Origin of the sequence: Pseudomonas entomophila (assembly GCF_029193575.1) — a bacterium.
Taxonomy (GTDB): domain Bacteria; phylum Pseudomonadota; class Gammaproteobacteria; order Pseudomonadales; family Pseudomonadaceae; genus Aquipseudomonas; species Aquipseudomonas entomophila_G.
The window spans coordinates 1-53,817 of sequence record NZ_JARGCS010000035.1 but is presented as its reverse complement, the minus strand read 5'-3'; the positions used below and the strand labels follow the sequence as shown (position 1 = coordinate 53,817).

Here is a 53,817-nt window from a genome sequence, read left to right as displayed (position 1 = left end):
CCTGCTCAAGCAGCAGAGCGTGGCCCGCATCGACGTGGTCAACTACATCGCCCACGGGATCTCCAAGGTGCCGGGCCATGGCCCGCACACCGAAAACGACCAGGACATGCAGGACGAGGAGGGCGGTGAGTCGTCTTCGTCGAGCAACCCGCTGGACGCCTATGCCAGCAACCTCAACGAACTGGCGCGGGCCGGGCGCATCGACCCGCTGGTGGGGCGTGAGCAAGAGGTCGAGCGCGTTGCGCAGATCCTCGCGCGCCGGCGCAAGAACAACCCGCTGCTGGTCGGCGAGGCCGGTGTCGGCAAGACCGCCATCGCCGAGGGCCTTGCCAAGCGCATCGTCGACGGCCAGGTCCCGGACCTGCTGGCGCAAAGCGTCGTCTACTCGCTCGACCTTGGTGCGCTGCTGGCTGGTACCAAGTACCGCGGCGATTTCGAGAAGCGTTTCAAGGCGTTGCTCGGCGAGCTGAAAAAACGCCCGCAGGCGATCCTGTTCATCGATGAGATCCACACCATCATTGGTGCCGGCGCGGCGTCCGGGGGGGTGATGGACGCCTCCAACCTGCTCAAGCCGCTGCTGTCGTCCGGGGACATCCGTTGCATCGGCTCGACCACCTTCCAGGAATTTCGCGGCATCTTCGAGAAGGATCGCGCCTTGGCGCGGCGCTTCCAGAAGGTCGACGTCACCGAGCCGTCGGTCGAGGACACCGTGGGCATCCTGCGTGGCCTGAAGGGGCGCTTCGAATCGCACCACAACATCGAGTACAGCGATGAGGCGCTGCGTGCCGCTGCCGAGCTGGCCGCCCGCTACATCAACGATCGGCACATGCCCGACAAGGCCATCGACGTGATCGATGAAGCCGGCGCCTACCAGCGCCTGCAGCCCGAAAGCAGTCGGGTCAAGCGCATCGACGTGCCGCAGGTCGAGGATATCGTCGCCAAGATCGCGCGGATCCCGCCAAAACACGTCACCAGTTCCGATAAGGAGCTGCTGCGCAACTTGGAGCGTGACCTGAAGCTGACCGTGTTCGGTCAGGATGCGGCGATCGACTCGTTGGCCACCGCGATCAAGCTGTCGCGCGCCGGGCTGAAGTCGCCGGACAAGCCGGTCGGCTCGTTCCTCTTCGCCGGCCCTACCGGCGTGGGCAAGACCGAGGCGGCACGGCAACTGGCCAAGGCGCTGGGTGTCGAGCTGGTGCGCTTCGACATGTCCGAGTACATGGAGCGGCACACCGTCTCGCGTTTGATCGGTGCGCCACCCGGCTATGTCGGTTTCGACCAGGGCGGCCTGTTGACCGAGGCGATCACCAAGCAACCTCACTGCGTGCTGCTGCTCGATGAAATCGAGAAGGCCCACCCGGAAGTCTTCAACCTGCTGCTGCAGGTGATGGACCACGGCACCCTGACCGACAATAACGGGCGCAAGGCGGACTTCCGCAACGTGATCCTGATCATGACCACCAACGCCGGTGCCGAGACCGCCGCGCGGGCCTCGATCGGTTTCACCCAGCAGGACCACACTTCCGACGCCATGGAGGTTATTCGCAAGAGCTTCACGCCGGAGTTCCGCAACCGTCTGGACACCATCATCCAGTTCGGCCGCCTGAGCCACGAGACGATCAAGAGCATCGTCGACAAGTTCCTCATCGAACTGCAGGCGCAACTGGAAGACAAGCGCGTGTTGCTGGAAGTCAGCGATGCCGCGCGCGGTTGGCTGGCGGCCTCGGGCTACGATGTGCAGATGGGCGCGCGGCCGATGGCGCGGCTGATCCAGGACAAGATCAAGCGGCCGTTGGCCGAGGAGATCCTGTTCGGCGAGCTGTCCGAGCATGGCGGCGTGGTGCATATCGACCTGCGCGATGGCGAGCTGGTGTTCGATTTCGAGACCACGGCCGAAGTGGCGTAAGAGAATGGGGTCGCGTTGCGGCCCTGTCGCGGGGCAAGCCGGTGCGGCGATCCGGCTTGCCCCGCGATGCTTTCAAAAACCCACAAAAAAGCCCGGCGCATTGGCCGGGCTTTTTCATGGCTGGAGCTTAGCGCGCACGGTAGGTGATGCGGCCCTTGCTCAGGTCGTATGGCGTCAGTTCAACGCGGACCTTGTCGCCAGTGAGAATACGGATGTAGTTCTTGCGCATCTTGCCGGAGATGTGCGCGGTAACGACGTGCCCGTTTTCCAACTCCACGCGGAACATGGTGTTGGGCAGGGTGTCGACGACAGTGCCTTCCATTTCGAAGCTGTCTTCTTTCGACATGCAGTAAAGCCCTCGGTATCCAGTGATGGCCCGACGCACGACTGCACCGGGCAAAAAAAGTGGCGTGGATTATGCCCGAAAACTGTGTTTCAAGCCAATGCTTTCAATTGAGGGTGACCCAGCGCTGGTTGATCAGCAATTCGATGGGGCGGTACTGGGTCTTGTAGTTCATCTTCTTGCAGTTCTTGATCCAGTAACCGAGGTAGACCGCGTCAAGGTTCTGCCGCAGGGCTTCGGTGATCTGCCAGAGGATGGCGTAGCGGCCCAGGCTGCGGCGCTCTTCATCGGGCTCGTAGAAGGTGTAGACCGCTGACAGGCCATTGGGCAGCAGGTCGCACACTGCCACCGCCAGCAGGCGGCCTTCCTGGCGGAACTCGTAGAACCAGCAGAACGGCAGGTCGCGCACCAGGAAGGTGGAAAACTGGTCGCGGCTTGGCGGGTACATGTCGCCATCGGCATGGCGCTGTTCGATGTAGCGCCGGTACAGGTCGAAGTACTCTTCCGTGAATGCCGGGCGCGCGGCGGTCACGGTCAGGTCGGCGTTGCGCTTGAGGATGCGCCGCTGCTGGCGGTTGGGAAGAAAGCGTGCGGCAGGGATGCGCGCCGGCACGCAGGCATTGCAGTTCTGGCAGTGTGGGCGGTACAGGTGGTCTCCGCTGCGGCGAAAGCCCATTTCCGAAAGGTCGGCATAAACGTGCACGTCCATCGGCTGGCTGGGGTCGAGAAACAGCGTGGTGGCCTGCTCCTGCGGCAGGTAGCTGCAGGAGTGGGGTTGAGTGGCATAGAACTTCAAGCGCGCCAGCTCTGTCATGATCAACCCCTTCGGTGAGACTTTGCCTTAAGTGTAAGCCAGCTCAGGGAACTCGCCTAGCGAACCCAGGCCACGTCGCAGGGTTGGTCCAGGTAGCGTGCCAGGTAGTCGGCGAACTGCCGGCGACCGATGGCGCGGGCGCCGAAACTGTGCAGGTGCTGTGTCGGCATCTGGCAGTCGATCAGCACGAAACCGGCTTGCTTCAGGTGCTCGACCAGGGTGGCGAAACCGACCTTGGAGGCGTTGTCGGCGCGGCTGAACATGGATTCGCCAAAGAACAACCGGCCCATGGCCAGGCCGTAGAGTCCGCCGACCAGTTCGCCGCTCTCGCGCACTTCCACCGAATGGGCGATGCCGAGCTGGTGCAGTTGGCAGTAGGCGGCGCGCAGGGTATCGGTGATCCAGGTGCCGTCGGCGTAGTCGCGGGGCGCGGCGCAGGCGGCGATCACCGCGGGGAAGTCGGTGTCGAAGCTCACCTGGAAGCGCCCCTGGCGGATCACCTTGGCCAGCGAGCGCGAAACGTGCAGTTCGTCGGGGAACAGCACGGTGCGTGGGTCGGGCGACCACCAGAGAATCGGTTGGCCATCCTGGTACCAAGGGAAGCAGCCATGGCGGTACGCCCTGACCAGGCGTTCGGGGCTCAGGTCGCCGCCGGCGGCGAGCAGGCCGTTGGGCTCGTGCAGGGCTTTTTCCAGGGGTGGGAAGGTCAGGGAGTCGCGGGTCAGCCAGGTGAGCATGATCGTTCGGTGGTGGGGGAGGGGAGTGGGGGCAGCATGGCGCGATGGGGGTGGCAGGTCAATGTTCGGCGGTATTGGCGTGTCGGGCGTGCCTCATCGCGGAGTTGGCTCGCTCCCACAGGCATGGTGTCGCCCTTCGTTATTCGCGGTGTTCATGAAACCTTCGGCACCAACCGGCGTCGTTGCTGTCATACCTGTGCAAAAATACAGCATAAGCCTTTGTCACAGAACAAAATGCATGCTCAAATTGCACCCATGGAAATCGGCCCTCCGTTCACGCCCCATGCGGCGTGCCGCCATGGCGGCTGGCGGGCAGTAATGTTAAAAGTAGTGGCTTGTCGGCCATCGAGTGCCCGAACACTATTTAACGCGCAGCGAGCGCAGGAATAGACGCGTTTTGAAGAAATCCACCGCAACCCCGAGCCCCTTGCCGGTGCCATTGTGGCGCCAGCAACTGCATTACCGCCTCAAGGAAGGCGCGCTGATCGCCGTCGGTGCGCTGTGCCTGTACCTGTGGATGGCGCTGCTGACCTACGACAAGGAAGACCCCAGCTTCAGCCACACCAGCAATATCGACCAGGTGCAGAACGCCGCCGGTCGCGCCGGCGCCTATTTCGCCGACATCCTGTTCATGGTGCTTGGCTATTTCGCCTACATCTTCCCTCTGCTGCTGGCGATCAAGACCTGGCAGATCTTCCGCGAACGCCACCAGCCCTGGCAGTGGAGCGGTTGGCTGTTTTCCTGGCGGCTGATCGGCCTGGTGTTCCTGGTGCTTTCCGGCGCGGCCCTGGCGCACATTCATTTCCATCCGCCAGCGACCCTGCCGTTCTCCGCTGGCGGCGCCTTGGGCGAGAGCCTTGGCGACTTGGCGCGCAACCTGCTCAACGTGCAGGGCAGCACGCTGATGTTCATCGCATTGTTCCTGTTCGGCCTGACCGTGTTCACCGACCTGTCGTGGTTCAAGGTGATGGACCTTACCGGCAAGATCACCCTAGACCTGTTCGAACTGGTGCAGGGCGCGGCCAACCGCTGGTGGGAGGCGCGCAACGAACGCAAGCGCCTGGTGGCGCAGTTGCGTGAGGTGGACGACCAGATCGACGAAGTGGTGGCGCCGGTAGTGGTCGACAAGCGCGAGCAGGTCAAGGCCCGCGAGCGGATCATCGAGCGCGACGAGGCCCTGACCAAGCATGTCGTGCAGCGCGAGGCGCAGCCGGCCCCGGTGATCATGCCGGCGCCGGTCAAGGCGCCGGAACCGAGCAAGCGGGTCATGAAGGAGAAACAGGCGCCGTTGTTCGTCGACAGCGCCGTGGAAGGCACCTTGCCGTCCATTTCCATCCTCGACCCGGCCGAGCAGAAGAAGATCGAGTACTCGCCCGAGTCCCTGGCCGGTGTCGGCCACCTGCTGGAAATCAAGCTCAAGGAATTCGGCGTCGAAGTGGCGGTGGACTCGATCCACCCGGGCCCGGTGATCACCCGCTACGAAATCCAGCCCGCCGCAGGCGTGAAGGTCAGCCGCATCGCCAACCTGGCCAAGGACCTGGCGCGCTCCCTGGCGGTAACCAGCGTGCGCGTGGTCGAAGTGATCCCCGGCAAGACCACCGTGGGCATCGAGATCCCCAACGAGAACCGCCAGATGGTGCGTTTCTCCGAGGTGCTGTCGTCGGCGCAGTACGACGATGCCAAGTCGCCGGTCGCGCTGGCTCTGGGCCACGACATCGGCGGCAAGCCGGTGATCACCGACCTGGCCAAGATGCCCCACTTGCTGGTGGCCGGTACCACCGGCTCCGGTAAGTCGGTAGGCGTCAACGCGATGATCCTGTCGATCCTGTTCAAGTCCGGCCCGGAAGACGCACGGCTGATCATGATCGACCCGAAGATGCTCGAACTGTCGATCTACGAAGGCATCCCGCACCTGCTCTGCCCGGTGGTCACCGACATGAAGGACGCCGCCAACGCCTTGCGCTGGAGCGTGGCCGAGATGGAGCGGCGCTACAAGCTGATGGCGGCCATGGGTGTGCGCAACCTGGCCGGCTTCAACCGCAAGATCAAGGACGCCCAGGAAGCCGGCGAGATCATCCATGACCCGTTGTATCGCCGCGAGAGCATGGACGACGAGCCGCCAGCGCTGAAGACCCTGCCGACCATCGTGGTGATCGTCGACGAATTCGCCGACATGATGATGATCGTCGGCAAGAAGGTCGAAGAGCTGATCGCCCGTATCGCCCAGAAGGCGCGGGCTGCGGGCATCCACCTGATCCTCGCCACCCAGCGCCCGTCGGTGGACGTGATCACCGGCCTGATCAAGGCCAACATCCCGACCCGCATGGCGTTCCAGGTGTCCAGCAAGATCGACTCGCGGACCATCATCGACCAGGGTGGCGCCGAGCAGTTGCTCGGCCACGGCGACATGCTCTACATGCCGCCCGGCACCAGCCTGCCGATCCGCGTGCATGGCGCGTTCGTTTCCGACGACGAGGTGCACCGTGTGGTGGAAGCTTGGAAATTGCGCGGTGCGCCGGACTACAACGACGATATCCTCAACGGTGTCGAGGAAGCCGGTAGCGGCTTCGACGGTGGCAGCGGCGGTGGCGGCGATGGCGACGACCCGGAAGCCGACGCCCTGTACGATGAAGCCGTGCAGTTCGTGCTGGAAAGCCGCCGGGCATCGATTTCCGCAGTGCAGCGCAAACTGAAGATCGGCTACAACCGCGCCGCGCGCATGATCGAGGCGATGGAGATGGCCGGTGTGGTCACCCCGATGAACAGCAACGGCTCGCGCGAAGTGATCGCCCCCGGCGGCCCGCGCGACTGATACATTCCTGCCGGGCGCCAACGGCGGCGCCCGGCTTTTTTACGCTCAATGAGGATTCCCATGCGCGCGATTCGCATGCTGTTGGTTTCTGCCCTGGCACTGGGCAGCCTGTCGGCCCAGGCTGGCGAGCAAGATGTGCAGCGCCTGACCCAGTTGCTGGAAAAGTCCCAGACCATCACCGCCCGTTTCTCCCAGCTGACCCTGGACGCTGGCGGCACCAGCCTGCAGGAAACCAACGGCGAGATGGCGGTCAAGCGCCCGGGCCTGTTCTACTGGCACACCGACGCGCCGCAGGAGCAGGTGGTGGTGTCGGATGGGCAGAAGGTCACGCTGTGGGACCCGGACCTGGAACAGGCCACCGTCAAGAAGCTCGACGTGCGCCTGAGCCAGACCCCGGCGCTGCTGCTGTCCGGTGACGTATCGAAGATCAGCCAGAGCTTCGACATCGTCTCCAAGGAACAGGGCGAGGTGATGGACTTCACCTTGAAACCGAAAACCAAGGACACCCTGTTCGACTCGCTGCGCGTGTCGTTCCGCCGCGGTTTGATCAACGACATGCAGTTGATCGACAGCGTCGGCCAACGCACCAATATCCTGTTCAACGGGGTCAAGGCCAACGAGCCGATCCCGGCGAGCAAGTTCCAGTTCAAGATCCCGGAAGGCGCCGACGTCATCCAGGAGTAACGAGAGAGCGTGATGGACCTGTTTCGTAGCGAACCCGTCGCCCAGCCCCTGGCCGCGCGCCTGCGCCCGTCCAACCTGGACGAGTACGTTGGCCAGGAGCACCTGCTGGCGCGCGGCAAGCCGCTGCGCGAGGCGCTGGAGCAGGGCGCGCTGCACTCGATGATCTTCTGGGGCCCGCCCGGGGTGGGCAAAACCACCCTGGCGCGGTTGTTGGCGCAGTTCTGCGACGCGCACTTCGAAACCGTCTCGGCGGTGCTGGCCGGGGTCAAGGAGATCCGTCAGGCGGTCGAGGTGGCCAAGCAGCAGGCGGCCCAGTATGGCCGGCGCACCATCCTCTTCGTCGACGAAGTGCACCGCTTCAACAAGTCCCAGCAGGACGCTTTCCTGCCCTACGTTGAAGACGGCACGCTGATCTTCATCGGCGCGACCACCGAGAACCCTTCCTTCGAACTGAACAACGCGCTGTTGTCGCGGGCGCGGGTCTACGTGCTCAAGAGCCTGGACGAGGCGGCGCTGCGCAAGCTGGTCGACCGTGCCCTGCGCGAGGAGCGCGGGCTGGGCAAGCACCAGTTGCGGGTGGGTGACGAGGCCTTCCAGATGCTCATGGCTGCTGCGGATGGCGATGGCCGACGCATGCTCAACTTCCTCGAGAACGCCTCGGACCTGGCCGACGACGGCGGCGAGATCGACGTGGAGTTGCTACAGAGCCTGCTCGGCGACAGCCGTCGGCGCTTCGACAAGGGCGGGGAGGCGTTCTACGACCAGATTTCCGCGCTGCACAAATCCGTGCGCGGCTCCAACCCCGATGCCGCGCTGTATTGGTACGCGCGCATGCTCGACGGCGGCTGCGACCCGCTGTACATCGCCCGCCGGGTGGTGCGCATGGCCAGCGAAGACATCGGCAACGCCGACCCCCGCGCCCTGAGCCTGTGCCTGTCGGCCTGGGACGTGCAGGAGCGCCTGGGCAGCCCGGAGGGCGAGCTGGCGGTGGCGCAGGCCATCACCTACATCGCTTGCGCGCCGAAGAGCAACGCCGTGTACATGGGCTTCAAGGCCGCTATGCGCGAAGCTGCCGAGCACGGCTCGCTGGAGGTGCCGCTGCACTTGCGTAATGCCCCGACCAAACTGATGAAGCAGCTCGGCTACGGCGAGGAATACCGCTATGCCCACGACGAGCCGGACGCCTACGCCGCAGGCGAGGACTATTTCCCCGAACAGCTCGAACCGCGCCAGTACTACCAACCGGTGCCGCGCGGCCTGGAACTGAAGATCGGTGAGAAGCTGCGCCACCTGGCCGACCTGGACCGCAACAGCCCCCGGCAACGGAGAAAACCGTGATCGCACTTATCGCTGCCGTCAGTGCGGGCGGAATCGTCGGCACTTTGCTGCGCTTCGCTACCGCCAATTGGGTAACGGCCCACTGGCCACGCCACTTCTATCTCGGTACGCTGGCGGTCAATCTGGTCGGCTGCCTGTTGATCGGCCTGCTCTATGGTCTGTTCCTGCACAAGCCGCTGGCGCCAATCGAATTGCGCGCCGGGCTGATCGTCGGTTTCCTGGGAGGGCTGACGACTTTCTCGTCCTTCTCGCTGGACACCGTGCGCCTGCTCGAAAGCGGGCAACTGCCGCTGGCCCTGGGTTACACCGGCATCAGCGTGATGGGTGGGCTGCTGGCGACCTGGGCGGGGCTGGCCCTGACAAGATTCTGAACCAACACATACACACAACGAGAGAACGATATGCTCGATTCCAAACTGTTACGCGGCCAACTCCAGGAAGTGGCGGACCGCCTGGCCTCACGTGGCTTCAGCCTGGATGTCGCGCGCATCGAATCCCTGGAAGAGCGCCGCAAGTCGGTGCAGACCCGCACCGAGCAGCTGCAGGCCGAGCGTAACGCCCGTTCCAAATCGATCGGCCAGGCCAAGGCCAAGGGCGAGGACATCGCCCCGCTGATGGCTGACGTCGAGCGCATGGCCAATGAGCTGGCCGCCGGCAAGGTCGAGCTGGACGCCATCCAGGCCGAGCTCGACGGCATCGTGCTGACCATTCCCAACCTGCCGGACGCCAGCGTGCCGGTCGGCCCGGACGAAGAGGCCAACGTCGAGGTGCGCCGCTGGGGCACCCCGCGTGACTTCGATTTCGAGATCAAGGACCACGTGGCCCTGGGTGAGATCAGCGGCGGCCTGGACTTCGAGACCGCCGCCAAGCTCTCTGGCGCCCGCTTTGCCCTGCTGCGTGGCCCGATCGCCCGCCTGCACCGCGCCCTGGCGCAGTTCATGATCAACCTGCACACCAGCGAGCACGGTTACGAGGAAGCCTACACCCCGTACCTGGTGCAAGCCCCGGCCCTGCAGGGCACCGGCCAGTTGCCGAAGTTCGAGGAAGACCTGTTCAAGATCAGCCGCGAAGGCGAGGCCGACTTCTACCTGATCCCGACCGCCGAAGTGTCGCTGACCAACATCGTTGCCGGCGAGATCGTCGACGCCAAGCAACTGCCGATCAAGTTCGTGGCCCACACCCCGTGCTTCCGCAGCGAGGCCGGTGCGTCGGGCCGCGACACCCGTGGCATGATCCGCCAGCACCAGTTCGACAAGGTCGAGATGGTGCAGATCGTCGAGCCGTCGAAGTCCATGGAGGCCCTCGAAGGCCTGACCGCCAACGCCGAGCGCGTGCTGCAAGCACTGGAGCTGCCGTACCGCGTGCTGGCGCTGTGCACGGGTGACATGGGCTTCAGCGCCGTGAAGACCTACGACCTGGAAGTGTGGGTGCCGAGCCAGGGCAAGTTCCGCGAAATCAGCTCGTGCTCCAACTGCGGCGACTTCCAGGCCCGCCGCATGCAGGCGCGCTGGCGCAACCCGGAAACCGGCAAGCCGGAACTGGTGCACACCCTCAATGGCTCGGGCCTGGCGGTAGGCCGTACCCTGGTGGCGGTACTGGAGAACTACCAGCAAGCCGACGGTTCGATTCGCGTGCCGGACGTGCTCAAGCCCTACATGGGCGGTGTCGAGGTCATCCGCTAAATGAACTACCTGCCGCTGTTCCACAAGCTGCGGGGTGGCCGGGTGCTGGTCGTCGGCGGTGGCGAGATCGCGTTGCGCAAGGCGCGTTTGCTGGCGGATGCCGGCAGCGTGCTGCGCGTGGTCGCGCCGGAAGTTGACGGCCAGCTGGCCGCGCTGGCCAGGGAAGGCGGCGGAGAAGTCTTGGTGCGCGGTTACCAGGTCGATGACCTGGACGGCTGCCGCCTAGTGATCGCGGCCACCGACGACCCGGCGCTCAACGCCCAGGTCTCGACGGACGCCCAGGCGCGTAGCCTGCCGGTCAACGTGGTGGATGCCCCGGCCCTGTGCACGGTGATCTTCCCGGCCATCGTCGACCGCTCGCCTCTGGTGGTGGCAGTGTCCAGCGGTGGTGACGCGCCGGTGCTGGCACGCCTGATCCGCGCCAAGCTGGAGGCGTGGATTCCCTCTGCTTATGGCGAGCTGGCCGGGCTGGCTGCGCGCTTTCGCGACAAGGTCAAGGCCTTGTACCCGGACGTCAACCAGCGCCGTGGGTTCTGGGAGACCGTGTTCCAAGGGCCGGTCGCCGAGCGCCAACTGGCCGGGCAGGGCGCCGAGGCCGAGCGGCTGTTGCAGGCGTTGGTCGACGGCGCGCCCGTGCAGCAGGGCGGTGAGGTGTACCTGGTCGGCGCAGGCCCGGGTGACCCGGACCTGTTGACCTTCCGCGCCTTGCGTCTGATGCAGCAGGCCGATGTGGTGCTTTACGATCGCTTGGTGGCCCCGGCCATCATCGAGATGTGCCGGCGCGATGCCGAGCGCATCTACGTCGGCAAGCGCCGCGCCGATCACGCCGTGCCGCAGGAGCAGATCAACCGCCTGCTGGTTGATTTGGCCCGTCAAGGCAAGCGCGTATTGCGCCTGAAGGGCGGCGACCCGTTCATCTTCGGCCGGGGCGGCGAGGAAATCGAGGAACTGGCCGAGGAGGGCATCCCCTTCCAGGTTGTGCCGGGTATTACCGCGGCCAGCGGCTGTTCCGCCTACGGCGGCATTCCGCTGACCCACCGCGACTATGCCCAGTCGGTGCGCTTCGTCACCGGCCACCTCAAGGACGGCACCAGCAACCTGCCTTGGAATGACCTGGTGGCACCGGCACAGACCCTGGTGTTCTACATGGGGCTGGTGGGCTTGCCGACCATTTGTGCCGAACTGATCCGCCATGGCCGCGCGGCCAGCACCCCGGCGGCGCTCGTGCAGCAAGGCACCACGCGCAACCAGCGGGTGTTCACTGGCACGCTGGCCGACCTGCCGGCGCTCGTGGCGCAACACGAGGTGCATGCACCGACCTTGGTGATCGTCGGCGAGGTGGTGCAGTTGCGCGACAAGCTGGCGTGGTTCGAAGGTTCGCAAGACACCTGAGCAATACGTTATCCCTTGCAGGCGCGGGCTTGCCTCGCGATTGCGTTCGTTCCCTCACCGCTGGGGTGCTTGGGGGGACGCAATCGCGGGGCAAGCCCGCTCTCTACAGGTACCGTGCTGACTCCTGTCAATCCCGCTCCCAGATCCCCCGCCCAGGCAACCGCGCCCGATCATGGCTTTGCCCGAGATCCTGCAACGGCCCCTTAGGCACGATGCCGTTGGGGTTGATGGTCTTATGGCTCAGATAATAGTGCTTCTGGATATGCTCCATGTTCACTGTCCCTGCCACTCCCGGCCATTGGTAGAGCTCACGCAGCCAGTTGGACAGGTTCGGGTAGTCAGCCAGGCGCCGCAGGTTGCACTTGAAGTGGCCGTGATACACCGCATCGAAGCGCACCAGCGTGGTGAACAGCCGCACATCGGCCTCGGTCAGGTATTCGCCGGCCAGGTAGCGTTGCTGGTCGAGCAGCTGTTCCAGCCGGTCCAACTCAGTGAACACCTCATCGAACGCCGTCTCGTAAGCCGCTTGGGTAGTGGCGAAGCCCGCCCGGTACACGCCATTGTTGATCGCCGGGTAGATCCGCTCGTTGAGCGCGTCGATGGTCGCGCGCAGCGGTGTGGGGTAGAGGTCCAGGCGGTTGCCGGTCAGTTCGTCGAAGGCGCTGTTGAACAGGCGGATGATCTCTGACGATTCGTTGTTGACGATGCGCTTTTCCTGCGTGTCCCACAGTACGGGCACGGTGACCCGGCCGGTGTAGCGTGGATCGTCCTCGGTGTAGCGCTGGTGTAGGTACTGCAGGCCATCGAGCGCGTCGCCCGTGGAGCCGGTTTCGCTGTCGAAGGTCCAGCCGTGCTCGCCCATCAACCAACTGACCACCGAAACGTCGATCAACGGCTCCAGGCCCTTGAGCGCGCGCACGATCAGGGTGCGGTGGGCCCAGGGGCAGGCCAGCGACACGTAGAGGTGGTAGCGGCCCGCCTCGGGGGTGGGCAGCGGGTTGCGGCGCTGGGCGTTTTCTCGGCGAAAGGCGCCGTCCTTGCTGTTCTGGTACCACTGGTCGTGCCAGCGGCCTTCGATCAAAAGGCCCATGAAACGCTCCTCGAAACTCAATCGTTTGTCATTGGAGCCCAGTCTAGGGAAAACCGTTCGAATGAATAGCGCAAAGACTGCGAGGTTCTGATCGGTTTACTCGATGGTTTTACGTTGTGCCCAGTAGCGCTGCGCGGTTTCGAACGCCTGCTCGCGGTCCTGGCCAAGTCCGCGCAGGGCCAGGGCCATGGTCGCCACCACCGCCAGCTCGCCGTAACTGTCCTCGGCCTCGCCGCGCCAGACCGCCAGCAGGTGCGTGGGCTCCAGGCTGGCCGGCTTGACGTGGCGCTGGGCGCTCAGGGCCGGCCATTCCTCGTCCCAGGCTTCGCCGTTGGCCGTGCCGTAAAGGTGGCTGACCACATCCGGGTTGACCTCGATCTCGCCACCGTCCCCCTTGATGACCAATGCCGGGTCGCCGAGCAGGCGGCTGGCCTCGCGGTGCACGGCCTGGTAGCCGGGGTGGAAGATGCTTTGCAGGCCGCAGCGGGCCGATAACGGGTTGAGCACGCGGGCCAGGGAGTGGATCGGCGAGCGCAGCCCGAGGGTGTTGCGCAGGTCGATCATCCGTTGCAGCTGCGGCGCCCAGTCCTGCAAGGGGAAGAAGGCCAGTCGGCGCTCTTCCAGGGCGTCGGCCACGGTTTGCCAGTCACGGCACAAGGGAATGCCCAGCAGGGCCAGCAGTTGCTCGGTATACAGCCGCCCGGCGGTGTGGGCGCCGCCGCCGTGCATCAGGATGCGCACGCCGTTCCCGGCCAGGCAGCGCGCTGCCAGCAGGTACCAGGGCAGGTGGCGCTTCTTGCCGGCGTAGCTCGGCCAGTCGAGGTCCACGGCGATTGGCGGCGCCTGCAAGTGGGCGCGCAGGGCTTCGGTGAAGCCGGCGAGTTCCTCGGCGCTTTCTTCCTTGTGCCGCAGCAGCATGAGGAACGCACCGAGTTGGGTGTCCTCGACCTTGCCTTCGAGCAGCAGGGTCATGGCGGCGCGGGCCTCCTCGCGGGTCAGGCCGCGCGCGCCGCGCTTGCCTTTGCCGAGGATGCGCACGAATTCGGCGAAGGGGTGTTCGGCCGGGGTTTGCAGGAGCAGCGGGCGAGGTTCGGTCATATGCAATTGGTCGGCTTGGGCAGGCCCGCCAGCTTGGCAGCCAGTTTGGCGGGGGTGCCGTTGAACAGGCGGTTCAGGTGCGGGCTGTTGCCCTTGTCCGTGCCCAGCTTGAGGGCGGTGTACTTGATCAATGGACGGGTGGCCGGCGACAGCTGGTACTCGGCATAGAACTGGCGCAGCAGTTCGAGGATTTCCCAGTGGTCGGCGGTCAGGGTAATGGCCTCGCGGCTGGCCAGGGCCTCGGCGACGGCGTGGGACCAGTCTTGCAGGTCGACCAGGAAGCCGTCCTTGTCCAGGTCGATCAGGCGATCATCGACGGTCAGGGTGTTCATAGCCAGCTGTTCACCTTGTCGAAGTGCAATGACAGCGCAACGAAGGCGGGGTAGTCCACGGCCTTGGCCAGGTCGCCAGTGAGGGCGCGGGCTTGCAGGTCTTCATCGAGGGCGTACAGGCGCTCGCCCAGGGCGGCGGCCTGCAACTGTCGGTGAGGTTCGCTGCCGGCGCGCAGGGCGTAGACCGCGTCGCCGCACAGCAGCAGGCCATCGTCGGCGCCGAGCAGGCGCAGGCAACTGGCCAGGCGATCGTCACCGAACGGCGAATGGCTGATTACATGCAGGGTCGTCATCAGAGCGTCACCACCTGGTCGAAACGGGCGATCAAGGCCGCCAGGGCCGTGTCATCGAGCACTTGCACCGGCAGCGCCAGTGCATCGCCGTCCAGACCGCGCACGGCGAGGCTGTGGCCACAGGCGAACAGTTCCTCAACGCCGAACATCGGCAGCGCCTGGAGGTTGGCGGCGAGGTTCTTCTGTTGCACGGCGGTGGGTTGTTGGCCGCCGGCGAGCTGGAACACACCGTCATCGAGGAACAGCATGCCCAGGGGCAGGTCGAAGGCGCCGCCGGCCAGGGCGATGTCCAGCGCTTCACGGGCCGAGGGACCATTCCACGGGGCCTGGCGGCTGATGATCAACAGTGACTTGGCCATCTCAATCGCCTCCGAAGCAGACCAGGCGATCGGCAACCTGCGCCGCCTCGTGCAGTTGGCCCAAGCCGGACAGCTCCCACGGCGCTGGCAGGTTCACTGCCGGGCGTTGGTAGCGGTTGGCCTCGCTGTCGTCCAGCACGCCCCGGCGCAGGGCCGCGGCGATGCACACCACAGCGTCCAGGCGATGGTCGTTGACGAAGGCGCGCCACTGCGCCGCCACGTCCACTTCGTCCTGAGGCGCGACGATGTTGACCGAGGCACTGTGCACCCCGTCTTGATAGAAGAACAGGCGGGCAATCTCATGCCCACCGGCCAGCACCGCCTCGGCGAAGCGCAAGGCACGCCGCGAGGAGGGCGCATGGGCCGGGGAAAAGACCGCAATGGCGAATTTCATGGAAAGCTCGTGCAAGGGAATGCGCGCATGATAAAGCAAAAAGCCCGCGGCTTGTGGGCGCGGGCTCTTTGGGCGGGCAGGTGGCGGTCAGGCTTTTTCCTGGCTCTCCGGCAGGAACCAGTTGAGCACCAGTGCGCAGATGCCGCCAGTGGCCACGCCCGACTCCAGCACGTTGCGCAGCGCCGCTGGCATGTGCGCGAGGAACTCCGGCACCTGCGCCACACCCAGGCCCAGGGCCAGGGACACGGCGATGATCAGCAGCGCGCGGCGGTCAAGGCGGGTGCTGGCGAGGATATTGATGCCCGAGGCGGCCACCGCGCCGAACATCACCATGGCTGCGCCGCCGAGCACTGGCTCCGGCACTGCCTGGATTACCCCGGCGACGCTGGGGAACAGCCCCAGCAGGACCAGCATCACGGCGATCCAGAGGCCGATATGCCGACTGGCGATGCCGGTCAGCTGGATGACCCCATTGTTCTGCGCGAAGATCGAGCTGGGGAAAGTGTTGAACAGCCCGGCCAGCAGCGAGTTGGCGCCATTGACCAGCACCCCGCCCTTGATCCGTTGCATCCACACCGGGCCTTCGACCGGCTGGCGCGACACCTTGCTGGTGGCGGTGACGTCACCGATCGCTTCCAGCGAGGTCACCAGGTAGATCACCAGCATCGGGATGAACAGCGCCCAGGAGAAGCCCAGGCCGAAGTGCAGCGGCACCGGCACCTGGAACAACGCCGCCTCGTGCATGCCCGTGAAGTCCAGGCGGCCCAGGTAGCCGGCCAGTGCGTAACCCACTGCCAGCGCGATGACGATGGCGCAGCTGCGCATCCACACCAGTGGAATACGGTTGAGCACCACGATGATCGCCAGCACCACGCCCGACAGCAGCAGGTTCTCGCCATTGGCGAAAGTGCCGTTGCCCATCGCGGCGAAGCCACCGCCCATGCTGATCAAACCGACCTTGATCAGGGTCAGGCCGATCATCAGCACGACGATGCCGGTCACCAGCGGGGTGATCAGGCGCTTGATGAACGGCAGGATGCGCGACACGCCCATCTCCACGAACGAACCGGCGATCACCACGCCGAAGATCGCCGCCATCACGCCTTCGACCGGCGTGCCTTGCTTGACCATCAGCGCGCCGCCGGCGATCAGCGGCCCGACGAAGTTGAAGCTGGTACCCTGGACGATCAGCAGCCCCGCGCCAAACGGCCCGAAGCGCTTGCACTGGACGAAGGTGGCGATGCCGGAGATCACCAGCGACATGGACACGATCAGGTTGGTGTCGCGTGCCGACACGCCCAGGGCTTGGCAGATGAGCAGGCCCGGGGTGACGATCGGCACGATGATCGCCAGCAGGTGCTGCAACGCCGCCAGCAGGCCGATCAAAAGCCGTGGCCGGTCTTCGAGGCCCAGAACCAGTTCGTTGGCAGGCGCCTGCGCGCCTGGGCCTTGTTCGAGTGAACTCATGGGAAGCTGCCCCGGAAGAAAAAAGGAGCGCATTCTACGGGGCGCGGGGGCATAGGGGTAGTGCTTCGCCGCGCAGGTACCGACGCCGCGGCACTTGTAGGAGCGGGCTCGCCCCGCGATAGGGCCCACACAAACACCCACGAAAAAGCCCGCCGAAGCGGGCTTTCCGTTACCACCAACTCATCGATCAGTCATCACGACCCATGATGCCAAACAGCTGCAGCAGGCTGACGAACAGGTTGTAGATCGATACATACAGGCTGATGGTCGCCATGATGTAGTTACGCTCGCCGCCGTGGATGATGGCGCTGGTCTGGAACAGGATGCAGACCGACGAGAACAGCACGAAGCCCGCGCTGATCGCCAGTTGCAGGCCGCTGATCTGGAAGAAGAAGCTGGCCACCACGGCACCCAGCAGGACGAAGAAGCCGGCGGTGATGAAGCCGCTGAGGAAGCTCATGTCCTTGCGGGTGATCAGCACATAGGCCGACAGACCGCCGAATACCAGCGCGGTCATGGCGAAGGCCGAGCTGACCACTTCGGCGCCGCCGCTCATGCCCAGGTAGCGGTTGAGGATAGGGCCGAGGATGAAGCCCATGAAGCCGGTGAGGGCGAAGGTGGACACCAGGCCCCAGACCGAGTCACGCAGCTTGGCGGTGAGGAAGAACAGCCCGTAGAAGCCGATCAGCACGACGAAGATGTTCGGGTAGCCGACGCGCATCTGCTGGGCCACGAAGGCCATGATGCCGCTGAAGGCGAGGGTGAGCGCCAGCAGGCTGTACGTGTTGCGCAGGACCTTGCTGACCTCCTGCTGCTCGACCTGCTGGCCGTGTTGTACGGCGTAATCCTGTTCGCGCATGGCGACACTCCTGTGGATCCTGTGGGTTTGAAACGTATGGTTGCAAAGAGCATAACAGAGCTGCCGCAGCCCGCGACACAGAGAGTTTGACAGCTTGTTTCATTACGGTATGATTGCCGCCGCAAAACAGCTGGAAGCGTGGCCGAGTGGTTTAAGGCAACGGTCTTGAAAACCGTCGATGGGCAACTATCCTAGAGTTCGAATCTCTACGCTTCCGCCATATAAGTGCCTGATTTCATTGATGTTCACGATCGCCAACCCCTCTAATGGGAGCGTTTTGGGACCACTTTGGGACCGACAGGCAAGAGAAAGGGGCCTTCTGTGGCCCCTTTGTCGTTTCTTCAGCTCAGCCTGAGCGCTCGGTTTAACAACCCCACCACGTCTGGCCCGTCCTCGCTGATCCACTTCGCGTAGTGCTTGAAGATCATCGCCGTCGACGTATGCCCCATCTGATCTGCAATCCATTCCGGTGTGGCAATGCCACTGCTCAGCATCTGGCTGGCGAACGTGTGTCTGCAGGTGTTCGGCCCCCGCTGGCGAACGCCGGCCTTTTCCAGGTGTGTGATCCACCACCCATGCCGCAGTACGTCCGAGGATCGGTACGGCTCCCCCGTGGCGGTGTTGTGGAAGACGAACCGCACGCGCTGCTCGCGCAGTGTCCGGTTGTCCCGATCGACAACTTGGACCAACTCCGCAGGCAGATCTCCGCTGAACCGTGCCTGATCCTGTAACGCGCGCAGGGCAGGGGCGAGAAGTTTGACCTTGCGCGTCGAGCGCCGGGTTTTGGTCACCTTGTATTGCCCAGCCACCCGCGCGCGGCGGATCTCCACGGTGCCTGCGACCAGGTCGACATCCTCCCAGGCCAGGGCAATCGCTTCGCTGACCCGTGGGCCGGACCAGATCATGTACTGCGAGAGGTTGATCTCCTGCTGCCGGTCGGTTGGATGCCCGAGGATCGCTTCGATCTCTTCCCGGGTGAACGGGTCGGGATCGTCGGCGTCCGGCAACGAGATGGTGATCCCATCGGTGGGGTCGAACGCGAAGCGGTTCCGGGTGCGGTACAGCCGGAAAATCTGCCGCAGGTGGCTGACGATTTCGCGTACGGTCTTGTTGTGCAGCTCGGGCATCAGCACGGTCTGCACCCAGTGCTGGATATCCAGGTGATCGATGCGGTCCGCCTGCAGGGCGCCCCAGCGCGGCCGGATGTGTTTTTCGGTGCGGCTGAGGTACATGGCGAAGCCGCTAGCCGCCATCTGGTTGCGTTTGATCTCAAGCCACAGATCGATGTAGTGGCCCAAGGTGTTGGTCTTCACGCGCGGCGAGTCGGGGAAGTGCCGTGCGTAGTTGAACGTGCCGGCTTCGATTTCGTAGTTGATGATCCCGACCAGGCGCTCCGCGTTGGCCAGGTTTGCAGGCGAGGCGTCACCTGGAATGGGCTCCCGGCACTTCTCGCCCTGGTAACGGAAATACACGCGGACATGGTTGCCGCGTACTTCGACTCCAGCTGCCATTTTTTGTACTCGAAACGAAAAGACGGCCCAGTGTATGGGTCGTCTATAAAGATGGCCTGTCGCCAGGCCGAGAAGATGGTGACGTCAGTTCTTGGTGTCTGCCCTTGCCAGCATCGAGACAGCGTTGTGCACTGCACGCCAGTCGCTGGGTGTCCTGCTGGTATGAATCACTGGCTTACCTGGTTTGGTAAGGCGCAAGTGGCCACCTCGCGTGAGAGTGATGGACCACCCGTGATCCTGGGCATATCCGACCAGTAGAGAGAGACGCTTGCCGAGCTGTCGGGGTTTTGTCGATAGAACCATGCCCATCACACCATCTCCATTGCATGACGACGAACCTTCTTGGCGCGCTTGGCCTCGACGTTGGCCATGTAGGATTCCCAGTACACGGACTGGCGCTGCTGACGAAGTTGGCTGCAGCGCTGATGATTTCCGTGGGAGCGGGCCTTGTTGCAGATATCGCAGTGATTCGGCAGGTCCAGCGCATGGCTGGCCAACCTTGGGCGCCTCCCTGTGGTAGCCTTCTCGCCGCTGACTTCTTGGGTTTGTACTTGCATGGTGCTTCTCCTTGGGGTTGGTCAGGCCTTGGTGAGTTGCCGCTCGCCGGGGCCTTCTTGTTTGTGGCAGATGGTGATCAGCTAAGGCCGTATTCCTTCCCCTCCACGATCACGAACAGGTCAACGTCGCGCAGGCGATAAACCCCACCAGGCCCTCCATAAACGCCGTACTCGCCGTGGGTTGGATGCCCCACCCGCACGGTGAAACTGTATGCAGCTTGATGGGCGTACTCGCTGCTCCTCTTGATCCGGGCGTAGAGCTGCTGGCCATACGGCCGGCAGCCGGCATCGCCATGGGCGGCCTCGAAGCCAAGCCATGCGGCCTGTGTCTCCACGTTCTTGAAAGCGGGACCGTCCACGCCGTCGGCGCTGGTGACATCGAAACCACGCGGGACGGCCCATTCGTCGAAGGCCAGCAGCATTTCCAGGTTGAGCTGCGTCGGGCTCATACGGGCTCACCCGCGTCGACAGAGTGAGGTGCGTGAACAAACGCCATCTCACGGACCAGAACCTGCGCCTTCGTCAGGGGGCAATCGGGAATGCAGAACAGGTCGCCCAGCAGGTTCAGCAAGGCCCGCAGCTGTGCATGGTTGCGGGCGGCTGCCCTTTTCATGCCGCTCTCGGCTTGCAGGTCGTCGGTGTATGCTTCCACGTGGCCGAGCCGATAAATCACCTGCTCCCGGTTGTCCCGGACCGTGTTCAGGAACTGAGCGAGGTCCTTGAGCTGCAGCTCATACAGCGCCTGCACCGCCTCCCGAGCGCCTTCGCCAGTAGGCTGACGCTCGAGGTGGATGTTCACCACGCGCGGGTTCAGGACCTCGAATTCGCCGCCGACGTAGGCCAGTGCCCCCTGGAACACCATACGGCCGAGCGGCTGCCCCATGCCGCGGTAGGCGATTGGCTTCCCGTCGTAGCAGTGCTTGAGCAGGTTCCAGTCGAACTGATCGGCACGGTCGCACTCTTCCAGGACTACCGGCCGGTTCACCGCCCGCGCCATGAAGGCCAACAGAGCGCCCATGCCGCAGGTGCTGGCGCTGCGAATCTCGCTTTCACTCGAACCGGCGAGCTTCCAGAGGTTGGCCACCAACGTCGACTTGCCCACGCCGGCACCGCCGGTGATCTGCAGGATCGGATACGTCTCCTGCAACTCGCGGATGCGCTGCGCGTGGAAGGCGCCGGCCCACCATGCCAGGGCCACCAGGCCCGGGGCGCCGAAGGCGGTGATGTACAGGTCGAGCCATTTAGGGGTGTTGTTTTGCATGGTGCTTCTCCTTGGGAAATGGCCCAGGCGTTGCCGCGCCTGGGCACTGAGGGTCAGTGCAGCGCTACAGCGAGCAGGGTGGGGGCGTAGTAGCTGGCCAGGCCCAGCACCGCGAGGGTGAGGCCGGTGACCGCCAGGGTGGCGAGCGTCTCGCCGGGGCTGGCCTGGTAGAACTCGGTCTTGCTGTCTTTACGCATGGTGCTTCTCCTTGGGGTTGCAGGTCGGCGTTGCCGCGCCGGCCGGTGGCGTCAGGCCTGGAACATCCAGCACTTGACGATGGGTTGCTTGGTGAGCGTGAAATGGCTGTTCTTCGCCTGGTGAGCCCGGACCGCGCTGTCCACGGCCTTGTTGACCTCGACCAGCTTCCGCGACCGCGAGTCCTTCAAGCGGTCGCGCAGCTCGTTGATGTCGGCCAGCTTCTGCCGGTGCTCGGCGGCGTTCTTGACGAAGTCGTTGAGGTTGATGGCGATGACGTGGTCTTTCTTGCTGTGGTTCACCACAGGGCCGTCGGCGTCCAGGCCTTCCAGGTATTCGTAGACTTCCCAGAATTCGGCCACCACGGGATGGTCGGAGCTGATTGAGGTCTGCCGCTCGATCGCCATGCGGACCAGTTGGGCGCGGGTGTGCTCGACCTGTTGCTCGCTGAGGGTTACGACCAGGCGCAGGCAGTCCAGCAGGGCCAGCATCTGGGCGTGGTTGTAGATGATCCGCTCGACGCGGATGTACCCGCTGAGCTGGCTGCCGCAGTGGTGGCATTGGCTCTGGTCATCCTGGAACTGGTTCCCGCAGGCGAAGCAATGCGAGTGCAGGGCGCGGAGCTTCGCCTCGTACACAGGCAGGCGCACGGAGAACAGCTCAAGGATCTCGGCCTCTTTGCGGACGGCGCGCAGCAGGAAGTTGCTCAGCAACGTACCGTCCAGGCCGTTCAGGCGGTCGGCTGCTGCGCGGCTCTCAACCGTGACCTGGGGGCGCACGAAGTGCAGCTTCACAATCCGCGTCATGATCGCTTCGGACGCTACCACTGGGGCGTTCTGGCTGATCGCGATGGTCCCGCGGAACGGCGGTTCGTAGGTTTCGTTGCCGGCGGTCTTCACGCCCTTGGTGGCCAGCGTGCCGCCGCCGAAGTAGTCCTTGAGTTCGTCCCACTCGAAGGTCTTGGCGTGGCTCTTGTCGTCGCCGCTGCGGTCGGATTCGAGCAGCACCACCGGCATGCTGGATACCTGGCCCATCAAGCGGCTGCGGCCGGCCTTAGTGGACTTGGCCGGGTCGAAGCCCTCATAGCCCTCGCGTCCGAACAGCTTCCACAACAGTGTGAGCAGGGTGGTCTTGCCGGCACCGGCCTCGCCCGTGGCTTCCAGGAAGGGGAACGACTGATAGCGGAAGCGGATCTGCTCGGCGAACAGCGAGCCGAACCAGAAGGTGGTGGCGACGATGCCCTGGGCGCCGAAGCACGTCCACAGCAGCGCTACCCATTCCTCGTTGTAGCGTTTGTCGTCCTTCTGCAGAGCCATCTTTACGCCCTTCTGCAAGCTCTTGAGCTTGAGCTTGCCCATCTCGAAGAACTCTTCCTCATTGACGCTGACTACCTGGCCGTCGCGCACGGCGACTTCGTTGAAGACGTAGCAGCCGTATTCGCGGCTGTAGCCGAGGTAGTCGATGGTTTGCACAGTTTTGATGCCGAAGAGCTGGTCTTTCATGATCTTGTCCAGTTGTTGTCCACTTCCGGTGAACACGGCCCCGGCACCCATGCCGAGAAGGCGTTTCTTGAACTCGCTGGCGGCGGCCACCTGGCTACCGGTGAATGTGTTCTTCACCGCGGCCCCGTCGTGGGGGAAGTCGACACGGAAGAAGTACCAGGACTCGTCGGTGATCTCGTTGCGCTGGTAGTACAGGGCCTTGGGGTAGCAGTTCGCGATCTCGACCACGCAGCCGGACATGCGCAGCGCTTTGGCGCGGCGGGCTTTGTCATTGAGCTGCTGGTCTTCCTGGCTCTCACTGGAGTCCAGGGCTTGCATGGCGCTGTTGAACTTCGAAATGTCCAGCCGCCACCAGTAGAGGCGCGAGTCAAAGCCGAAGTGGAACTCTTCCCGCTCCCGCCACTGGTATATCAGCAGCGCCTTTTCCACCGCGCTCTCGGCGATGAGCAGGGCGCCGTGGTGCTTGGCCTCATCCAGTTCGTCCTTGATGCGTGCCGCGCGGGCTTCCTCGTCATCCATGAATGCCCAGCGCTGATGCAGGTCGTTCCAGTCGACTTTGCGGGCATCGGGTTGCGGGATCTGTGCGGCTTCGCAGGTGAAGCCGAGGGCACGGGCGCGCTCGGCCCACATCTTGGTATACCGGTGTGCGCCAGGTTCGTTGTCGAGCGCCCAGATCAGCTTCGGCGTTTTGCCTTCGCAGGTGGCGATCAGGGCCTTAAGGGATTCCTCGGGGTAGGCGTTCGACGACAGGGCCGCCACGGCGGCAATGCCGTTATGCAGGAGGGCGATGGCGTCGAAGATGCCTTCCACGATCCACAGCTCTTTGACCTCCTGCAGGTCGAGGCATGGCGGGCACCACCAATAGCCCTTGTAGCTCTTGCCTGGCTGGAAGCGCGCCTTCTTCTTGCCGAACCGGTGCGGCTGATCGATGAGGCGCTCCCAGTAGCCGCCATGCTCCAACGCGAACCGCACGGTGGCCGAGCCGATACCCAGCTCGCTGTCGTGGTAGCTCTCCTGGGTGTACCAGCCCTTGATGAGTTCCAGGCGGAAGCCGCGGGCAAAGGTCAGGTAGGCAATGGCACTCGCCGCCGGTTCATCCTTGGTTGCGGGTGCGCGCTTGCTCCAGTCGTCGAACAGGTCCGGGTACAGCTCCTTGACCGGGGCCATGTAGCGGCACTTCTGTTCCCGGCCGCAGCGGATGAACCAGGGGTTGTCGTATCGCGAGAACAGGCGCTTTTGATTGCACTGAGGGCAGGTGCCCTTGCGCATGTAGTCGGTGCCCGTCATGTGCTGCAGGCCGTACTCCCGCTCCAGGCGGTACAGCACGTCGCTGCGCAGCTTGTCTTCCATATCGTCGCTGCGCTGCTTGTTGGTCGTGGGCTTGCTCACTGCGGGCGCTCCATCGAAGTCGGGGCCAGCTTGCTCTGCAGCGCCTTGTGTGTACGGCATACGCCGCGCAGATGGGGCAGGTCCGCCAGTACCTGGCGACCACGCTCGCCATCGGGAACGTGCCGGTAGCGGTCGGAGAACCAGACCTCGGACATGGCCAGGGTGTACTGGCAATGGAGCCACTGCAGGTACATGCGTGCCTGCTGTTCGCTCAGGGTGATTTCGATGGTGATGTCGGTCATTTCGGCCACCAGTTGGGTGCAGTTTCCCCTTACCCACGAAGCGGGCAGGGGAAGGGACTATTCGGATTGCTTAAAAGGGAGGGCGGCTCGCCGCTGGGGGCGAGCCCAGTTCGCTCATCGCGAGTTCGGCCAGGCGCCCGGCCATGAACTGAGGCACTTCCCAGGTCTCCACCAGGTGCAGGGCGGTGCGTTGGCGAAGCGCTTCGTCGTCCAAGTGTTCCTGGTGGTGGTGGGCGATGAACTCGGCGGCGTTACGCTGCATGCCGGTGCGGTAGTCGTTGATCTGGCTGGCGGTGAGCAGGACGGCTTCCATGTCAGGACTCCAGTGCGTTCAACAGGTCGAGCTGGTTGGTTTTCCGGGCGCTGTCGCGGATAGCTTGCATGCGCTTCACCGACGGCGCGACGGGAAGGCGCACGCGTGGCCGATCTACTCCGGAGGTGTTCAATTCATACTCCCAGGCCAGCGAGCCGCTGTAGGTCGCGCCACAGCCCAGGTTGGTGCATTCGCCGTACATGGTCTTGAAGATCGGTGTTTGCTCTTCCGAGTTGCGGATACGCATCCGGCTGCCGCAGGCGGGGCACAGCGCCTTGTAACCGCCTCCATGGTTGGTGCTCATCGTCTCTCCCCAGCCGCCAGACGCGGCCATGGCTTTCGCCAGTTATGGTGCGGCGCGCCTGCGCCTACTGCTGTTCCTGCCTGCCCGGGATTTTCCGGTGCAGGGTGATGACGGCGCCCACTTCGGCGTGTCGTGCTGCAATGTGTTCGCGGTGAGCGGCGACGATCTCGGCGAGTTCGGCCTCGTCGAGGCGTCCGTCTTCCAGGGCCTTGGCGATGATCTGGTCGACCTTGCCCTCGGCCACGTCAGCGGCCAGCGAACGGGCATAGAGGTCGAGGTTGTCGAGCGTCGCGGCCTCTGGCATGGCAACGAATACGCCGCCATAGAGGCCGGACAGGAAGTCGGGCAGAAAGCAGGTGCCGGCGACCAGCTCCAGCTGGCGAACCTGGTCGTCGCTCAGCGGGCGGTGGCCGGCGTTCTCGTAGAGCTTGTTGTCGAACTGCTTGAGGTCCAGCCCCAGGTGGGTGGCGGCGCACTCACGGCCACCGGGGAAGGCTGAAACGACAGCCATCACGGCTTTGCGGCGGCTATCAAGAACCGGGCGATTCATCTTCTCGTTTTCTCCCTGAGCTGGCGGCACTACCGTGCGACCGTGCCTTCCTTGATGCCGAGTAGAACAGCCGCTCGATGAGCCTCGCCGCGAAGGCACTTCTTCTGCCCGCTGAGCACGGCATACACGGTGGACTCATTGAGGTTGTTCTGCTCAGCCCATTTCCGTACGGAAATGCCAACGGCGGCGAGCCGGCGACGGGCTGCTTGGCGTGCTTGCTCTGGTGGGTAGGCGTTCGGCATAGTGCAAATTCGTGTGATTTCGTGTGATAGCAGGCGAAGTATTTCCCCTGAATGTGGGAATTTCAATGCCTTATGGAGACATTTGTGGGAATTGGAGAGCGCCTGAAGGAAGAGCGGGAGCGGCTGTGCCTCAACCAAACTGAATTTGCGGCGCGCGCGGGTGCTTCAAAAAACACCCAGTACAACTATGAAAAAGGCGAGCGTAGTCCTGACGCGAATTATCTGATCGCCGCTGCTGGCCACGGTGTGGATGTGCTGTATGTGCTTACTGGCGAGCGCAAGCGGGAGGTCTCTGGCAGCCTCACCGCCAGCGAAGCAAATGTATTGGCGTGTTACCGGAAGCTATCGCCTGCTGATCAGAGCGTGCTTGAACGTACCGCCGTGGCCTTGGCTGATATGACGGATCGCCAAGGGTACTAGGTCTGCTGGCTCGCATAGATCAAGGCATCGACCGGCCATGAAGGCCGCTTTTTACAGGAGTAACTCAGTAATGGATGGCGTTGTTGGAGTGGTGTCTCTGGCGGTATTTATTGGGGTCTGGCTGTGGCTGGCTCGTCGGCAGAAAGCCAAAGGGAGGGGGTGGATCGCCCGGCAGCTCATCGGGAGTTCTGCTGCTTGTATTGCAGGCCTCTTGGTCATTGCCCTGGCCATAGAGATTGGACTCATCCATCCAACTGAAAAGACAGCGAGTAAACCGGCGGTAACCTACACCATCAACAAAGACGACTACAGCCCAGGGCGCCCGCGGAAGGTGGAGGTGACCATTCCTCATCGCCTCGGCGATGTCGAGCTTGCTGAGGTCGCAAAGAAAATTCGCGACGACTCAAACGTCGATGCTGACCGGACCTTCATCGGGCTTCGGGTCCTTGGCCAATCGGATCGTGCCTACTGGGCGAACGTCAGTTTTGATCCTGACTACAAGGCAACGCTTATCGGTCTGAGCGCCACCGACTACGCCAAACTTATGGCGCTGGACCTGAACGCCTATCCCGACCAGAAAGGCAGCTGGCTGCGCGACGGGGCGCTTGGCCATGTCATGGTGCTCTACACGAAAGGCGACAAGTACTTCATCGACTCCTTGTTTGCCACCGGCGGTAAAAACACCGACGAGTATGTAGGGAAGCGTATGCAGAACGGAGCGTTGCGACTGGAGCAGCCCGACAACGGTTTCGGCGAGTACTACATCGTCGAGCCGGGGGGAAATTTGCAGGGCTGGGGGGAGAATGGTGTCTACATGACACTGCCGGCCAGGCCTGCGATTGCCGGTACAGGTGCCACGCCTGTCAAGGGGTAAAGAAAATCCCTGGTAGTGGGTTAAGTATTTCGGCTGGTGGCACGCGAAACTATGCAGAGAATGCGGAACTCCCGGTCGTCTTTTTCGGTGCCGTCGGCGCCAGGCGACCGCCTCAAGGAAATGGAGTACGCAAGATGGAAGACCTTACCCAGCTGGAGCGCGAGTTCATCAGCCTGTTACGCCAGTTGTCCCCTCAGCAGCGTCAGGACGTGATGCGGATCTTGAAAGCGTTCAAGCAGTTGTCAGAGTAAGGGCGAGAGGAGGGGGCCCCGATCCTGTGTCGGGGCCTGATGTAAAAAAGGCCCCACCGTTTGGTGGGGCCTCCTCGGTTAGACGCTAGGGTCATCCCAGTGATCAAACATCCAGGTAAATGCCCTGAATACACCGATCACTCTCGTACAAGCACATACGCATCGCCAGAGCTGGCGTGCGAATGAATTCCAACCCATAGGAATGTACCCTTTAGGAGGAGCCCCGGCACCGCTCGCCCTACCGGCCTAGCGAGTGGCCAACTGAAAAGTATCGACTACTTCAGTACGCCAGGGAGTCAATCGGCCCTCCGATGCCGGCACGTTTCTCACGCGTGGAGGAGGGGCCAGGGCCGCTATTCGGCTCTTGGGTGTATTAGATACCACTGATCGAATGATCGAAAAAAGCCTTTTCAGTGTCAGGTGAAGATTATTTTGCGGTTTAACTAACAAGCCTTGACAAGAGCTATAAGTAGTGCTTGTAAAAAATGCAAAAATTTACAGTTTCACTGTAAATGCCGATTACTTCGGCGTTTTTTCGACGATTTTGCGTGTTTTACTTCGGCGCTAATCGGATTGAAGGCGAAGCTTGGTTACGTTGCAAAATTCGATGATTTACGCGTTACGCCATTCGGCCGACTTCGAGCGTTTGTATTGCACAATACAAATGCCATCGTTAGTATCGGTTCGTCGACTGCTTCAGTACGCCGCCGATGAGCTCTCAACTCATCAGCCAGAAAAACCGCCTTCTCACGGCGGTTTTTTTGTGTCCGCAATTTGGCCCGAGCTCGTGCTTCGTCGCTCTCCTACCTAAGCCCAAACATCTTATCACGGTGTCGATCAGCAGCCGGCGCAAGCAACGTACAAGCGTTTTGGCATTTTGGTTATGGGGACTTCTGCTTTTCCTGCATCCGTTTCCACTCACGTTGTAGTGCCCGCTTCGCGCTGTTTTTGCTCTGATAGAGATGAGTGAGGCGCCGCGACTTGGTCTGGTCGCCTTCGGTCAGCTTGTGCTGCTTCCCAGTTTTCGGGTCGCGGTACCAAGCCACCAGTCCGGTATAGCCTTCGTTGACCTGATCGATTGTGTCGGCCAGTTCCGACACATCGCCGTCGGGCAGCTGCGACTCAAGTTCGAGCGACGTGGTGTAGCTGTCCGGGGTGAAGCTGTGGCGGATGTTGCCGCCGAGCCAGATGATCTCTGCGATTTCGGCCTTTACCCCGGTAAGGGTGTAAGTCATGTCCGGTATCAGGTCTGGCCTTCCTTTTGCCAGCGTGTAGCTGAGCGTGGCGGTGCCGCGCTGCAAACGGTTCAGCTCAGCCCGGGCAGCCTTGAGCGCGCTGGCCTGGTCGGTGTAGCTGTGGCGCAGTTCCTTGATGTTCTCGCCATCGCCGGCAATGGCCTCCTTCTTCTCCGCGCTGTTGACTTCGTAGTAGTAGGCCTTGACGCCTGTGTATGCGTCGCGATTCGCCTGTAGGAAGCGATGCTGGTCACCGTCCTCGCGGGTGAGGGTGATGTGGGGTAGCTCCAGGCCGCTGGCGGTCAAGGCCTTGCCGGTGGGCATGAACAGTAGCCGGCCGGCCTTGATCGCCGCGATGGCGTCATGGTCGCGGCCGAGGCGGGTGAGCAAGTTAGCGTCCGACTCGTTGGCCTGGTCCAGGTGCTGGATGTTGAGTGTAGCCAGGGCAGCGCCGATCAGCGGGTTGAGCCCGTAGGCCGCTGCGATGGTGTTGAGGATGGTCGCCAGCGGGGTCGCGTCCCAGGACCGTTCGCGCTTGACCTTGAGGCCGCCGCTAAGGTCTGCGCTGCGTGCTCGTATGTTCAGGGTGTCCGGCGCGCCGCTGTGCTCCGTCTCGTCGACGTTGTATCGGCCCTTGTAGATCAGCCCGATATCGTCCCAGCCAAGCCAGAGGTCGACGGCCGCGTCCCTGGGCGGGATGGCCAGTAGGCCGTCGTGGTCGCTGAGTGTGATATCCAGCTGGTCAGCCTCCATGCCGCGATTGTCGGTCAGCTCGATGCTGATCAGCCGCTTTTCCAGCATCGCCGTGATGTCGTTGCCGGCGACGACGACCTTGCAGATCGGTCGCGGGTAGGCCGTGGCATCGCGATAGCGCTGCGCCGCTTTGTCGAGCAGGCCATTGGCCTGGCCCAGCACGCTCACAGCAGACGCCCCAGCACACCGCGCAGCGCACCCCCACCGATGCCGACCAGGCTGCCGAGCATGTCGACAAGGCCATCGTCGATCCGCTTGAGATTGATCGTGAACTCGTAGCGCCGCGGCGTGCCGTCCTCGAAGAAGATCTGTTGCGTCTCGCTGATCGAGGTGATGACCCACACGCCGTAGATACGCCCGGTACCGCCGATCAGTGGCCAGGCCTTGCCGGTGTCAGCCATGCGGCGCAGCAGGTCGAGGCTTAAAGGTGACCCGACCAGGCCGGGGAGCAGCGTACCCGGCAGGGTGATCGTATCGTCGCCGCGGCCCAGGAACTGACTGGCAGGGTTGGTGCCGATGCGGCTGGTGGAGCTGTGGCGCCAGTCTGTGGAACGCTGCAGCTCCTGGTACACGAGTGTGGGCAGGCCGAAGATGAACGATCCGAGGGCCATCATCATGAGGGGTTACTCCTGGTCGCTTAGCGCGCTGCGTCCGCGAACCCGTGATGCGCGCTGTGCCTTGGCGACCTCGGCCGCGACCAGGCGCGCGAGTTGTTGTTCGTCCATGCCAGGCGCGGCTTGGATGTTGAAGATCAGAGGCGCGGCCCCTTGTGCAGTTGCAGCGCCTGCAGAGGGTGAGGCGGACAGCGGCGGACGGTTGTCCATGGCGATGCTGCTGCCGGCCGCGCCGAAGCCGATGTTGCCTGCGGCCACGAGCTGCTTGCCCATGCCGTTGATTGCGTCCAGCGGCCCCTGCTGGCCCTGCAACAGGCCCTGCTCAAGGCCCGCCATGGTGAACCCCCCCAGTGTCGCGAACACGCGCGACGGCGAGTGGATACCCAGCTTCTCCTTGAACCAGCTGATCGTGCTGTCGCCCGCGCCAGTGATTGCGCTCTTCACCGCAGTGAGCCCGTTTGTGATGCCCTGGACCATGCCCTGCATGAGCATGTTGCCGAACTCGCTGAACTTGCCAGGCAGCTCAACGCCGAAGTAGCCCATCACGGCGGCGAAGGCGCGGTAGAAAAGGCCAATGGGGCTGAAATTGAGGATCAGTGCGGTGATCCCGGCCAGCCCCCCGTTGAAGCCGGCCTTGATTTCGTTCCACAGGCCGAGGAAGTAGGCCTTGATCGGGTCCCAATATTGGTAGATGAGGTAGACCGCTACCGCGATAGCCGTTATCGCGAGGCCGATGGGGTTCATCAGCAGCGCTCGGCCGAGCCACAGTACGGCTTTGCCGGCCCACATGAACGCACCGCCCAACCCTTTCAGGGCCGTCACGGCGCCCAGGCTCTTGATACCGACCAGGCTTAGGGCATAGCGCACCATGGCAAAGGGGCCGAGGAGGCTGGCCAGCATGATCGTCAGGCCCCCGCCGACGGCGAGCAGCAACGCCAGGCCGGCAGCGGTCTTGACGATGGCTGCAGTCAGGCCGGGATGTTCCTTGACCCAGTTTTTGACGCTGACGGCCAGCTCGCCAATGTCGTTGATCAGGCTCTTGAGTTCGGGGGCGATGGTCGCCCCGATCTCGCTCATCGCATTTGTCCAGCTACCTTCTGCGGCTTCGATTGTGTTGGCCAGGGTGGCGAGTTGCTCGTTGACGCGGGTGCGCAGGTCGGCCTGGTCCTTCATCTTTGCCGCGACTTCGTCATACCCCGCGATCCCCTTGGTCATCATGGTGTTGAGCACTTGCAGGGTTTCGGAGTCGTCGCCGTAGATGTCCTTGATCAGGCTGAGTCGGTCTTCGGTCGTGAGGGTCTTGAGCTTGTCGAGCTGGCTGAATAGGTTTTCGAGACCGCCGAACTCGCCCTTGCCGTCGGTGAAGTTAAGCTTGAGCTTGATGCCTTTCTCTGCCTGCAGATCGTCCAGCACCTTAGAGATCTTGGCGGTGTCCATCGAACTCTGGAACACCTTGCGGAAGGCGTTACCGGCGCTTTCGCCGGCCATGCCGGTCTGGTCCATCATTACAAGCAGCGGGGCGAAGGTGTTTGCCGCTTCAAGGCCAGACTTCTTGATGATGTCCATCACCGGGCTGATCTTGCTGAAGCCCTGGAGCATGTTGTTGTCGTCGACGCCCAGGTAGAAGGCCCGCTGGATGGTGTCCATCAGCCCCATCATGTCCTTCTCAGTGGTACGGGTGGCGTCCTGCATCTTGGCAGCGAACTCGGCGGCGTCGGCTACGGGCTTCTGCAATTGCACGCCCAGGTACGCCGCCGCCTCGCCGGTACCGCCCAGGATCGATGTGGCGCTGATGCCTTGCCGGCGCAGCATGGTCATCATGTTCTGGAAGTCGGCCGTGGTCCCCGGCAGCTTGTCGCCCAGGCCTGTGGCGAGGTCGCTGATCTTCTGGAAGTCCTCCGGCACCTTGCCCGCACCATCCATCATCGCCACCTTGAGCTGGGTGGCGGCGTTCTCGGCCGGTGCGAAGGCGTCCACGATGCCCTGGAGCGGGCGCGAAATTGCGTAGGCGCTGCCGAGGCCGGCGGCACCACCTGCTGCCATGCTCCCCGCGACGTGCTGGGCACGGTCAAACTGTCCCCGGGCAGCGGCCAGGCGCTTCTGTTGTTGCACCAGGTTCTGCATGCGGCTGGTCTGCGTGCTGATGGCCTGGTTTGTTTCCTGGATGCGCTGCTTTAGGTCGCGGGAGTGTTGGCTCAGGTTCTTTGTACTGATGCCGGCGGCGCTGAGTCGATTACGCAGGCCCTGCAACTGCTCTTGTTGCGCCTGGTGCTTCTGCTTGAGATCGCTGGCGGCGCGGATGGCCGCCTGCATGTCATTGGCCATCTGCCGCGTGGGCACGCCAGCGCCGGCCATCTGGCGACCTAGCGCCTTCACCTGGTCGCGCGCTTCTTGCAGCGCCGTTTCGGTCTTTGCGCTGGCATTGCGCAAGATGGTCCAGCTGCGCACATCCGCCTGTTGCGCTTGCAGGGTCTTGAGCTGGTCGCGGGACTCCTTGAGCGCGCGACCTAGACCAATGCTGCCCTGGGTGATGGCGCGGATCGGGCGGGTGGCGCGGTCGATGGCCTGGAGCACTACCTCCATTTTCAAGTCATTGGCCATGGTTCCTCTCCCAGCGGGTTCTGGCTCGCTCGCGCCATTCCATCAGTTCCGACAGGGCCAGCGGATTCATTTCCGCCGGCCCCCAGTGAAAGACCATGGCCAGGTCGGCCATGGCGTCTTCTACGCAATGAGGGCAGCTTCCTTCGCCGACTTCGTCAGCAAAAAACCAGCTACCGCGACCCCGCACTGCAGCAGGTCGGCCGGGTCCATGCGGCCGATCTCGTGGTCGGTCAGGCTCGGGATGCTGATGCGCGGTAGCACTTTGCGCAGGGCCAGTACGTCCATATGGGCCAGGTCCGCCAGGCTCACACCGCGCAGCTCGCCGCTCATGGGCTTGCGCAGGGTGATTTCGTTGACGGTGGTTTCGCCGCGCACGATTGGGGTGTCGAGGGTGATGACTTCCTGGTTGGGATTCTTGGTCTGCTCCTGGCCTTCCTGATGGGTGACTTGAGCGGTGGTTTCCGGGGTTGCCATGGTGTTTCTCCTCGAGGGGCTTGGGGGTTACAGGCCGATGGCCTGGCGATGGGCGGCGAGCAGGTCCACGCCGTCCACGATGAACACGAAGTTGAGCAGGTCGATCTCCATGACTACCTCGCTGTCCACGGTGAGCCTGTAGTAGGTGCAGGTGGTGCTGATCTGGTGCTCGGTGTCCTCGCCCGGGCTCGACTCGCCGAAGTCGATCTCTTCGTGCCGGCCGCGCACGGACACTTCGACGGCGCTCACAGTGCCGTCGTCGTCGCGCTGGACGGAGCCGGAGAAGCGCAGCTGCACGCCGTCTGCGCGCACGGCGCCAAACTGGCGCAGTGCGATGAGGTCCCAGCCGCCGAGTGTCCAGGCCAGGACGATCCCGTCGTCGCCGAGCCCCAGGTCGACCTTCACAGAGCCGTCCATGCCGCCGCCGCGGAAGTCCTCCATCTTGCGGCTGAGCTTGGGCAAGGTGACCGACTTGACGACGCCCAGGTAGCTGTTGGCGTTGTTAAACAGGTTGAGGTGTTTGAGCTTCTTGGGCAGGGCCATGGGCAGGCGCTCCTAGGGCGCGGCCGGCGCCGCGCGGATGAATGATCAAACCTTGATGCTTTCGGCGAAAGTCATCAGGTAGCGGTCGGTGATGCGCTGGCGGAACAGCAGGTTCTCAAGCGGCGGCACGGGGGTGTAGTCGTAGTCCAGGAAGAGCTTGCCGGCCTTGAGTGTGTCCTTGTCGTTGGCAGCTGGGTCGAACCAGCAACTGCCATCGATGAGGTAGCCGGCGGTCTTTAACTCGCGGAACTTTGCGTTGATGCCGTCGATGATGTCCTTTACCAGGCTGCCGTGCATGGGCTTATCGATGGCCCAGAAGTGCGCGTCGGCCATCGTGTCCGCCAAGACTTGCGCGGTGCGGGTGTAGTTCTCGAATGCAAATAGCGGGTCGGCGCTGGTTGTGCGGTTGCCCCAGAAGCGGAAGCCGTCGCGGCGAATCAGGGTGGTGACATCGGCGGCGTTGAGCAGGCCGGCGTCGGTTGCCGGGTTCTGCAGGTCCCAGAAGATGTCGCGGGAGATGCCCGACACGCCGTTTACCGTCATGTTCGACAGCGTCTTGTGCCAACCAACTTGCTCGTCGATCTTTGCGCGCAGGCCCAGCGCCCGGGCCACAGCCGCGGCCGGGGCGTTGCTGCTGGTGGCGGTGTCCCAGTTCACGAAGTCGGGCCAGATGAGCATCAGCTCGCGGGAGCCGAAACCGTCGCGGTAGGCAATGGCGTCGGATACGTTTTCGCAGTCCCAGGCGCTGGCATAGGAGAAGGCGCGCATCTTCTCGGCGATGGCGGCCAGCTCGGTGGTGACGGCGAGGTTGTCCATACCTGGCACGCCCAGGATGCGAGGCCGCACGCCGAGTTGCACTTCCGCCGCAAGCAGCGCCTTGAGCCCGGTGTACTGACCCTGCGGGGTCACGCCGCCGACGATCTTGGTGGTCTGGTCCGCTTCTTTGGCGGTGGCGTCGGCGCCTTCGCCATCGGCCACGCGCACCACGACGGTCACGGGACTGGACTGGTCGGCAATGGCGTCCAGGCTGCGGGCTAGGGTGCCCAGCTCGCCGGCCTTGCCGGAAGCAGTGAGCACGTCTGTGAGCAGGACGGGAGTGTTGAGTGGGAAGGCGGCGGCGTCGGCATCGCTGGCGGTGCAAACCATGCCCACCACGGCGGTGGCGATAGTGCGGATCGGGCGGGTGCCCTCGTTGATTTCGAGGACGCGCACCCCGTGATGGAAGTCGGTGGCCATGTGGCAGCTCCTGGTGGGCGTGATGCCGGTTCAGTGAGCCTTGAGAGTGACGCGCGCGCGCAAGCGGTGCGAGCGGGGGAGGGTGTAGCGAGGCGCGGTACAGCGTAGCCGCGCCCGAAAGTGCTTAGAGTGGCAGGGCTGTCATCCAGGCCGGTGCCATGGGGCGGTGCTTGCTGTCAGGGAATGCATCGGTCTGCGGCCAATTGCGCAGCGCTTGGCGGTAGGCGTACAGCTCGCCGCGCTGCTCCGGGCTGATGGGGTAGTCCGGCATAGCCAGGTAGTCCGACTCCGCGATCCTTGCGTTACGCCATACCCTTTCAGCCAGGAGCGCGGCATCAAGTTGGGCCGACTGATCAATGACCCAAGCGTCGCCCGACCAGATATGGAACTGTCCGGGGAAGGGCTCAGTAGTGAAGCCGTCAGGCAATGGCCCGATCTGCTCGAACTGTTCCTCTTGTCCTGTATCGGTGCGGTAGATGGCCCCGCGATGATCAGGAAGTTGCTGTGGTACAGCGTCGACCAGGCCCCAAACGTAACCAGGCTCTGCAACGGGGAGAGGGTTCACAAGCTCAATCGCGTTGCTCGGCATCTGCTGGCCGAGGCCAGGAACCTCAAGCAATTCAACTGGGCCGTGCAGTTGCCCTGCTGCGTCAATCAGATAAATAGTCATCGGCTCGTCCTCAAATCAACTTGATCCGGCCGGGGTATGCGATAGACCGGGGCCGGTTTTCCGATGCAGTCGGCACCACGGTGGATGCGTTGAAAGTGATTGTTGAGTTATCACCCGGGTCTGCGCCTTCTGTGCCGATCCGCGCCGGTGAGCTGCCGTATTGGGTGATCGCCATCGCGCCACTGGAGAGTCGGGTTGTCGATCGGTATACGGCAGAAATGCTCCCCGTGATGTTCCTGATAGCGTCGCCTTGCGAGCTGCCTGCCACGCGCCCCGTATCGATGCCGCGGCCTTCGTCGAGCAGGCGCACGAACTCTGCACGGTTCTCTGGCGCACGGAAGGTCATCACGCCGTCCCCTTCGGTCCATCCACCTTCTTTGCCCAGCCGCGCGGCTTCTGTCGTCAACATGCCCGAGGCCTGCGCGTGGTCCCAAAGCCACGGGAAATCCGCACGTTGCTGAACCGGCCCACTGATCGGGCCGTAACCACCGGGCTGGAACGCCGTTGTGGTCTCAAACACCATCCGCCCGAGCGATGTGCTGTCGAGACGACCGACGGGCCACCAACCGCCTTGGCCATCGCTACGCAAGTGCCACCAATCGCCGGCACCCATCAGCACGAGGAAGGGATAGCCAGCCGCTCGCAGATGCGTATGGAACTTGATCGTATCGGTTCCGCTTGCGGCCACTTTCAGACGGTTGCCGCTGTTGTCGATGCGGCGCACCAGGTAGTCGCGGATACCCAGCGCCGGGTTGCTGGAGGGCAATGTGTAGGTCCTGGCCCCCGCTGCGGCATCGAGCAGAATCAGGCCGGTATGTTGAGCGGTCAGTACGCTGTCGACGGCAAACGTAAAGACGCCACCTTTGAGCAGGTACTGCGGGTGTGGGTCGGCAGCTTGCAGATGCCCTGCCAGTTGATCCCGCGTGTACTGCTCGGCACCCGCGCGAGCGGTGTCAACATACTCACGGGTCGCCAGTACGACGCTGGGGTCGATCTTGAGCTGTACGGCTTCGGAACTGCTGATGATCAGGACCATCCGCAGTACTTGGGTTCGCCCGGAGCCTTCCGACATCTGCGGCTTGTAGCTGGGCGGGCAGTTGCTCACGGCAACCAGGTCACCTGCAGCGTCGTACAGGCCCATTTCACGCAACCAATAGCCGCCTTCGGTTTCTGGAATGATCAGTTCGGCGATGATCTGGCTGTTGTTCTGTGGGTCGACGATCAGCCTGTTCAGGAAGGCTCGATAGCGTTCATTGACCAGGGCCGTCTGGCTCCGGATCGGTGTGGGGAGGTTGCCGTTGCCGTCGCCGACGGCCATCTTGCTGATCTGCAGTTGGGTACCAAGGGCCGTGGCGTTGGCGAGCTTGGCCTCTCCCACGGCGGTGAGGATGGCGTAATAGGTCTGGCTCATGGATAGACGCTCATGGTGTCGATGGAGTGCTCGGCGCCGGAGAACAGCAGCGAGGGGCTGCCGACTTCAATCGGGCCGGGGGCATAGGGGTAGACGGTGAGGACTTCGCCATCATGGGCGCTGACTCCCACCCAGGCGGTACCGCGCGTTTCAAGGCTGATGACCAGCCCGGTCAGGTGGCGACTGAGGGGGCGGGCGTCGTCGATCAGCCACACCAGCTCCTGATACATGGGCTCGGTGATACCCGTGTCGAGCACGCCGATCTTGAGTGCGAACGTGCCGGGGATACCCTGTGGCTGGATCTGCCACCACTCCACTACCTCGATCAGGTAGCCCAGCGGCTCGACGACACGTCGGAGGGCGCCAATGGTGCCTTTGTGGGCGTGGATGAAGTACGCCGCCTTGATGGCATTGCGTTTGGCTGCTTCTGGCCAGTTCTGGGACCAGCGGTCTACGGAATAGGCCCAGGCCAGGTACGGCAGCAGCTCGATAGGACATGTGTCCGGGTTCCACAGATCTCGCAACGGCACGGGCACGCGCTCGATCTGTGCCAGCGCTTGGGCGGCCAGGCGCTCCAGCTCGGCAGCGTTGCCGGGCAGCAGGCGCGCGGCCATTACTCGGCCACCGTGACGTTGTAGGCGGTGCAGTAAGGCGCCTGGGCCTCGCTTGCGACGATATCGAGCCAACCAGGCAGCAGGACGCGTTTCACGCCCTCGATGTGCAGCGCCGCGTCCAGAGCCGAACGGTTGACCTCTTGACCGAGGCGCCGCCGCGTGTTGACTAGGGCGGCCAGCCTAGCTTCGGCGGCTGCTCGGATCGGCTCGGACTCTGGGCCTGAACTGGTCATGTAGAGCACCGCTTCCACGGTGTACGGCAGTACTTGGGCGCTCTGCACGGTCAACCGGTCAGCCACCGGGCGTCGGTCATCGTCGCTCAGGTAAGCAGCCACCACGGCAAGCAGCTGGGGCGTGGCAGCGCCATTCTCCAGCGCGCTCTGTACCGTGACGACGACCTCGGCCGGCGCTGGGCTGATAGCGCTGGCATCGGCGACCCGGCCGTCTGCGCTGCGGGCGTGGAAGATGTATGCGTTTCGCGGGCCTGCAGTACTGAGACCCTCCATCGCCATCTGGATTCGCTCGCGCAGGGCATCATCTTGCTCCATCACGGCCGCGACGGGGGGGACAGCGTTCAGGCTGGCCGGCGTGATGACCAGGCGTTCGACGTTGAAGCGAGCGGCGATCTGCTCCAGGTCGGCACCGCGGGCGAACGGCAGCAGGACTGCCAGCGCCGCTTCGTTCACGCGCTGGCGCATGAGGGTCTCGCGGTAAGCGTTCTCCTGGATCAGCTTGTTGAGGGGCTCCGACTCAAGTTCAAGGGTCGCGGCCACTTCGGCCTGCTGATCCTCGGGCCAGAGGCTCACGGCGTAGGCCTTGCGTTCGGCAAGAATGACCTCGTAGTCGATCTGCTCGACAACCGTTGGTGCTGGCAGGCGGCTCAGGTCGATGGGGGTAAACGTGGTGGTCATGCGAAGGCCCCCAAGGTCAATGGCACGCGCAGGCTGAGCTGCTCATGTGTGTCTGTCACGCTGGCGTCGATGTCGAGAATTGCTTCGCCGGCGGTGGTGGATGGCGTGAGTTCGACACGGCTGAGGCGGACGCGCGGCTCCCAGCGCATCACGGCCATGGTGATGGCGGCATAGGCCTGCAGCCGGGTGGCGCTGTTCAGCGGCCAGTCCATGAGGTCGGTCATCGGGCAGCCGTATTCGCGGCGCATGACGCGACTGCCGATGGGGGTAGTGACGATATCGGCGATGGACTGGGCCAGGTGCTGGTGGCCAACGATGGCGCGGCCGGTCTTTGCATTCATGCCGATCATGCTGATGGCTCCGGTAGGCCGGTCTTGGCGGTGCCAGGCATGACGCCGCCGTGGGGGTGCTTGACCAGGCTCACTTCTGCGGCCACTACGTCCTCGGTCACCATCACAGTGCCTGTGACCGCCTGATCACCGGTCTGCCTGTAGTTCCCGGTGTGGGTGTAGTCACCCTCGTGGGTGATCGGGCCGATGATGCGGATGCCGCCATCGCTGACCAGGTTGGTGGTGCCTCCTGCCGGCAGGGTCGCATTGAGGTGGTGGGCAACGCTGTCGTATTCAACGACAGCGCCGTCCGCGTAAGTGCGGCGGTGCAGGCCCGCGCGGTCGCCGTTGGCTGGGTTGGCATCGCTGTATAGGCCGGTGAGTGCCATGCCCTGGCCGAGTTGCCCGGAAGGGCTGAACAGCACCACTTGCTCGCCGACGGTGGGCGGGTCCCACTCTTTGGCGTTGCCGGCGCGCAGCGCGAACCAGGGCAGCCAGGCTGTAATGATCTTGCCGGTCTTCACCCGAACGCGGGGCGGCATGATCTGCACTTCGGCAACGGTGCCAATGCGGATGAGGTTTTCGATCAGGCGGGCGAGTTCGGCGATCTGGTTCATGCCGGTGATGTTGCGGCGCGCGTGCGCGGGGTGCACGCTGCGCTCAATGTAGCGGGGCTCTGTACAGGTATAGCTATTGGGATACGTTAAGCAGTGAGGCTTTGTATTTGATGAATGAATCGCACAAAGTGGTGGAGTAGAATGTGATCTTCATCAGAAATACCGTCTGGATCGAAATGCATGACGTCATTTCTAATAATTCTGACCTTGTCGAGCTCATCTACAAATATTTTACGATCCACCTTTATGCCGGTCTTTTCCCAGAGAATAGGCTGTTGAAAAAGGCGGATGTATTCGCCAAAAGTAAGGTCGGCTACAGTTTCAATTTCCCTGTCGGACATGTTTGGATCGGCAGAGGATGTTAGTTCATCTTTCGTGAATTTATCATCAATTAGTTTTCTGATGTGATTTTCGATTTCTGATAACAGTAGGAAAGGCTCGGAAAGCTGCTTGAATTGCATGCTTAAGTCGGCTGTTGTTATGATTCCGGTGATTGTTCTGTCTTCAGATCTCACAAGGACATAATTGTTTTCGACGATGCGGGGGATTGCGAAAAAAATTGAGTCCGAAGACTTAATTTCGTTGTGGGGTTTCATGTAGTCTCTAACATATATCGATCTTTCTTGAGTGAGCGCTAGCTTTGGCCCGATGCTCTCCCAGCTGATTACTCCCTTTACATCTCGCTCTGTTGTCATGACTGGAAGCTGAGCGTAATCATGCCTTAGCATAAGTGTAATGGCATGGCTTAATGTTTCATCAGGTTTGACGCTGATTAATTTCACATTCGCTGCGGGAAGTCGACTTACCCGAAAAGCAGGTTCTGCCGCCGCACCTGAAACCAGCTCTCGGGAAATTATTACTTCAGCATCCATTGTGCTTTGTATTTCGACCGCAAAGGTTGACTCTAGTGTTACTGTTTGTTCGGTGTTTTTCTCGCTGATTGCAGGGATGGATTGCTCGGGTTTTTTATAAAACTTGATCGTTGCATCCAGGGGTACGCTTTCGAAGTCTGGGTGCGTGCCAATGTTGTGTTTGTTGAGGTAGGAGCGGATTTGATAAACGACTCTGGTGCCTCTGCGGGTTGATCCGATCCAGCTTATTAAAGCTCTTACAGGTATCGGCTCTGGTTCTATTCCCTCATCAAGAGAGCGCCTAATTTCACCCATGACTCTATGAAAATTTACGACGTACACGAGGTTAGCTTCCTTTCTGGGTTACGTTCTATAGTCATCGGTTGATTGCCCCGTATTGATGTTGGCGGCCTGATGTTGCGTCAGAGTATCGCCCGCATGACGTTTAAGCTGGTGCTTAGAGTGGCTTAGGCGGCAAAGACTTTGCAACAGCTTGTTCTTTCGAGGAGCGGACCAAGCAGCTACAGCCCAAGGTCAGCCGAGCAAGTGCTCCAATAAGCGGTCCCGAATCATTGCGAGGTCGGCATCGGTGAAGCCGAGTAGCTCTCGGCGCTCGTATTGGACATCGGACTGGCCGCGCCCAGGGCGATCCCGCAGACCGTATTGGTGGACGCGGGCGATCTTGGCAACGCGACCCGAAAAGGCAACTGCGACGGAGCCGGGCGTACTGCGCAACCTCAGGTACTTGGCCTGCTGGAGCTTGGCGAACATCCGGCGCTTGATACGACCGGCTTTGCTGCGTAGCTGACGCGGTTTGCGGGCGGCGTAGGGGGTGCCATCCGGGTTGCGCTGGGTCGCAATGCGTTGCTGCTGGCTGCGGCGAAGCTCGCGGCCGATGGTGTTGCCGAGCTTTCGCCGTTCGCCCGGGGACAACTTGGCGAGCAACAGGCCGGCCCACTCTTCCAGGGCGTGCAGGTTCTCGGTCACAGTTCGAAGTCCGGCTCATCCGGGTGGCTGATATCCAGCTGACCGTTGTCCAGGCGCTTGACGATCACGCGCTCTGTCAGTGGCAGACTGAGCGACATGTCGACCTTGTTGCCATCCAGGATATCGGCCTCGAAGGCGATGGCGTCTTTTCCACGTTCCAGGTTGCTCAGCAGCTCGGGCTGTTGGCGACGCAGCCACTCAAGCACTGGGATGAACACGCTGTCGGGGTGGCCCGCGAAGTCGGTCAGGATCACCTGCAGGGTGTAGGTGTACTCGAACGAAAGACCGGTAGCTGCGGTGCAGCGGACGCTGCCGGCGTCGATGAAGATCAGTAGCCAATCGGGGTTCTTCGTAAGGCCGGGGACGGCAGCGAGCAGGTGTTCGCGGAGGCTGTTGGGCTTGTTCACTTCGCCTCCTTGTGGACTTGGGGTCGGTACTGGATGACGCTATCGACCTTGGCCGCGCACTCTGCCCAGGCGCTCAGCAGGTAGTCGTTGTCGTCGCTCAGTTCATCATTGCGGGTCGGCGCCGCCGGGTTGAGCGTGCAGGGTGTGACGACTGGGCAGCCACTGACGATAACCGTCGGCTCCGGAGAATGCCGGCCGCTGGTGCATCCGGCGAGCAGTGTCAGGCAGAGGCTGAGCGCCCCAATCGCGCAATTGCGGGTCATCGCGGCGGATCTCCTGTTTCTTGAGGTGGTCGGTGGCGGCAGCCAGACGCAGGTTGCTGATGGTGGTCATCAGGCTCTGCTGGGCGAGCTGCTGGTCAGCCAGCTCGGCACCCATGCGGACGATGGTCGCGGCTTGGCGCTGGCTGCGCTCGGTGACGGTGGTGAGCCGCTGCTCTACCAAGGCTGTGCGGCCTTGCTCGGCCTGGCTGCGCTGGTGGTAGCCCCACAGGAGCAGAGACAGGGCGCCGAGCAGCGCGATGCCATAGAGGGTTTGGCGCAGGGTCACTTGCGATACCCGCTGGCGGCGTTCATGTCCTATGCCGCCTCCTGCCCGCAGCCGCAGTTGGCGTGCTGCTCATATGCTCTTTCGAGCTTCACGTCGTAAAGATTCCGGGCGTAGGCCGGGCCGTTGTAGCCCTTGGCGAAGGCCGCCCATTTCTTTCCCTTGAGGGCCTTATGCAGGTTCGGGTCGACTTCGATGAAGCGGACGAAGGCCTCGAACTGCTGGTGCTCGTCCTGGCCCATGAGCCGGACGAATTCTTCGACGCTGGCGTAGCCAAGGCGTGGGGCGTGGTAGCCCATAATCTGGAACGCACCCCAACTGGCCGATTCATTGGCGCACAGCGGGTTGAGCATGCGTGCCTGCGCCAGACGCTGATGCTCGGCGGTGCCGCCGATGTATCCGCCCAGCTTGGGATTGACCAGCGTTGGGTACTGCGCGGCCAGCTCGTCTGCAAGGCGGCGCAAGGCGGCCTGGTCGTCACCTTCTGCACGCGGGAGTGCCAGGCGTTGGTACATCACATGACGCTCGAAGAGGATCTTCGGCCGGCCGTTGGCGAGGAAGCCTTCGCCTAAGCTCTCCACTTCGTTGACGGCGTAGACCACGGCCAGCTCTACGCCAAGTCGCTCGGCTGCGGTTACGAGGTTCGCATCCTTGAGCAGACGGCCGCAGTGGGCACCGGCCAGTGAGGCGAGCGTCTTGGGGCCAGCGATACCATCGGCCACCAAGCCAATGGAGCGTTGGTACATCCGAACGGCGGCTTCGGTCGCTTCGCCGTAGGCGCCGTCCATGGCCAGCTTGGCCCCTTTGGTGTTCAGTTTGCGTTGCAGCTCGCGGACAGCGCCGGAGCGGTCGCCGAAGCGCAGTGTTTGGCTCATAGGCTTGGCCTCAACAGGGCGGCGACGTTGCCGCGGGAACGGTGAATCAGGGTGTAGAGCAGAACGGCGGTAATCGCCTGCCACAGGCTCACGGGGGGCTGGTACAGCAGCAGCTCCAGCCCGTTTATGCACATGGCGGCGCCAAACAGGCTGGCCAGCAACGAGATGCTGCGCCGGTACCGCGCCCCGCCGCGGCTGTAGCAGGCCAGGCGCAATGCGCCGAGCAGGTAGGCGAAGGCGGTCACCAGCGGGACGGCCAGGGCGATGGTGGACATGTCAGCTCCCCCCTCGGATGCGGCGGACGATCTCGAACAGGTCGGCCTGCTCGACCCACACCATGGCCTTGATGCTGATCGGGATGACGACCAGGGCGCTTGCGAAAGCCGCGCCGCCGCTGTTGATGATCGGCAGCAGTTTCAGTGCGACGGGCGCGAACAAGTAGCCGACGCCGGCCGACAGCAGCAGCGAGCCAAGCCGCTGCCAGGGTTTCAGGTCGCGCTTGATGCTGGTTACTAGCCAGGCGCCGAGGATGGCGCCAAACAGCGCCTCGCCGTCGATCAGTGGCACCGCGGTGGCAAGGCCGAGGCCCATCAGCAGACCGGTGATGGTTCCAGAGGTGGGCTCAGCCATGACGTGCAGTCCTTTTCGCATTCAGTCCCATAGGTTCACCACTTGACGCTGTTCGGGTTGGGGGGCGGCGTCCGGCAAGCTGACGGGGGTGCCGTGGGGGATGATCGGGCCAAGGTCGGCGAGGCCGGGGTTGGCATCGAGCACGGCCTCGGTGACGCCTGCGGTGCGGCCGTAGTACTGCCAGCAGAGGCTGTCGACGGTGTCGCCCTGGGCGGCAGTTACGGTGGCCACTAGAGCAGCTCCACAGTGGCGTGACTGATGCCCAGGATGGTGCGCAAGGCCTTACGAGCGTCCCGGCGCAGCTGGTCGGGGCTGCTCTCTTCCTCGGAAACTTTCTGCTCGCCGCTGTTGGTCGCGTCGTAGCTGCTGTAGCGCTCGATCAGCTCGGCCAGGGCGCCGCAGTAGATGACGCGGCGGTACAGGTGGATCAGCTGACTTTCACCCTGGATCTGCTCGGCGGGGACATCCGCGAGGGTGGCGTAACCTTCGGCCTGGCGTGCGGCGCGAAAGCCGGCCAGCTCACGGTTGGCCTCGATCATGGCGTTGACGGTCGCAACTTCCAGGCGGTCGTCGGTGACGCTGGAGTTGATGCGCATGGCGCCACGCAGGTGCTGGCCGTCGATCTCAGGCCAGAAGGCTGCGTTACTGATCGGGTAGGCGCCGCCGGGGCCGCCGCCTGCGATGAATCCACTCATGCCTGTCGCTCGAATAGGTCGGCGGTGGTCGGGGCGTCACAGCCAGGTCAAGGAGGGAAACCTGCTGATCAGCCCCGAGCCGCCGGGGTTGCGGGGGACCGCTCGGTTAGCTGGCGGGACCAGCGTGTTTCTTGATGAGCTTTTCGACGCTGCCCAGGTCGGTCTTGCCGCCGCAGGCGTCGTGCAGCTCGATGGCGCGGGTGAGGGCGCCCTTGGCCAGGCCCAGCTGGAACAGTGCCTGGTCGTCGATCTGCTCCGGGTTCACGGACTTGAATGCAGTCTTGCCGATGGCAACGAAGAGCTTGGCGCGGGCCTGATCCGGCATGTCGTGGGACTCGGTGAGCACGCGGGTGCGCTCCAGGATGTCCGGGTCGAATGTGCCACCGTCGATCTTGAGTGCCTTGAGCGCTGTTTCGGCGACCTCTTCGGCGATGACGCACCCGACGGTGCGCTTGAAGCCATCGACCATCTTGAGGTCATGAGCAAGGACGTAGTCAGCAATATCCAGGCCGCCGGCGAAATCACCGGCATCGAGCCGCCAGAGCATGATGGTGACGACCACGTCGTCCTGGGCGCCGCGCCCGCCACTGAGCACGCCGTCGATGTAGGGGGCGTAGTGCGGCAGCAGCTCTGCCTTGAGAGCTACCTTGGCTTCGGTGGATTGCAGGTTGCTCAGGCGCAGCTGGTCCTGGTGGAGCTGGGCCATTTGCACTTCGTAGCCGGTGGCGCCTTCCATGAGGGCCGCGGGTGCCGCTTCGGCTGCCTGGATAGCAGCGCGTTTGCGCTGCTGGTTGGCTTGGGCAAGGGTCAAGGCCATGGCTATACGACCTCGATGTTCTCGACCAGGGCGACGAGGCCGAAGTCCTCGATCACGTAGGCGTCGTTGGAAGACTGGTAGTCGGCGATACGGTCGTACTCCGGCTCATCTTTGATATGGCGGCGGCGACCACTTTCCTGCCAGTAGATCGACAGGTTGCTCAGGGTTGTGACCAGGACGGTGTTGTCCGGGAAGTACGGCGCGTCGACGATGGGCAGGCCACCCAGGCGGGCCCGCGAGGTGATCTCCTGCGCGGCGTTCTCTTCCTGGTTGGAGGCTGCACCTTTCTCGACGGCGGACAGCAGTTTGTCGTGCATCAGGTTGCGCGAGACCAGTACCACCAGGTCCGGCGAGTTCCGGTGCCATGGGTCCAGCATCTGCACCGCATCGAATACCAGGCCGTCGAGGGTCTTGTAGTCGCCGCCGACGCCGATCTTCACCTTGCCAGCGGTCGCACCGGAGTCGAGCACACGGTCAGGGGCGCCGACGCGGATCTTCTGCAGCCAGCCAATGTTCACATCCTGGCCCAGCGGGTTGGTGGTGCGGTTGGTGGTGGCCGCAGCCGAAGTACCGTTGAAACCAACCATGATCCGGTCCAGGGCTTGGCGCTGGGCGATGGCTTTGGACAGCTTGACCTGGAAGTCTGGGAACTTGGCCCAGGCGTCCAGCAGTGCGTAGGGGAACGAGGTGTCGTAGTCGGTTTTCTTGCAGACGTAGCTGTCCTTGGTCAGGTTGGCCACGTTCGCCGGGTTACGACGGCCGCCGTTGCTGGTGTCGGTGCGGCTGGCTACCGGGCCGTTGACGCCCAGCAGCAAGGCTTCGCCGCTCTGCTCGTTGACGCCGATGATGTTGATGCTGACCAGGAAGCCCGACGACTCCTGGATGGCGACCTCCAGCTTTTGCTGGATGCTGGGGTCGACGTTGAACTTCTCCGCGGCGCTGGGCACCGCGTTGATCTGGGCGATCTGGGTAGCCAGCGCGTTGAACGCGAGGCGGGTTTCTTTACGCATGGGGTGGTCTCCGAGTGATGCGGTCGTCGCGGGGTCAGTAGGCGGTCAGGGCGTTGCCATCGCCGCCCGTGACAACCGGGCGGGGTTGTTGGCTGTGGTCTTTGGTACCGCCAAGCCGCTCCACCAGTTCACCAAGCTCGCTTTCGAGCTTGGTGAGCTTCTCGGCCAGGTCCTGGTGGTCCTTTTTCACGGTGTTGAACGCTTCGCCTTGGTCCTTGGCGTGGTTGGCCAGAGCCTCGACCGCATCGGTCAGCTCGGTGAATTGGGCGTCATCCTTGACGGCTTTCTCCTTGCTCTTGCCAAGAGCCTCCAGGACACGGTTGAACAGGCCGACGGCCTTGTTCTCGGTGTCTGGAATTTCTTCGAACTGGAGCTCGATCTCGATGGCCTCGGAAAAGAGGTTTTCCGGATCGCGCTTGCGGGCCCTCAGCGGGTTGGCGTCGGGGTGTTGCGCGCTGAAAGCGAGCATCTCGGTGCCGAGGCTGGCCGGGGTGTCGGTCACGGCAATGCCGTCCAGGTAGGCGCGGCCGGTATCGGCGAACTTGGGGCGGATTTCGATGCTGGTGTAGATCTTCTGCCGCGCCTTGTTGAAGGCGATGAGTTCATCGGTCGGGTCGATCTGCGCGAACAGGGCCAGCTTCTTCTTGCCGGCGATCTCGATCTCTTCGGTCTTGAGGGCGACAACGTCGCCGTAGGCCTTGAACGGACTGTCCGGGAGCACACTGCGGTAATGCTCCAGCCAGACGCGGGCGCCGTAGGTGTTGGTGTTGTAGGTCTCGGCAGCATCCACCAGCCACTGGCGTTCGATGGTGCGGCCGTCAGTGGTGGCGCCTTCGACGGCGACACGGAAGAACTTGCTGCGTTGCTTCTTGGCTGGGGTCTCGGTCTTGCCGGCCATGCTGGGCGTCCTCAATGCGGTGGCGTTGTGCCTTGCGTTGGGGGCATGGTCCGCAGCGGGCCGTTGTACGGCAATGCGGGGTACTGGGAGCGGGGCGCGCTACAGGGCGCCGGAGTAGGGGCTCCCGCGCGCGCGCGGCAGCATCGGCGCCATGAACACTATCCTCGAGCTGCCCACCGATCACCGCCGCCATGCCAAGCACCTGTACTGGCAGGGTTACCGTGTCTGCGAAATTGCCGAGCTGATCGGCGAGAAGGAAAAGACGCTGCACAGCTGGAAGGCCCGCGACGAATGGGACCGGGCCACGCCACTGGAGCGCATCCAGGCCGCCACCGAAGCTCGCCTGGTGCAGTTGCTACTGAAGGAACCGAAGAGCGGTACGGATTTCAAGGAAATCGACCTGCTTCACCGGCAATTGGAGCGGCAGGCCCGAATTCAGCGCTACCAGGGCGGCGGTACCGAAACCGACCTCAACCCCGAGCTGGAGAAGCGCAACGCCGGGCCGAAGCGTAAGCCCAAGCGCAATGAGTTCACAGAGGAACAGGTCGAGAAACTGCGCGAGGCGTTTCTCGAAGAGTGCTTCGACTACCAGAAGGACTGGTACCGCGCTGGCACCCAGCGAACCAGGGCGATCCTCAAGAGCCGGCAGATCGGCGCGACCTTTTACTTTGCCCGCGAGGCCCTGGTCGATGCTCTCGATACCGGCCGTAACCAGATCTTCCTGTCGGCCTCGAAGGCACAGGCCCATATCTTCAAGGCCTACATTCAGGCCTTCGCCAGGGATGTGGTGGGGGTGGAGGTCGCTGGCGACCCGATCATCCTGGCGAACGGTGCCGAACTGCACTTCTTGGGCACCAACGCTCGCACCGCCCAGGGCTACCACGGCAACTTCTACTTCGACGAATTCTTCTGGACGTACAAGTTCCAGGAACTGAACAAGGTCGCCAGCGGCATGGCGATGCAGAAGAAGTACCGGCGGACCTACTTCTCCACGCCCAGCTCCATGGCGCATGAAGCCTACACATTCTGGACGGGTGAGCGATTCAACAAGGGCAAGCCGACTGCGCAGCACATAAAGTTGGATGTGAGCCATGGCGCTCTGCAAGGTGGTCGGGTCTGCGACGACAAGATCTGGCGGCAGATCGTCACCATTCTCGATGCTGAGCAACGGGGTTGCGATCTGTTCGACATCGATGAGCTGCGCCTTGAGTACGACGCTGCAGCCTTTCAAAACCTGCTGATGTGCCAGTTCGTCGACGACGGCGCGAGCATTTTCCCCTTGGCCATGTTGCAGCCCTGCATGGTCGACAGCTGGACGGCGTGGGCCGAGGACTATCGGCCGTTCCATGCCAGACCGTTTGGCGAGCGCCAGGTCTGGGTGGGGTACGACCCCGCCGAGAGCGGCGACTCGGCCGGCCTGGTCGTAGTGGCGCCACCGCTGGTGCCGGGCGGCAAGTTCCGTCTGCTGGAGCGCCACCAGTTCAGGGGTATGGACTTCACGACGCAGGCCGAGACGATCCGCAAGGTCACGCAGCGGTACTGGGTCACCTACATCGGCATCGACACGACCGGCCTGGGCAGCGCGGTGGCGCAACTGGTGCGGCAGTTCTTCCCGGGGCTGCGGACGTTCTCCTACAACCCGGAGGTCAAGACGCGGCTGGTTATGAAGGCCTGGGACGTGATCAGCAAAGGGCGCCTGGAGTTCGACGCCGGCTGGACCGATGTCGCGCAGTCGCTGATGGCCATTCGAAAGACCGTCACCCCGGGCGGACGGCAGTTCACCTACACCGCCGGACGCACCGACAACACGGGCCATGCCGATCTGGCTTGGGCTCTTTTCCACGCATTGCACAACGAGCCGCTGGAAGGCCGGACGGCCTCTAACACCGGCATCATGGAGATCTACGCAACATGACCAATAAACGTAACCGCCGCCAGGGAGGGGCAGTGGCTGAGCAGCCGCGGGAAATGGTGGGCGAGGTCCTGGTCCAAGGGGAGGGCGGCAAGTCGGTGGCGTTCAGCTTCGGCGACCCGATGCCCGTCCTCGATGGACGCGACATGCTGGATTACCTGGAGTGCTGGGCAAATGGCAGGTGGTACGAGCCGCCGGTGTCGTTGGACGGGCTTGCCAAGGCGTCGAAGGCGAGCGTCTACCTACAGTCTGGGTTGATCTTTAAGCGCAATGCGCTGGCCCGGACGTTCATCCCTCATCGGCTGCTGAGTCGCCAGGCATTTGAGCAGATCGTGATGGACTGGTACTGGTCGGGCAACCTGTACCTGGAGAAGCGAGACAACATGCTCAGGCAGGCCATTGGTCTGCAGCCGTGCTTGGCCAAGTACATGCGGCGCGGGCTTGACCTGGACACCTACTACCAGGTGCGGGGCTGGCGGGACGAACACGAGTTCAAGCGGGGCAGCATCTGCCAGGTGCGGGTGGCGGACATCAGCCAGGAGATCTATGGCCTTCCTGAATGGCTACCTGCTCTGCAGAGTGCACTGCTCAACGAGGCGGCGACGTTGTTCCAGCGCAAGTATTACCAGAATGGGAGCCACGCGGGGTTCATCCTGTACATGACCGACTCGGCTCACAATGAGGACTTCGTCACGGACCTGCGCACCGCAATGCGTAACAGCAAAGGGCCGGGCAACTTCCGAAACCTGTTCATGTATGCGCCGGGTGGCAAGAAGGACGGCTTGCAGTTGATCCCGATCAGTGAGGTGGCGGCGAAGGATGACTTTGGGGCGATCAAGAACATCAGCCGGGATGACCAGTTGGCGATGCTACGAATTCCGCCGCAACTGATGGGGGTGGTGCCGCAGAATGCGGGCGGCTTTGGGTCGATTCGTGATGCAGCGCAGGTGTGGGCGGTGAATGAGTTGGAGCCTGAGCAGGCGCGAATCCGGCAGATAAATGACTGGCTCGGTGAAGAGGTGATCAGATTCCAAGCCTACGACGTGCCCGCCGCTACCTGAATCACTAGCAGTGATAAAGCCGCCCGATCAGGCGGCTTTATATGGGGAGAGCTTTGAATACGTAAGCCGAAGGCTATCAAGCTTTGCCTGCTGCTGAAGAATCTTCTTGCTTATACAAGAATTCCATATCCTCAGCTGTGAAGCTCCACACGGATATAAGCTCCCGCGCGGCTGCTGATTGCTCAATTACCCGATATGTCACGGGGAATAATGTTGCGTAGAACAAGGCAAAGTGTGCCATGAGCATCACGCCATTGCGTATTGAACTACTCGCTAAATAGTATTGGGTGTCTAAGTCTTTCGCCTGGCCAACCTGTAAGCAACTAATAGAGTCGCTGTGGGCTTGGCCGCTCAAATAGTTGTAAATGGATGTGAAAAATGTTTCGTGGATGCCCGCCTCAGTTGCGAGGCTCTTCCACGGCAACCCGCCTTGCCAGTCCCCTTTGCGGATGCTCCTCTGACGGCTCGCGTGGGCTGCTTTGTATGAGGCCGCCCCTTCGATCAGAGGCCAGAGTGCATCAGCCTCTTCTGTTGCTTTTTGCTTGCCGATTTTCGCTTCTTCGATAGTGGCAAAAAAGTTGCTTAGCTTTTTTAAACCACTATATGTCCAAATATTGTGTCGGAAGCTTCTGCACTCGTCACAGCCCTCTGCGCACAACCAATACATAACTAAGTAGTTTTCGAATGCAGACCGGATCAAGGCATGTACTGATGCTTGGTCGATAAATGCGTGCGGTGGAAGCGTAGAAGTTCGGAATCCGCAAGGTTCCAGTAGAGTTCTGGCAGAGCATAGATGCTTAAATAGTTTTATGGCTAAAACATGAAGGTCTATTGATAATGCCGATGCCTGTGTATTGCCGCGTTCAGCAAGTGCTTGCGCCGTAATCATGTCAGCCATCAATGTGATCAGTACATTAAAATCATTTTCGATTTCGGTGTTTCGCTCATACGCAGTGATCATCAATTCTCCATTTCCACAAGGCCAGCCACCACAACTATTATAGCTCATGGTTACTCGCGATAGCGGGGGCGGTTCGGTGCGGGATCGCGGCTGAGTAGCCACTCGAGGTTTTGAAAGAACCGTCGTGCTTGCTCGCCTCAATTGACATGTTCGACCAGGCAACAGAGAGGTGTTGCGTCAACGAACTGATCTGCCGATTATGCCCCTTATTGTTTTGGGCCGGTTTGTGCACCGCGAATCGTTCAGTCAACAGGGCTGGGAGGTGTCGAATAACTAACTGAAGTGCTGGGTAGTCCGCGCTGGCTTTCTAAAATCTACTATAAAACTATCAAAGGGACCGCAGAGGCGTTAAATAAGAATTGATTAAGCACTTTCTTTCTCCTGCTTTTTTTCCTTCTCTCTCGGGTGGGCCGACATCCAAGCACTCAGCGCACCGCTAACCATTCCAGCAACTGCACCTACCACAGTTAAAGCAGTTGCAGACGGAAGGGCAAGTGCTACTAGCATGCCTCCTGCAGCAGTTCCTCCGACAGTGAGCGCTAAGGAGCTGGCAATCTTGGCGGCTCGCTCTTGCTGGAGTTTTTTTGCTTCTCGCATCTGTCGAGCACCACGGTGCCGGACAAACCCTCGGCTATCACGTTTCATAACCTTTCGAAGCAAGGCTTCTTTTTCTTCTTTGGTCAACGATGCCTTTTTAGCAACGAGAGCATCATTAAGCAAAAGCTCCACGGTCACCTTGAGTTCTTCGTTGGAGTCTGTCGCTTTTGTCTGGCTCATAGAGGACCTCCCACTGTGCAGCAGATGACATTCTGGGTCCGAAAACCTGCCCAGAGCACAGCTATTGTAAGGATCGTAGCAGCCACTTTCATCGGCCGACCAGGTTTCCAGTTCGGATCTGCTGCTTTTGAGCAAATAGCTGCAATAAGCAGCATCGAGCATGCAAACGCGATTCCCCAGCTCAATGCAGGGACAGGCCCCATAGCTTTTAAATCCCAGCCCTTGACGCCCGCCTGGATGGCCAAAACCGCAGCACCATAGAGCCATCCCAAAGAATCGATAGCCTCACTCCACTTGAAGGTGAACGAAGGGGCTTGAGCAATCCTAAAGCAACCCTGCATGACCCAGTACAGCAGGGCAGTCCCGACCAACGGTAGCACGCCCTCCCAAACCAACCATTTAAATGATGAGTCCCACACAAGCCATTCGAACGATAAATCCATTGAGAGTTCTCTTCACGCGGCAGTTGCGCATGTTGGTAGCCGGATAGAACGAAGTCAATCCATCCGTTTACAAATGGTGAGCGGGCCCTTCGGTGCTGCCTGCAATCTCGTCGTTCAGAATGCCCCAGCCTACGTCTTGCATCGAACTCTCCATGCGCATGGGACTCGTGCCGGCTTGCAATCGCATGCCTATCTGGCGTCCTGATCTCGGCGCGCGCGCTCGTCCCCCCGCCACGCCCGCGGTCTAAATGGGGCGTAATTTCTGCACCCCTGCGGCAGCCTCAACGCAGCCCTGGTGCTGGATGTTGCGAACGCTTTGGCACTGTCGGAAACCTGCGAATCCCTGCATGAGGTGCCCATTCTGGACGCAGGTGGGGCAAGCACCAATCCGTTTATGGGGGACGCCATCGGAAAACGGTAAGTTTTTCTCGGGGAGGGTGTGGGGACGCTGGAGGGCCCGTGTTTGCTGGCGTTGATGGCTAACTTTGTAGGGTTAGATAAGGTTATCTTTGAGGTTAGCGATTTGTAAGTGACTGTTTTTAAAGGATTTTATTTTTAGAGATATGAACACTACCTAAGGTTAGTAAATTACCGATTCTTAACCAAAAAATTACTTTCACGATCTTCTTACAGGCCACTCACGATAAGGCATTCAGCGATGTCGTGAGAGAAATAACCCACCTAACCCTTTTCCCATGGGTCAACATAAAAAGGCAAATCTACCCTAGGCGGGCGGGTTGACGGGTGCCCCATGCACTCGCTCTGGGACCATGCTGGGACCAAAAACACTCGCACACACGCTCTACGCTCCACGGAAATCAAGGCCTACAGCCCGGTCAGCGCCATTTCGTTGAGTTCGAATCTCTACGCTTCCGCCATATTGTCTAGTCCTGAAATAGGTTTACACCTGTTCAGGTAGGCCGACAGACCTCAAAACGCCCGATGCACCGCATCGGGCGTTTTGTTTTTCAGGGCCATATGAGGCCGTTCTGTGTTGTAGATCTGCACTGCCTCGTCAACCATTTGCCTCGCTTGCTCCAGATCTGCAGGGCTACTCAACAGCAGCTCCATCTTGAGGATTCCGTTGATTCGCTCGGCCAGCGCATTCTGGTAGCAGTCATACCCATCGGTCATGGAGCACTGAACGCTGTGCCGTTGATGCAGTGACTGGTATAGCGCCGAGCAGTATTGGATGCCTCGATCCGAATGGTGGACTAATGGCTGGCGATGACGTCGCTTCCGTAATGCCTGCTTGAAAGCTTGCGCCACCGACTCGGCATGCAGGCTTTCATGGACGTGGTGGCCAACGATTTTCCTGGAGTACGCATCCGTGATCAGGCTCAGGTATAGCGGGCCGTTACGTGCAGGCAGGTAAGTAATGTCGGCCACCCAGACGTGTTCCGGCCTTGTCGGAACAATCTGGCTTGGCCCGGGCTTGAGTAAGTTGGGATGGCGGTAGAAGCGATGAAAGCTTTGTGTTGTCTTGTGGTAGGCCCGCTTAGGCAGTACGAGCAAACGGCGCTCTCCCAAGACCTGGAACAGCCTATCTCGGCCGACCTGGAATCGTCTGTCAGGTTGGCAATGCAGCAGATAGTGCAGCTTGCGAGTACCCAGACGGGGTTGGCGCATTCGGACTTGCTGTACAAACTCAACCACCCGGTCTGCCTGGCGTTCTTTGCCATCAGCGGCTCGGTTGCGTTTGTAGTAAGCCTGTCGACTGATGCCTAG

Annotated in this window: 63 protein-coding genes and 1 tRNA gene (1 of these 64 only partly in view); 13 read left to right on the top strand and 51 right to left on the bottom strand. The window is 62.3% G+C overall.

The genetic code is table 11. From position 1 onward, the window contains the following. Positions 1–1,906, top strand: the 3' portion of a protein-coding gene (clpA, locus tag P0Y43_RS16780) for an ATP-dependent Clp protease ATP-binding subunit ClpA (protein WP_275638391.1). It extends 365 nt beyond the left edge of the window; only the last 1,906 of its 2,271 coding nucleotides appear in the window; its start codon lies off the left edge, out of view; the stop codon is at positions 1,904–1,906. Positions 1,907–2,033: 127 nt separating this feature from the next. Here clpA and infA read toward each other — a convergent pair whose 3' ends face one another. The 3 genes from infA to aat form a co-directional block, all read right to left on the bottom strand. After that, positions 2,034–2,252, bottom strand: a complete 219-nt coding sequence (gene infA / locus P0Y43_RS16775; protein WP_002553999.1) for a translation initiation factor IF-1 — start codon at positions 2,250–2,252, stop codon at positions 2,034–2,036. 103 nt (positions 2,253–2,355) lie between these two features. After that, a complete protein-coding gene (locus P0Y43_RS16770; RefSeq protein ID WP_275638390.1) occupies positions 2,356–3,063 on the bottom strand; it encodes an arginyltransferase in 708 nt (235 codons plus the stop codon). Between the two features lie 56 nt (positions 3,064–3,119). Beyond that, a complete protein-coding gene (gene aat / locus P0Y43_RS16765) occupies positions 3,120–3,800 on the bottom strand; it encodes a leucyl/phenylalanyl-tRNA--protein transferase (RefSeq protein ID WP_275638389.1) in 681 nt (226 codons plus the stop codon). Positions 3,801–4,149: 349 nt separating this feature from the next. Here aat and P0Y43_RS16760 point away from each other — a divergent pair, with 349 nt between their 5' ends. Genes P0Y43_RS16760 through cysG form a run of 6 tightly spaced genes read left to right on the top strand, consistent with a single transcriptional unit; the run spans position 4,150 to position 11,708 of the window. Further along, entirely contained in the window at positions 4,150–6,612 is a 2,463-nt protein-coding gene (locus P0Y43_RS16760; protein WP_430540253.1) for a DNA translocase FtsK, read from the top strand. A 60-nt stretch (positions 6,613–6,672) separates the two neighbouring features. Further along, a complete protein-coding gene (lolA, locus tag P0Y43_RS16755; protein WP_275638387.1) occupies positions 6,673–7,296 on the top strand; it encodes an outer membrane lipoprotein chaperone LolA in 624 nt (207 codons plus the stop codon). 12 nt (positions 7,297–7,308) lie between these two features. Then, a complete protein-coding gene (locus P0Y43_RS16750) occupies positions 7,309–8,634 on the top strand; it encodes a replication-associated recombination protein A (protein WP_275638386.1) in 1,326 nt (441 codons plus the stop codon). Beyond that, positions 8,631–9,005, top strand: a complete 375-nt coding sequence (gene crcB / locus P0Y43_RS16745) for a fluoride efflux transporter CrcB (protein ID WP_275638385.1) — start codon at positions 8,631–8,633, stop codon at positions 9,003–9,005. The genes P0Y43_RS16750 and crcB overlap by 4 nt, the downstream gene beginning before the upstream one ends. A 30-nt stretch (positions 9,006–9,035) precedes the next feature. Further along, entirely contained in the window at positions 9,036–10,316 is a 1,281-nt protein-coding gene (gene serS / locus P0Y43_RS16740; RefSeq protein WP_275638384.1) for a serine--tRNA ligase, read from the top strand. Beyond that, positions 10,317–11,708 (top strand): siroheme synthase CysG, encoded by a 1,392-nt coding sequence (cysG, locus tag P0Y43_RS16735; protein ID WP_275638383.1) that lies wholly within the window; start codon positions 10,317–10,319, stop codon positions 11,706–11,708. It abuts the gene before it with no gap. 127 nt (positions 11,709–11,835) lie between these two features. On the opposite strand, the gene P0Y43_RS16730 is transcribed toward cysG, so the two are convergent. The 8 genes from P0Y43_RS16730 to P0Y43_RS16695 all read right to left on the bottom strand — a co-directional run bounded on the left by P0Y43_RS16730 (position 11,836) and on the right by P0Y43_RS16695 (position 17,600). Beyond that, positions 11,836–12,798, bottom strand: a complete 963-nt coding sequence (locus P0Y43_RS16730; RefSeq protein WP_275638382.1) for a glutathione S-transferase family protein — start codon at positions 12,796–12,798, stop codon at positions 11,836–11,838. Positions 12,799–12,894: 96 nt separating this feature from the next. Then, positions 12,895–13,878, bottom strand: a complete 984-nt coding sequence (locus P0Y43_RS16725; protein WP_275638437.1) for a glycosyl transferase family protein — start codon at positions 13,876–13,878, stop codon at positions 12,895–12,897. A gap of 14 nt (positions 13,879–13,892) precedes the next feature. Then, positions 13,893–14,228 (bottom strand): TusE/DsrC/DsvC family sulfur relay protein, encoded by a 336-nt coding sequence (locus tag P0Y43_RS16720; protein ID WP_275638381.1) that lies wholly within the window; start codon positions 14,226–14,228, stop codon positions 13,893–13,895. Next, complete coding sequence (gene tusB / locus P0Y43_RS16715) at positions 14,225–14,521, bottom strand: sulfurtransferase complex subunit TusB (RefSeq protein WP_275638380.1); 297 nt, start codon at positions 14,519–14,521, stop codon at positions 14,225–14,227. The genes P0Y43_RS16720 and tusB overlap by 4 nt, the downstream gene beginning before the upstream one ends. Further along, positions 14,521–14,880, bottom strand: coding sequence for a sulfurtransferase complex subunit TusC (gene tusC / locus P0Y43_RS16710; protein ID WP_275638379.1), 360 nt, complete (start codon positions 14,878–14,880; stop codon positions 14,521–14,523). Before tusC ends, tusB begins: the two co-directional genes overlap by 1 nt. A 1-nt stretch (position 14,881) precedes the next feature. Then, positions 14,882–15,274: a sulfurtransferase complex subunit TusD gene (tusD, locus tag P0Y43_RS16705; protein WP_275638378.1), complete on the bottom strand. Its 393-nt coding sequence runs from the start codon at positions 15,272–15,274 to the stop codon at positions 14,882–14,884. Positions 15,275–15,361: 87 nt separating this feature from the next. After that, positions 15,362–16,741 carry a nucleobase:cation symporter-2 family protein gene (locus P0Y43_RS16700; RefSeq protein WP_275638377.1) on the bottom strand — a complete coding sequence of 460 codons (1,380 nt, stop codon included), beginning with the start codon at positions 16,739–16,741 and terminating at the stop codon, positions 15,362–15,364. 187 nt (positions 16,742–16,928) lie between these two features. Beyond that, positions 16,929–17,600: a Bax inhibitor-1/YccA family protein gene (locus P0Y43_RS16695; RefSeq protein ID WP_275638376.1), complete on the bottom strand. Its 672-nt coding sequence runs from the start codon at positions 17,598–17,600 to the stop codon at positions 16,929–16,931. A 132-nt stretch (positions 17,601–17,732) separates the two neighbouring features. Between P0Y43_RS16695 and P0Y43_RS16690 the strand changes: the two genes are divergently transcribed. Next, positions 17,733–17,820, top strand: a tRNA-Ser gene (locus P0Y43_RS16690). A 121-nt stretch (positions 17,821–17,941) separates the two neighbouring features. On the opposite strand, the gene P0Y43_RS16685 is transcribed toward P0Y43_RS16690, so the two are convergent. The 11 genes from P0Y43_RS16685 to P0Y43_RS16635 form a co-directional block, all read right to left on the bottom strand. Continuing rightward, positions 17,942–19,111: a site-specific integrase gene (locus tag P0Y43_RS16685; protein ID WP_275638375.1), complete on the bottom strand. Its 1,170-nt coding sequence runs from the start codon at positions 19,109–19,111 to the stop codon at positions 17,942–17,944. 308 nt (positions 19,112–19,419) lie between these two features. Further along, entirely contained in the window at positions 19,420–19,668 is a 249-nt protein-coding gene (locus P0Y43_RS16680) for a hypothetical protein (RefSeq protein WP_275638374.1), read from the bottom strand. Between the two features lie 77 nt (positions 19,669–19,745). Further along, the gene (locus P0Y43_RS16675) at positions 19,746–20,117 is read right to left on the bottom strand and encodes a hypothetical protein (protein WP_275638373.1); all 372 of its coding nucleotides are present in this window, start codon (positions 20,115–20,117) and stop codon (positions 19,746–19,748) included. Next, a complete protein-coding gene (locus P0Y43_RS16670; protein WP_275638372.1) occupies positions 20,114–20,929 on the bottom strand; it encodes a hypothetical protein in 816 nt (271 codons plus the stop codon). Before P0Y43_RS16670 ends, P0Y43_RS16675 begins: the two co-directional genes overlap by 4 nt. A gap of 53 nt (positions 20,930–20,982) precedes the next feature. Continuing rightward, on the bottom strand, positions 20,983–21,126 hold the full coding sequence (locus P0Y43_RS16665) for a hypothetical protein (RefSeq protein ID WP_275638371.1): 144 nt from the start codon (positions 21,124–21,126) through the stop codon (positions 20,983–20,985). A 51-nt stretch (positions 21,127–21,177) separates the two neighbouring features. Then, positions 21,178–23,976, bottom strand: a complete 2,799-nt coding sequence (locus P0Y43_RS16660) for a toprim domain-containing protein (RefSeq protein WP_275638436.1) — start codon at positions 23,974–23,976, stop codon at positions 21,178–21,180. A gap of 35 nt (positions 23,977–24,011) precedes the next feature. Then, on the bottom strand, positions 24,012–24,257 hold the full coding sequence (locus P0Y43_RS16655) for a hypothetical protein (protein ID WP_275638370.1): 246 nt from the start codon (positions 24,255–24,257) through the stop codon (positions 24,012–24,014). A gap of 70 nt (positions 24,258–24,327) precedes the next feature. Beyond that, entirely contained in the window at positions 24,328–24,570 is a 243-nt protein-coding gene (locus P0Y43_RS16650) for a hypothetical protein (RefSeq protein WP_275638369.1), read from the bottom strand. Between the two features lies 1 nt (position 24,571). Next, positions 24,572–24,874 (bottom strand): ogr/Delta-like zinc finger family protein, encoded by a 303-nt coding sequence (locus tag P0Y43_RS16645; RefSeq protein ID WP_275638368.1) that lies wholly within the window; start codon positions 24,872–24,874, stop codon positions 24,572–24,574. A gap of 64 nt (positions 24,875–24,938) precedes the next feature. Continuing rightward, positions 24,939–25,424, bottom strand: coding sequence for a YmfL family putative regulatory protein (locus P0Y43_RS16640; RefSeq protein WP_275638367.1), 486 nt, complete (start codon positions 25,422–25,424; stop codon positions 24,939–24,941). A gap of 29 nt (positions 25,425–25,453) precedes the next feature. Beyond that, the gene (locus tag P0Y43_RS16635) at positions 25,454–25,666 is read right to left on the bottom strand and encodes a DNA-binding protein (RefSeq protein ID WP_275638366.1); all 213 of its coding nucleotides are present in this window, start codon (positions 25,664–25,666) and stop codon (positions 25,454–25,456) included. Positions 25,667–25,750: 84 nt separating this feature from the next. On the opposite strand from P0Y43_RS16635, the gene P0Y43_RS16630 reads away from it, so the two are divergent. Then, positions 25,751–26,086, top strand: a complete 336-nt coding sequence (locus P0Y43_RS16630; protein WP_275638435.1) for a helix-turn-helix domain-containing protein — start codon at positions 25,751–25,753, stop codon at positions 26,084–26,086. A gap of 70 nt (positions 26,087–26,156) precedes the next feature. Then, the gene (locus tag P0Y43_RS16625) at positions 26,157–26,960 is read left to right on the top strand and encodes a zinc ribbon domain-containing protein (RefSeq protein ID WP_275638365.1); all 804 of its coding nucleotides are present in this window, start codon (positions 26,157–26,159) and stop codon (positions 26,958–26,960) included. 1,132 nt (positions 26,961–28,092) lie between these two features. On the opposite strand, the gene P0Y43_RS16620 is transcribed toward P0Y43_RS16625, so the two are convergent. From P0Y43_RS16620 to lysC, 17 genes are all read right to left on the bottom strand, one after another. Next, positions 28,093–29,367, bottom strand: a complete 1,275-nt coding sequence (locus P0Y43_RS16620) for a phage late control D family protein (protein WP_275638364.1) — start codon at positions 29,365–29,367, stop codon at positions 28,093–28,095. Beyond that, positions 29,364–29,816 (bottom strand): phage tail protein, encoded by a 453-nt coding sequence (locus tag P0Y43_RS16615; protein WP_275638363.1) that lies wholly within the window; start codon positions 29,814–29,816, stop codon positions 29,364–29,366. The genes P0Y43_RS16620 and P0Y43_RS16615 overlap by 4 nt, the downstream gene beginning before the upstream one ends. Positions 29,817–29,822: 6 nt before the next feature. Then, a complete protein-coding gene (locus P0Y43_RS16610; RefSeq protein ID WP_275638362.1) occupies positions 29,823–32,414 on the bottom strand; it encodes a phage tail tape measure protein in 2,592 nt (863 codons plus the stop codon). Next, the gene (locus tag P0Y43_RS16605) at positions 32,404–32,526 is read right to left on the bottom strand and encodes a GpE family phage tail protein (RefSeq protein WP_275638361.1); all 123 of its coding nucleotides are present in this window, start codon (positions 32,524–32,526) and stop codon (positions 32,404–32,406) included. Before P0Y43_RS16605 ends, P0Y43_RS16610 begins: the two co-directional genes overlap by 11 nt. Positions 32,527–32,534: 8 nt before the next feature. Beyond that, entirely contained in the window at positions 32,535–32,888 is a 354-nt protein-coding gene (locus P0Y43_RS16600; protein ID WP_275638360.1) for a phage tail assembly protein, read from the bottom strand. A 27-nt stretch (positions 32,889–32,915) separates the two neighbouring features. Next, positions 32,916–33,431 (bottom strand): phage major tail tube protein, encoded by a 516-nt coding sequence (locus tag P0Y43_RS16595; protein ID WP_275638359.1) that lies wholly within the window; start codon positions 33,429–33,431, stop codon positions 32,916–32,918. 45 nt (positions 33,432–33,476) lie between these two features. Next, positions 33,477–34,667, bottom strand: a complete 1,191-nt coding sequence (locus P0Y43_RS16590; protein ID WP_275638358.1) for a phage tail sheath protein — start codon at positions 34,665–34,667, stop codon at positions 33,477–33,479. Positions 34,668–34,791: 124 nt separating this feature from the next. Beyond that, entirely contained in the window at positions 34,792–35,337 is a 546-nt protein-coding gene (locus P0Y43_RS16585) for a phage tail assembly chaperone (RefSeq protein ID WP_275638357.1), read from the bottom strand. A gap of 10 nt (positions 35,338–35,347) precedes the next feature. Then, positions 35,348–36,748, bottom strand: coding sequence for a phage tail protein (locus P0Y43_RS16580; protein ID WP_275638356.1), 1,401 nt, complete (start codon positions 36,746–36,748; stop codon positions 35,348–35,350). Further along, the gene (locus P0Y43_RS16575) at positions 36,745–37,362 is read right to left on the bottom strand and encodes a phage tail protein I (protein ID WP_275638355.1); all 618 of its coding nucleotides are present in this window, start codon (positions 37,360–37,362) and stop codon (positions 36,745–36,747) included. The genes P0Y43_RS16580 and P0Y43_RS16575 overlap by 4 nt, the downstream gene beginning before the upstream one ends. Next, positions 37,362–38,273: a baseplate J/gp47 family protein gene (locus P0Y43_RS16570; protein WP_275638354.1), complete on the bottom strand. Its 912-nt coding sequence runs from the start codon at positions 38,271–38,273 to the stop codon at positions 37,362–37,364. Before P0Y43_RS16570 ends, P0Y43_RS16575 begins: the two co-directional genes overlap by 1 nt. Continuing rightward, positions 38,270–38,623 carry a GPW/gp25 family protein gene (locus P0Y43_RS16565; protein ID WP_275638353.1) on the bottom strand — a complete coding sequence of 118 codons (354 nt, stop codon included), beginning with the start codon at positions 38,621–38,623 and terminating at the stop codon, positions 38,270–38,272. Before P0Y43_RS16565 ends, P0Y43_RS16570 begins: the two co-directional genes overlap by 4 nt. Further along, the gene (locus P0Y43_RS16560) at positions 38,620–39,219 is read right to left on the bottom strand and encodes a phage baseplate assembly protein V (protein ID WP_275638434.1); all 600 of its coding nucleotides are present in this window, start codon (positions 39,217–39,219) and stop codon (positions 38,620–38,622) included. The genes P0Y43_RS16565 and P0Y43_RS16560 overlap by 4 nt, the downstream gene beginning before the upstream one ends. An 86-nt stretch (positions 39,220–39,305) precedes the next feature. Then, positions 39,306–40,412 (bottom strand): CBS domain-containing protein, encoded by a 1,107-nt coding sequence (locus tag P0Y43_RS16555; protein ID WP_275638352.1) that lies wholly within the window; start codon positions 40,410–40,412, stop codon positions 39,306–39,308. Positions 40,413–40,604: 192 nt separating this feature from the next. Beyond that, positions 40,605–41,057, bottom strand: a complete 453-nt coding sequence (locus P0Y43_RS16550; protein ID WP_275638351.1) for a phage virion morphogenesis protein — start codon at positions 41,055–41,057, stop codon at positions 40,605–40,607. Further along, on the bottom strand, positions 41,054–41,464 hold the full coding sequence (locus P0Y43_RS16545) for a phage tail protein (RefSeq protein WP_275638350.1): 411 nt from the start codon (positions 41,462–41,464) through the stop codon (positions 41,054–41,056). The genes P0Y43_RS16550 and P0Y43_RS16545 overlap by 4 nt, the downstream gene beginning before the upstream one ends. Next, positions 41,461–41,727 carry an Rz1-like lysis system protein LysC gene (lysC, locus tag P0Y43_RS16540; protein ID WP_345774569.1) on the bottom strand — a complete coding sequence of 89 codons (267 nt, stop codon included), beginning with the start codon at positions 41,725–41,727 and terminating at the stop codon, positions 41,461–41,463. Before lysC ends, P0Y43_RS16545 begins: the two co-directional genes overlap by 4 nt. On the opposite strand from lysC, the gene P0Y43_RS26950 reads away from it, so the two are divergent. Beyond that, complete coding sequence (locus P0Y43_RS26950) at positions 41,717–42,112, top strand: hypothetical protein (protein ID WP_345774568.1); 396 nt, start codon at positions 41,717–41,719, stop codon at positions 42,110–42,112. The two genes, lysC and P0Y43_RS26950, sit on opposite strands and share 11 nt — an antisense overlap. On the opposite strand, the gene P0Y43_RS16530 is transcribed toward P0Y43_RS26950, so the two are convergent. From P0Y43_RS16530 to P0Y43_RS16495, 8 genes are all read right to left on the bottom strand, one after another. Beyond that, a complete protein-coding gene (locus P0Y43_RS16530; RefSeq protein WP_275638348.1) occupies positions 42,043–42,885 on the bottom strand; it encodes an N-acetylmuramidase family protein in 843 nt (280 codons plus the stop codon). The genes P0Y43_RS26950 and P0Y43_RS16530 overlap by 70 nt on opposite strands. Next, the gene (locus tag P0Y43_RS16525) at positions 42,882–43,160 is read right to left on the bottom strand and encodes a phage holin family protein (protein ID WP_275638347.1); all 279 of its coding nucleotides are present in this window, start codon (positions 43,158–43,160) and stop codon (positions 42,882–42,884) included. Before P0Y43_RS16525 ends, P0Y43_RS16530 begins: the two co-directional genes overlap by 4 nt. Before the next feature lies 1 nt (position 43,161). Then, complete coding sequence (locus P0Y43_RS16520) at positions 43,162–43,515, bottom strand: putative holin (RefSeq protein ID WP_275638346.1); 354 nt, start codon at positions 43,513–43,515, stop codon at positions 43,162–43,164. 21 nt (positions 43,516–43,536) lie between these two features. Next, on the bottom strand, positions 43,537–43,746 hold the full coding sequence (locus P0Y43_RS16515; protein WP_275638345.1) for a tail protein X: 210 nt from the start codon (positions 43,744–43,746) through the stop codon (positions 43,537–43,539). Beyond that, complete coding sequence (locus P0Y43_RS16510) at positions 43,746–44,210, bottom strand: head completion/stabilization protein (RefSeq protein WP_275638344.1); 465 nt, start codon at positions 44,208–44,210, stop codon at positions 43,746–43,748. Before P0Y43_RS16510 ends, P0Y43_RS16515 begins: the two co-directional genes overlap by 1 nt. Positions 44,211–44,316: 106 nt before the next feature. Beyond that, positions 44,317–45,027 carry a phage terminase small subunit gene (gpM, locus tag P0Y43_RS16505; protein WP_275638343.1) on the bottom strand — a complete coding sequence of 237 codons (711 nt, stop codon included), beginning with the start codon at positions 45,025–45,027 and terminating at the stop codon, positions 44,317–44,319. Positions 45,028–45,029: 2 nt separating this feature from the next. Next, on the bottom strand, positions 45,030–46,037 hold the full coding sequence (locus tag P0Y43_RS16500; RefSeq protein ID WP_275638342.1) for a phage major capsid protein, P2 family: 1,008 nt from the start codon (positions 46,035–46,037) through the stop codon (positions 45,030–45,032). Positions 46,038–46,071: 34 nt separating this feature from the next. Next, a complete protein-coding gene (locus tag P0Y43_RS16495) occupies positions 46,072–46,935 on the bottom strand; it encodes a GPO family capsid scaffolding protein (protein WP_275638341.1) in 864 nt (287 codons plus the stop codon). A gap of 151 nt (positions 46,936–47,086) precedes the next feature. Between P0Y43_RS16495 and P0Y43_RS16490 the strand changes: the two genes are divergently transcribed. After that, entirely contained in the window at positions 47,087–48,850 is a 1,764-nt protein-coding gene (locus tag P0Y43_RS16490; protein ID WP_275638340.1) for a terminase ATPase subunit family protein, read from the top strand. Further along, positions 48,847–49,908, top strand: coding sequence for a phage portal protein (locus P0Y43_RS16485; RefSeq protein ID WP_275638339.1), 1,062 nt, complete (start codon positions 48,847–48,849; stop codon positions 49,906–49,908). The genes P0Y43_RS16490 and P0Y43_RS16485 overlap by 4 nt, the downstream gene beginning before the upstream one ends. 76 nt (positions 49,909–49,984) lie before the next feature. On the opposite strand, the gene P0Y43_RS16480 is transcribed toward P0Y43_RS16485, so the two are convergent. The 4 genes from P0Y43_RS16480 to P0Y43_RS16465 form a co-directional block, all read right to left on the bottom strand. Then, the gene (locus tag P0Y43_RS16480; RefSeq protein WP_275638338.1) at positions 49,985–50,917 is read right to left on the bottom strand and encodes a DUF5677 domain-containing protein; all 933 of its coding nucleotides are present in this window, start codon (positions 50,915–50,917) and stop codon (positions 49,985–49,987) included. A 315-nt stretch (positions 50,918–51,232) separates the two neighbouring features. Then, positions 51,233–51,646, bottom strand: coding sequence for a hypothetical protein (locus P0Y43_RS16475; protein ID WP_275638337.1), 414 nt, complete (start codon positions 51,644–51,646; stop codon positions 51,233–51,235). Further along, positions 51,643–52,089, bottom strand: a complete 447-nt coding sequence (locus tag P0Y43_RS16470) for a hypothetical protein (RefSeq protein ID WP_275638336.1) — start codon at positions 52,087–52,089, stop codon at positions 51,643–51,645. Before P0Y43_RS16470 ends, P0Y43_RS16475 begins: the two co-directional genes overlap by 4 nt. A gap of 930 nt (positions 52,090–53,019) precedes the next feature. Next, positions 53,020–53,817, bottom strand: a 798-nt coding sequence (locus P0Y43_RS16465; RefSeq protein WP_275636849.1) for an IS3 family transposase, incomplete at its 5' end; no start/stop codon positions are given.

Excerpts from the sequence above, each read along its gene's own strand:
- lolA (WP_275638387.1), top strand. The coding sequence starts at position 6,673 with ATGCGCGCGATTCGCATGCTGTTGGTTTCTGCCCTGGCACTGGGCAGC.
- P0Y43_RS16685 (WP_275638375.1), bottom strand. The coding sequence starts at position 19,111 with ATGGCAGCTGGAGTCGAAGTACGCGGCAACCATGTCCGCGTGTATTTC.
- P0Y43_RS16615 (WP_275638363.1), bottom strand. The coding sequence starts at position 29,816 with ATGATGATGGCCCTCGGATCGTTCATCTTCGGCCTGCCCACACTCGTG.
- P0Y43_RS16730 (WP_275638382.1), bottom strand. The coding sequence starts at position 12,798 with ATGGGCCTTTTGATCGAAGGCCGCTGGCACGACCAGTGGTACCAGAAC.
- P0Y43_RS16590 (WP_275638358.1), bottom strand. The coding sequence starts at position 34,667 with ATGGCCACCGACTTCCATCACGGGGTGCGCGTCCTCGAAATCAACGAG.
- P0Y43_RS16700 (WP_275638377.1), bottom strand. The coding sequence starts at position 16,741 with ATGAGTTCACTCGAACAAGGCCCAGGCGCGCAGGCGCCTGCCAACGAA.
- P0Y43_RS16510 (WP_275638344.1), bottom strand. The coding sequence starts at position 44,210 with ATGAGTGGATTCATCGCAGGCGGCGGCCCCGGCGGCGCCTACCCGATC.
- P0Y43_RS16645 (WP_275638368.1), bottom strand. The coding sequence starts at position 24,874 with ATGAGCACCAACCATGGAGGCGGTTACAAGGCGCTGTGCCCCGCCTGC.
- P0Y43_RS16635 (WP_275638366.1), bottom strand. The coding sequence starts at position 25,666 with ATGCCGAACGCCTACCCACCAGAGCAAGCACGCCAAGCAGCCCGTCGC.
- serS (WP_275638384.1), top strand. The coding sequence starts at position 9,036 with ATGCTCGATTCCAAACTGTTACGCGGCCAACTCCAGGAAGTGGCGGAC.
- P0Y43_RS16720 (WP_275638381.1), bottom strand. The coding sequence starts at position 14,228 with ATGAACACCCTGACCGTCGATGATCGCCTGATCGACCTGGACAAGGAC.
- tusD (WP_275638378.1), bottom strand. The coding sequence starts at position 15,274 with ATGAAATTCGCCATTGCGGTCTTTTCCCCGGCCCATGCGCCCTCCTCG.
- cysG (WP_275638383.1), top strand. The coding sequence starts at position 10,317 with ATGAACTACCTGCCGCTGTTCCACAAGCTGCGGGGTGGCCGGGTGCTG.
- P0Y43_RS16490 (WP_275638340.1), top strand. The coding sequence starts at position 47,087 with ATGAACACTATCCTCGAGCTGCCCACCGATCACCGCCGCCATGCCAAG.
- gpM (WP_275638343.1), bottom strand. The coding sequence starts at position 45,027 with ATGGCCTTGACCCTTGCCCAAGCCAACCAGCAGCGCAAACGCGCTGCT.
- P0Y43_RS16560 (WP_275638434.1), bottom strand. The coding sequence starts at position 39,219 with ATGAACCAGATCGCCGAACTCGCCCGCCTGATCGAAAACCTCATCCGC.
- P0Y43_RS16605 (WP_275638361.1), bottom strand. The coding sequence starts at position 32,526 with ATGGCCGACCTGGCCATGGTCTTTCACTGGGGGCCGGCGGAAATGAAT.
- P0Y43_RS16660 (WP_275638436.1), bottom strand. The coding sequence starts at position 23,976 with ATGGAAGACAAGCTGCGCAGCGACGTGCTGTACCGCCTGGAGCGGGAG.
- P0Y43_RS16475 (WP_275638337.1), bottom strand. The coding sequence starts at position 51,646 with ATGAGCCAGACAAAAGCGACAGACTCCAACGAAGAACTCAAGGTGACC.
- lysC (WP_345774569.1), bottom strand. The coding sequence starts at position 41,727 with ATGACCCGCAATTGCGCGATTGGGGCGCTCAGCCTCTGCCTGACACTG.
- P0Y43_RS16470 (WP_275638336.1), bottom strand. The coding sequence starts at position 52,089 with ATGGATTTATCGTTCGAATGGCTTGTGTGGGACTCATCATTTAAATGG.
- P0Y43_RS16530 (WP_275638348.1), bottom strand. The coding sequence starts at position 42,885 with ATGAGCCAAACACTGCGCTTCGGCGACCGCTCCGGCGCTGTCCGCGAG.
- tusB (WP_275638380.1), bottom strand. The coding sequence starts at position 14,521 with ATGACGACCCTGCATGTAATCAGCCATTCGCCGTTCGGTGACGATCGC.
- infA (WP_002553999.1), bottom strand. The coding sequence starts at position 2,252 with ATGTCGAAAGAAGACAGCTTCGAAATGGAAGGCACTGTCGTCGACACC.
- P0Y43_RS16665 (WP_275638371.1), bottom strand. The coding sequence starts at position 21,126 with ATGCGTAAAGACAGCAAGACCGAGTTCTACCAGGCCAGCCCCGGCGAG.
- P0Y43_RS16675 (WP_275638373.1), bottom strand. The coding sequence starts at position 20,117 with ATGAGCCCGACGCAGCTCAACCTGGAAATGCTGCTGGCCTTCGACGAA.
- P0Y43_RS16585 (WP_275638357.1), bottom strand. The coding sequence starts at position 35,337 with ATGACTATTTATCTGATTGACGCAGCAGGGCAACTGCACGGCCCAGTT.
- P0Y43_RS16500 (WP_275638342.1), bottom strand. The coding sequence starts at position 46,037 with ATGCGTAAAGAAACCCGCCTCGCGTTCAACGCGCTGGCTACCCAGATC.
- P0Y43_RS16655 (WP_275638370.1), bottom strand. The coding sequence starts at position 24,257 with ATGACCGACATCACCATCGAAATCACCCTGAGCGAACAGCAGGCACGC.
- P0Y43_RS16650 (WP_275638369.1), bottom strand. The coding sequence starts at position 24,570 with ATGGAAGCCGTCCTGCTCACCGCCAGCCAGATCAACGACTACCGCACC.
- P0Y43_RS16600 (WP_275638360.1), bottom strand. The coding sequence starts at position 32,888 with ATGGCAACCCCGGAAACCACCGCTCAAGTCACCCATCAGGAAGGCCAG.
- P0Y43_RS16485 (WP_275638339.1), top strand. The coding sequence starts at position 48,847 with ATGACCAATAAACGTAACCGCCGCCAGGGAGGGGCAGTGGCTGAGCAG.
- P0Y43_RS16695 (WP_275638376.1), bottom strand. The coding sequence starts at position 17,600 with ATGCGCGAACAGGATTACGCCGTACAACACGGCCAGCAGGTCGAGCAG.
- P0Y43_RS16680 (WP_275638374.1), bottom strand. The coding sequence starts at position 19,668 with ATGCAAGTACAAACCCAAGAAGTCAGCGGCGAGAAGGCTACCACAGGG.
- P0Y43_RS16670 (WP_275638372.1), bottom strand. The coding sequence starts at position 20,929 with ATGCAAAACAACACCCCTAAATGGCTCGACCTGTACATCACCGCCTTC.
- P0Y43_RS16625 (WP_275638365.1), top strand. The coding sequence starts at position 26,157 with ATGGATGGCGTTGTTGGAGTGGTGTCTCTGGCGGTATTTATTGGGGTC.
- P0Y43_RS16520 (WP_275638346.1), bottom strand. The coding sequence starts at position 43,515 with ATGGCTGAGCCCACCTCTGGAACCATCACCGGTCTGCTGATGGGCCTC.
- tusC (WP_275638379.1), bottom strand. The coding sequence starts at position 14,880 with ATGGCCAAGTCACTGTTGATCATCAGCCGCCAGGCCCCGTGGAATGGT.
- P0Y43_RS16525 (WP_275638347.1), bottom strand. The coding sequence starts at position 43,160 with ATGTCCACCATCGCCCTGGCCGTCCCGCTGGTGACCGCCTTCGCCTAC.
- P0Y43_RS16750 (WP_275638386.1), top strand. The coding sequence starts at position 7,309 with ATGGACCTGTTTCGTAGCGAACCCGTCGCCCAGCCCCTGGCCGCGCGC.
- P0Y43_RS16480 (WP_275638338.1), bottom strand. The coding sequence starts at position 50,917 with ATGAGCTATAATAGTTGTGGTGGCTGGCCTTGTGGAAATGGAGAATTG.
- P0Y43_RS16570 (WP_275638354.1), bottom strand. The coding sequence starts at position 38,273 with ATGACCACCACGTTTACCCCCATCGACCTGAGCCGCCTGCCAGCACCA.
- aat (WP_275638389.1), bottom strand. The coding sequence starts at position 3,800 with ATGCTCACCTGGCTGACCCGCGACTCCCTGACCTTCCCACCCCTGGAA.
- P0Y43_RS16770 (WP_275638390.1), bottom strand. The coding sequence starts at position 3,063 with ATGACAGAGCTGGCGCGCTTGAAGTTCTATGCCACTCAACCCCACTCC.
- P0Y43_RS16640 (WP_275638367.1), bottom strand. The coding sequence starts at position 25,424 with ATGAATCGCCCGGTTCTTGATAGCCGCCGCAAAGCCGTGATGGCTGTC.
- P0Y43_RS16495 (WP_275638341.1), bottom strand. The coding sequence starts at position 46,935 with ATGGCCGGCAAGACCGAGACCCCAGCCAAGAAGCAACGCAGCAAGTTC.
- P0Y43_RS16580 (WP_275638356.1), bottom strand. The coding sequence starts at position 36,748 with ATGAGCCAGACCTATTACGCCATCCTCACCGCCGTGGGAGAGGCCAAG.
- P0Y43_RS16565 (WP_275638353.1), bottom strand. The coding sequence starts at position 38,623 with ATGATCGGCATGAATGCAAAGACCGGCCGCGCCATCGTTGGCCACCAG.
- P0Y43_RS16575 (WP_275638355.1), bottom strand. The coding sequence starts at position 37,362 with ATGGCCGCGCGCCTGCTGCCCGGCAACGCTGCCGAGCTGGAGCGCCTG.
- P0Y43_RS16610 (WP_275638362.1), bottom strand. The coding sequence starts at position 32,414 with ATGGCCAATGACTTGAAAATGGAGGTAGTGCTCCAGGCCATCGACCGC.
- P0Y43_RS16595 (WP_275638359.1), bottom strand. The coding sequence starts at position 33,431 with ATGGCCCTGCCCAAGAAGCTCAAACACCTCAACCTGTTTAACAACGCC.